Origin of the sequence: Rugosimonospora africana, assembly GCF_016862975.1 — a bacterium.
In the GTDB taxonomy this organism is placed as follows: Bacteria; Actinomycetota; Actinomycetes; order Mycobacteriales; family Micromonosporaceae; genus Rugosimonospora; species Rugosimonospora africana.
On the sequence record NZ_BONZ01000036.1, the window covers coordinates 1 to 57,434 of the forward strand.

The following is a 57,434-nucleotide window of genomic DNA, read 5'->3' on the forward strand; positions in this document are numbered from 1 at the left end:
GGGGGGGGGGGGGGGGGGGGGGGGGGGGCTACGAACGAGATCGTCCGCCACGCAACCGGGTCAGCAACCGGCGGAACCAGCCCTCGCGGTATCCGCTCCACGGCCCAACTGTCGCGTTGCTCGGCGTCGCGTTGTCGGGCCCGGAGGGCCGCTGCGGTGTCCAGCCGGCCAGGTTCACGTCGGGTCCCGGCGGCGGCCCGCTGCTTGCGGACACGCCGTAGCCCTGTTGCTCCGGTCCCCAGGCGGCCAGGCTCACGTCGGGTCCCGGTGGCGGCCCGCTGCCCGGCGCTGGCTCTCCGCCGTGGGCCGGCCCGCCGCCCTGGCTCGGGTCGGGCCTTGGGGGTGGCACGCCGCCCGGGTTCGGCGAGACGTATCCATCCGATCGCCAGCCGCCCAGATCCATGGCCGGGCCCGGTGGCGGACCACTCTGCGGGATCTGTGTGGCGTAGGTGTCCGGCCAGGGTGGCGGCGCCGGAGCCGGAGCCGGCGGTGTCGCCGGTGGCGAGTCCCAGCCGTCCAGGTCGAGGGACGGGCCCGGTGGCGGAGCGCTGAAGACGGGCTGTTCCCAGCCGCCGTCGTCGAGAAACGGGCCCGGCGGCGGGACGTCGAGATCCTCCAGTGGCGGCGGCAGTGGGGGATCGGGATGTCGTGGCGCCGGTATCCAGTCCGCCGCCTCGTCGTCACCCGCGGCCGGACCCGTGCCGGAGTCGCGGGCGCCGTCCGGATCGTTGGCAGTCACAGCGCTCCTCGTGAATAGGTCGAGCCTCGCCCCGCAGATGGTATCCATCGCCGGCCCACCGGGGTGTCCGGCGCTCGGGGCGTCCGCGCGCAAATGAGGGATCGGACATCTTGACTTTTCCAGTTCCGCCGACCAGCCTGTGTGGGAGCGCTTCCATCGATGAGTAACGCATCGACGGAGGCGCTGTGCAACGAGTGACGCCTTGCTGGCATTCGGCGCCGGGGAGCCCGCCGGACTGCTGGTGGTGGGCGGGCTGGCGGGCGCAGCCGCCCGCGCCCGTACCAACTGACCAACGCCAGACAACACCGCCCTGCCCGCCCGCAGCGGCCACCAAGCCGTGACCGGGCAACGCCACCCCTGTTAGGAGGGCTCGAATGGCTCGCATATCCCGCAGGAAGTTCGTCGCCGTCACCGGCGGCGCACTCGCCGGGGTCGCAGTCGGAGCGAAGATGGTCGAGGCCGCCGGGACGAACGCCGTGCCGGCCGCTACGGATCCGTACGCGCAGCTGTTCCTGGACCAGTACAACAAGATCAAGAGCTCGGCCAACGGCTACTTCAGCCCGGCCGGCGTGCCATACCACTCGGTCGAGAAGCTGATGGTCGAGGCACCCGACCACGGCCACGAGAGCACGTCAGAGGCGTTCAGCTACTGGATGTGGCTGGAGGCGACGTACGGCCGGGTGACCGGGGACTGGACGCCGTTCAACAACGCGTGGGCGGCGGCCGAGAAGTACATCATCCCGACCCACACCGACCAGCCCAGCAACGACGGGTACAACGCGAGCGCACCGGCCACCTACGCGCCCGAGTGGCCCAACCCGAGCAGCTACCCGAGCAAGTTGGACTCCTCGGTGTCCGTCGGCCAGGACCCGATCGCGGCGGAGCTGCGTTCGGCCTACGGCAACTCGGACATCTACGGCATGCACTGGCTGCTGGACGTGGACAACGTCTACGGGTACGGCAACACGGCCGGCTCCGGCGCCGAGGGCGGGCCGAGCGCGGCCGGCCCCTGCTACATCAACAGCTACCAGCGCGGCTCCCAGGAATCGGTGTGGGAGACCATCCCGCAGCCATGCACCGACCAGTTCAAGTACGGCGGCCCCAACGGGTACCTCGACCTGTTCACCGGTGACCAGAGCTACGCCCAGCAGTGGAAGTACACCAACGCGCCGGACGCCGACGCGCGCGCCATCCAGGCGGCGTACTGGGCGTACCGCTGGGCGACGGCACAGGGCAACGCGAGTTCCGTGTCCGCCTCCGTGGCCAAGGCCGCGAAGATGGGCGACTACCTGCGGTACGCCATGTTCGACAAGTACTTCAAGCAGATCGGCAACTGTGTCGGCGCGTCCAGCTGCCCGGCGGGCAGCGGCCGCTCCTCGCAGCACTACCTGCTCGGCTGGTACTACGCCTGGGGCGGGGCCGAGCCGGGCGGCGGCTGGGCGTGGCGCATCGGCGACGGCGCGGCACACGCTGGCTACCAGAACCCGGTGGCCGCGTGGGCGCTGTCCACGGTCGCCGCGATGGCACCGAAGGCGTCGACAGGCAAGTCGGACTGGGCCACCAGCCTGAACCGGCAGATCGAGTTCCTGCGCTGGCTCCAGTCCGCCGAGGGTGCGATCGCCGGCGGCGCCACCAACAGCTGGGACGGCCAGTACGGCACTCCGCCGGCCGGGAGTCCGACCTTCTACGGCATGTTCTACGACTGGGAGCCGGTCTACCACGACCCGCCGAGCAACAACTGGTTCGGCATGCAGGTGTGGGGCATGGAACGGTGGATGGAGTACTACTACCTGACCAAGGACACCAAGGTGAAGCCCGTCCTGGACAAGTGGGTCACCTGGGTCAGCGGGCAGGTCACGGTCGGCTCCGGCGGCACGTTCTCGATCCCGTCCACGATCAACTGGACCGGTCAACCGGACACCTGGAACGCGTCCAACCCGGGTACCAACTCCGGGCTGCACGTCAGCGTCGTCGACAAGGGCACCGACGTCGGCGTCGCCGCGGGTCTGGTCCGCGCTCTGCTGTACTACGCGGCGGCCACGAGCAACACCGCCGCGCAGACCCTCGGCAAGAACCTGCTCGACGCCCTGGCGACGCACACCGACACCAAGGGCATCGCGATCGCCGAGACCCGCAGCGACTACAACCGCTTCGACGACCCCGTGTACGTGCCGTCCGGCTGGACCGGCAAGATGCCCAACGGTGACACCATCAACTCGAGTTCCACCTTCCTGTCCATCCGTTCCTTCTACCGCAACGATCCGGACTTCGCGAAGGTCCAGACGTACCTGAACGGTGGCGCGGTACCGTCCTTCACGTACCACCGGTTCTGGGCGCAGGCCGACATGGCGATGGCGTTCGCGACGTACTCCGAGCTGTTCGGCGGCGGCGGCACCATCAGCCCGAGCGCGCCCGCTTCGGCCACCGCCTCGGCGACGGTCCGGCCCTCGTCCAGCCCGTCGCGCACCGTCTCGCCGAGCCCGACGACGAGCCCGACCGGCGGCACCGGCGGCGCGGTCACCGCCACCTTCCACAACGACAGCGACTGGGGCAGTGGCTTCACCGGCACCGTCACGGTCCGGAACAACGGAACCGCCGCGATCCACTCTTGGCGGGTCACCTGGACCTGGGGTGGCAACCAGCAGATCACCAACAGCTGGAACGCCACGGTCACCTCGTCCGGCCGGGGGGTGACCGCGACCAACGCCAGCTACAACGGCACGATCGCGCCCGGCGGCACGACCACGTTCGGGTTCCAGGCCACGTACAGCGGAACCAACACCCCGCCCACGCTCAGCGCGTCGGGCAGCTGAGATCCGCACACCGCCGGGGCGGCACCGTCCGCCCCGGCGGTCGCGTCCGCCCGCGGAAAGCCGCGGGCTACAGCGCTACAGCGGCTCGAGGTCGGCGTAGATCGCGGCGTGATCGGAGCCCGCGTCGACCGCGCGGGCCATCGTGTCGTACACCGGCCACAGCTGGCCGCGCCGGCCACCCCACACGCCCGTTCGCAGGATGCCACCCCCGACCGTCCTGTCGAACAGCGACGGAGACAGCAGGACGTAGTCCAGTTTGTTGCGGGCGGTGCAGTACCCGTAGGTGCCCGGCCGGCCGCCGTCGTCGAACTCCGGGTGGTGCGAGATGTCGCGCAGGTCGGTCTCGCTCAGCAGCGGGGCCAGCGGTTCGCTGTCCGGGGTGTCGTTCAGGTCGCCGACGACCGCGACCAGCGGAGTGGAGTCGGCGACCAGGCTCTGGTAGATCTCCGCGACCCGCCGCGCCTGCCGCCGCCGGATCGCGTCGGAAGCCACCTTGCCGCCGTACCCCTTGCTCTTGAAGTGGTTGACGAGCATCACCAGCCGCTGGCCGTGCGGCGTCGCGAAGTGGTACTCGGCGCAGTCCCTGCTGAACACCCGCCCGACCGTGTCCCGGTCGTCGACGTGGCTGCGCTGCGCGATCAGCGGGTACTGGGCGCCGCACAGGAGACCGACGTTGATCCCGCGCTCGTCGTTGCCGTCCATGACCATGACGTGCGGGTACCTGACCTGACGGTCGACCACCAGGGCGGCGTCGGCGAACCGCTTGAGGGCCAGCCGGTTCTCCGCCTCGATGACACCGACGATGTCGGCGTCCACGTCGCGGATGACCCTGGCCGTGTTGAGCAGCGCCAGTTCGTCGACCCGGTCGGTGATGAGCTCCACCCAGCCGATCCAGTCCGTACGGCCGCTGGCCACGATCTCGACCCGGCCGTCGCGTGACCGCCTGACCAACCGCCCGCGGTTCTGGCGCAGGCGGGCGAAGCGTGCCGTGTCGCCGTTGCGCAGGCCGAGGCGCTGGAGTTCGCGCAGGATCTCGCGCTTGCCCTCGGGGGTGTAGGTCGGCTCTTCGAGCAACTCGCTGACGCGGCCGAACGCCTCCAACGCGACCCGTCCGGCGGTCCAGGTCGTGCGTTCCAGCGCGCGGGCGCGGTTGAAGAGGTTCTCCACGTTGAAGCTGGCGATGCGCACGACGCCTCCCGCCGTTCGGCCGAGCCGGTCGGCCCGCTCCATGACGGCCCGCTCCATGATGGCCGGTTCCACGGTGCCGTTCCACGGTGCCGCTCCATGGTGCCGCTCCTTGGTGCCCTGCGACGCTGCGAGCGCGGTACGCCCGAGCGGTCGGGGCCCCGAGTGGTCGAGGTCCCGGACGGCGGGCGCCCGCGGAACAGGCGATCGTCGCGTCCACGGACAACACCCGCGCACCGGACAAGCCGGAGAAATCCCACGCCGGGAACACGTGGCCCACGGCGCCACCGGTACGCCGTCGCGGCCGCTTCCCACGTCAACGCCGAGATCATCCGTTGACCGAACCAGTCAGACCAGTGTACGGTTCGGGGGTCCGACTGGTTTGACGAGGAGTTTCGTCTTGCGGGTTCCACCCACCGTTTTCGCCGACCCCGACCACCTTGGACGTTCGCTCGCGACGCTGATCGCGGACGCACTCGCCACCGCCGCCGAATCGGGCCGACCGTTTCTGCTCGGTTGTCCCGGGGGCCGGAGCGCGTTGAGCACCTACCAGGCACTTGCCGAGCAGGTGGCCGGCCGCGGCCTCGACCTACGCCATATGGTCGTGGTGATGATGGACGAGTACGTGGAGCGGGATGAGGTCACCGGGGCCCTGCGGCGCATCGATCCGGCACTGGAGCACAGTTGCGTGCGATTCGGACAGCTGGAGATCGTGGAGCGCCTGAACCGCGCTGCCGCGCCCGGCCGGGGGATCGACGCCGACCGCTTCTGGATCCCGGACCCGGCCGACCCGGACGAGTTCGACAAGCGCATCGCCGAGCACGGCGGGATCGACCTGTTCATCCTGGCCAGCGGTGCGGGCGACGGGCACGTCGCGTTCAACCCGGCGGGTACCCGGCCCGGCACCCGTACCCGCGTCGTGGAGCTGGCCGAGCAGACCCGGCGGGACAACCTCGCCACGTTCCCCACGTTCGAGAACCGGCTGGATCGGGTCCCCAGGTACGGCGTGACCGTCGGGGTCGGCACCATCCAGGAGCAGTCCAAGCGGGCGGTGATGGTGGTGCACGGAGCCGACAAGGCCACCGCGGCCCGCCGCCTGATGGCGGCCGAGCACTACGAGCCGGACTGGCCGGCGACCGTGCTTGCCGACTGCGCCAACCCACTGCTGTTCGTCGACACCGCCGCAGCCGGGCAGCGGCCGGCCGCCGGTGCCGCAACGATCGTCACCCGCTAAGGAGAGAAAGAGAAATGGCCCGCATCAAGCTCGCATACCTCGGCGGTGGATCCTCCCGCGCGCCCGGAACCATGGCCTCTTTCATGTACCACGGGGAAGAATTCAACGGCTCCGAGTTCGTCCTCATCGACCTGGACGCCGACCGCCTGCAGGTCACCAAGGCCATCGCCGAGAACATGGCCAAGCACGCCGGCCTGGACGTGACGGTGACCACCACCACCGACCAGCGCGAGGGCCTGCGCGACGTGGACGCGGTGCTGTCCAGCTTCCGCCCGGGCAACTTCGAGGCGCGCGCGATGGACGAGCGGATCCCGCTCAAGCACGGCGTCATCGGCCAGGAGACGCAGGGCCCCGGCGGCCTGATGATGTCGCTGCGCTCCGTCCAGGTGATGAAGGAGCTGTCCGCGAACCTCGCCGCGGTCGCCCCCAAGGCGCGCATCTTCAACTACACCAACCCGGTCAACATCGTCTCGCAGGCGGTGGCCGACAACACCGACATCCCGATCGCCTCGTTCTGCGAGGGCCCGATCGTGTTCCCGCCGGTGGTGGCGAAGGCGGCCGGGCTGGACCCGGAGAAGCTGCACGCGAACATGGTCGGCGTCAACCACAACTGCTGGTCCAACGAGGCCACCTACGACGGCCAGGACGCCATCCCGATCCTGCGCGAGCGCTGGGAGGCGTTGCGCGACAAGCCGACCGACGACGTCAACGGCATGCGCGCGCTGCACCTGGCGGTGGCGATGGAGTCCATCCCCTCGGACTACTTCAACTACTTCTACTTCCGCGACGAGATCCTGCGGGAGCAGCAGATGGCCGCCAAGACCCGGTCCGAGGTCATCATGAGCTCGCTGCCCAGCTACTGGGAGCACTACGAGCAGCAGGCCAAGAGCGACAACCCGCGGCTCGACCCGGCCCGCTCGCGCGGCGGCATCCACGAGCTGGAGCTGGCCATCGACGCGATCAGCGCGTTCTACAACAACACCGGCCGGCGGATGCCGTTCAACATTCCGAACACCGGCGGGGTGCTGCCCGGCTTCGACGAGTCCACGGTGGTGGAGCTGTGGGGCACGGTCGACGCCAAGGGGTTCCACCCCGAGCCGCAGAAGCCGTTGCCGCACTCGGTACGGGGCATCACCCAGCAGCTGGCCGAGTACCAGATCCTCGCCGCGAAGGCGGCGTGGGACGGCGACCGGTCCGACGCGATCCGGGCGATGGCCGCGCACCCGCTGGTGCCGTCGCTGACCGTGGCCGAGTCGCTGTACGACGAGATGGCGGTGGCGCAGGCCCGCTGGCTGCCAGAGCGGCTGCTGCCCTGACGATGGCGCAGGTGTATCTGGGCGTCGACGCCGGAAACAGCAAGACGGTCGCGCTGGCCAGCCTGGCCTCCGGCGAGATCGTGGGCGCCGGGCGCGCCGGATGCGGCGACATCTACGGAGTCCGGGACCCGGCCGATGCGGTCGCCGCGGTCCTGGGCTCCGTCGACGCCGCACTGAGCCAGGCCGGGGCGACCCGGTGGACGGTGTCCGCCGCGGCGTTCCGGCTCGCCGGCGTCGACTGGCCCGAGGACGGCGAGTACTGGGACCGGGCGCTGCGCGAGCACTGGCCGGCGCTGACCCAGCGGTCCATCGCGAACGACGGGTACGCGGCGCTGCGGTGCGGTGAGCCGTCCGGCATCGGCGTGTCCGTCGTGGCCGGTACGGCAGCGGCCATCGCGGGCCGCGGGCCGGACGGCGCGATGTGGGACATGGGTTGGTGGAGCCAGCACGCGATGGGCGCGCTCGGCCTGATGACCGAGGCGTTGCGGGCGGTGTACCTCGCCGAGTTGGAGGCCGGCCCGCCCACCCGGCTGACCTCCGCCCTGCTGGAGTTCTACGGCGTACCCAGCGTGGCCGAGCTCAATCACCGCTTCAACCGTCGGGAAGGCCGGCCCACGCAGGCGGATCGCACCCGGGGCGCCCGGGTGGTGACCGCGACCGCGATGGCCGGCGACCCGGTGGCTTCGGACATCGTCGACGAGCAGGGCCGCCGCCTGTCCCTGTACGCGCAGATCGCGGCACGCAAGGTCGGCCTGCTCGACCGCCCGGAACCGATCAGCGTGGTGCTGTCCGGTTCGGTGCTGATGGCTCCGTCCTCCCCGGTGGCGGCGGCGCTGCTGGCGCATCTGGGGGAGCGGTTGCCCACGGCGGTCGCCTCTCCGGCGACGCTGCCGCCGGTGGCCGGGGCGACGCTCGACGCGCTCGCCGAGGGTGGGGTCGCGCTCAGCCCCGACGTGGTGGGCCGGCTCGCCGGGACGGTACCGCCGCCGGAGTTTCTCAAGACCTGACCTCCCACAGCGGTGCGGTCGGCCGGAGGCTGCCTCACCGTGGTGGTCCCGCCGCGCACGGCGGCAGGCCCGAGCGACCGCCTCGCGCGGCGCTTCCGCGGGTCCGCGTTACAGCGGCCGGAACAGGTCGGCCTCGAAGCGGTACGCGTCCGCGCGGTAGGACATCGTGCCGGTGAGGACAGCCGTCCCGTCGTCGCTGTAGGTGGTCTCCTCGCCGATCAGGATCGGCGCACCCGGCTGGATCTCCAGCAACGCGGCCGTCGCCTCGTCGCTGGCATCCGCCCGTACCGTGTAGGAGCTGCGGGCGATCCGGATCTGGGACAGCCGCTCGACGGTCTCGTACAGGGACAGATCGGTCATGTCGAGGTCGGCGAGTCCGGGCGCGAGTGCGAGCACGATCACGCTGGTGTCGACGCAGATCGGTACCGCGTCCATGCTGCGCAGCCGGCGCAGCTCGAGCACGCGGGCCGCGGGTGCCACCCGCAGCCGCTGCGCCTCGTCGAATGTGGCCGGACGCACCCGCTGCAGGAGAATCTTCGACTGTGGCGCGAGCCCCCGCGCCCGGGCCATCTCCGAGAAGCTCTGCAGGGTGCTCGGCGGTTCGCCGACCATCTGGCGCGGCACGAACCAGCCGCGCTGGGACGAACGGTCCAGCTGCCCCTCCTCGGCGAGGCGGCCAAGCGCCTGGCGCAGAGTGGAACGGCTCACTCCGACGCTGGCGGCGAGGTCACGCTCGCCCGGCAGCCGGCTGCCGGGGGGAAACACACCGCGGCGCAGCGACTCGTTGAGCTTGCGGTAGGTCTCGGACACGGCGGCGCCGATGTCCGTCTCGCGAGCTGTGGCCACGGATGAACGGTACCAGTAGTCGGCACCAGCTGGACCAGTCGGTCCTCGCTACATTTGACAGGTGGAACTGGTTCAGTGGCCTGCCGAGGTGGCTCAGCCGCGTCGTCGGACGCGCGGATCGCATCTATCTGGTCTAGCCTCTGGACTAACTGGTCTGTCGGCGCCTATGGTGACCGCAGACACCAACGGGATTCGTCCACCCGTTGCCGCCCCGGCCATACGCTGCCGAGATGGCGATCCGAGTCCCCGACCCCAGGGAGAGACGCGTGCCCCGACGCAGATTGTCAGTTACGGCCGGCGTTGCGGCGCTGCCGATCGCCGCTCTTCTCGCACTGTCGGCATGTACCCCCGGTGCCTCCGGAGGCTCCACCAGTCAGGCCACGGCCGGACCGGTGACCACCGACCCGGCAAAGCTGGGAACGGTGCAGCTGCAGGTGCTGGACTACTTCACCGGCGGAGCGGACGACGCGTGGATGAAGGCGGTCGTCAACGCCTTCCACGCCAAGTACCCGAACATCACGATCAACCGCACCTCGCTCAGCTGGGGTGACGTGATGCAGGCGCTGCCCCTGAAGCTGAAGTCGAACAACCCGCCGGACATCGTCCCGGCCAACAACGGCTGGCAGTCGCTGGGCACCCTGGTGCAGGGCGGCCTGGTGCTGAACCTGGACTCCGCGGCGCAGGCGTACGGCTGGCGGGACAAGGTGCCCACCTCGATCCTGCAGGAGCACGAGTTCTCCACGGACGGCAAGCAGATGGGGACCGGCGCGGTCTTCGGGATGCCGGTGGCCCGGTCCTCGATGATCGAGGTCTACTACAACCGCAACCTGCTGAGGCAGCTCGGCCTGTCGGTACCGACCACGTACTCCGCGTTCACCGACGCGCTCGCCAAGGCAAAGGCGGCCCAGCTCACTCCGATCGCGCTCGGCAACGTGGAGCAGGTCGGCATCACCGAGCCGCTGTACAGCGTGATGAACGCGCTCGGGCAGCAGCAGAAGATCTCCGACCTGATCTACTCGCAGGGCAACGTGAGCATCGCCGACCAGGCCACCGGCTTCCCGCAGGCGATCAGCACCATGAAGGACTGGGCCGACAAGGGCTACTTCACCAAGCAGTTCGGCGCGGTCGCCGGTCAGGACGCCGCGCAGCAGTTCGTCGACGGCAAGGCGCTGTTCCACTTCGACTACTCCGGATCGCTGCCGCTCAAGCCCGGACAGAGCGGCAACTTCGGCTCGTTCGTGCTGCCGCGCTCCGACGGCGGAGCGCCGGTCGCGACCACCTCGTCGGCGACGAACTTCTCGGTCTCGTCGAAGTCCAAGCACGCGGACGCGGCGGCGGCGTTCCTCAACTTCGCGGCCAGCCCGGACGCCGCTCAGCTCGCGGTCAACCTCGGGGTGGCGCCGCTGCTCGACCCGAGCCTGAAGGCCGACGGCAAGGACCCGCTGTTCGCCGACGATGTCAACAACGCCGGGCAGATCTCCAGCAAGAACTCGTCCGTGCCGTACCTGGACTGGGCGACGCCGACCCTGCTGACCACCATCCAGACCAAGGTGCAGGATCTGTTGGCGGGCAAGACCTCCGCACAGGACGTGGTCAGCGCCGCGAAAACCGACGATGACTCGTTCAAGGCGAAGTTGGCGAAGTAACGACGATGTCCCGTCTGGTTGAGAACCCGACGAAAGCAGCCGGGGGGACCGCGAAGGCCCGCGTGTCCCCCCGCCGCCGCCGGCCCGGACAACGTCACCGGCGGCCCTGGCTCGGCCTGCTGTACCTGGCACCGGGTCTGGTGGTCTACGCCGTCGTGGTTCTGGTGCCCGCCGTCCAGGGGGCCTGGCTCTCGCTGTTCCACTGGGACGGCGTCACCCAGGCCACCTGGGCCGGGTTCGAGAACTACACGAACTTCTTCCGTGACCCGACGCTGCGTCAGGCGGTCACCCACACCCTCTACTTCATCCTGTTCTTCTCGGTGTTGCCGATCGCGCTCGGCCTGCTGAGCGCGGCGCTGTCGGCACGGCGTCAGGTGCGCGGCGGAGGCGTGTTCCGCGCGCTGGTCTTCCTGCCGCAGATGCTCACCCCGGCGGTGGTGGCGGTGGTCTGGAAGCGGATCTACGCGCCGGACGGCCCGATCAACGACGCCCTGCGGGCGGTGGGACTCGGCCAACTCGCGCACGGCTGGCTCGGCGAGTACACCTGGGCGCTGCCGGCGCTGGGAATCGCCGGTACCTGGGGGGCCTTCGGGCTGTGCACGGTGCTGTTCACCTCCGGGATGCAGGCGATCCCCGGCGAGCTGTACGACGCGGTACGGGTCGACGGGGGCGGCGCGGTCCGTGAGTTCTTCACCGTCACCCTGCCCGGGCTGCGCGGGTCGATGTCGGTCGTGTTGACCCTGACGGTGCTCGCCGCCATCCGGGTGTTCGACATCGTGTGGCTGACCACCAAGGGCGGCCCGGGCATCTCCACCATCACCCCGACGATCGTCCTGTACCAGCGGGCCTTCGCCAATCCCGACGTCGGCGCCGCGGCGAGCATCGGCATCATCCTCGCGGTGGTGTCGCTGCTGGCCACGATGGTGATCGTCAAGCTGTCGGAGGACAAGTCCTGATGACATCGCGAGGCGAAAGAATCTGGACGTACGTGCTGCTGGCCGTCATCACGCTGGCCGTGGTGTTCCCGCTGATCTGGGTGATCGGAGACGCGCTGAGCCCGGATCCCAACGGCTCGCTCGACCTCGGCCACCTCACCTGGTCGAACTTCGGCCAGGCGTGGCGGGAGGGTGGCTTCAGCCAGTACCTGACGTCCAGCGTCATCATCACCGGCTCTGTGGTGGTGATCGGCGCCATCCTGGCGGTCATGAGCGGGTACGCCTTCGGCGTGCTCGGCGTGTTCGGGGAGCGGCTGCTGTTCCCGCTGGTACTGCTCGGGATCACGCTGCCGATGGAGACGTTCGTCGTCCCGCTGTACTACGACTTCCAGTCGTACGGCATCACCGACACGTACCGGGGCATCGTCCTGGCCCACATCGGGATGTCGGTCAGCTTCGGCACCTTCTGGATGAGGACGGCGTTCCGCGCGGTACCCCGGGCGATCGCCGAATCCGCGGAGATCGACGGGGCGGGCACCTGGACCCGGCTCTGGCGGGTCTACCTGCCACTGGCCAGGCCCGCCATCGTGACGCTGATCCTGCTCAGCTTCACCTGGACGTGGAACGACTACTTCCTGTCCCTGATCCTGGTGTCCGACCCGGCGCACCAGCCGCTCACCCTCGGCCTCGGCGCGTTCTCCGGCCGGTACCTGGTGCACATCAACCTGCTGTCGGCGGCGGCGGTCCTGATCTCGCTGCCGGTCGTGGTCTTGTGCCTGGTCTTCCAGCGCCAGTTCATCCGGGGCATCCTCTCCGGCGCGCTGAAGGAGTAGCCGGCCGCGGGGCGGCCTTGCACCGCCTACCACCGGCGATGGAGGCTGGTCGGAGTGTGCCGGCGACAGGTGCCGGCGCCGTACGACGCTGGAGGAAGCATGAGTTCACTGCCGACCGTTCCGCTCGGCCGCACCGGGATGGACATCACCCGGGTCGGCTTCGGTGCCTGGGCGATCGGCGGCGGCGACTGGGCGTTCGCTTGGGGTCCCCAGGACGACGCGGAGTCCGTCGCGGCGATCCGGCACGCGGTCGAGCGTGGCATCAACTGGATCGACACGGCCGCGGTCTACGGCCTCGGCCACTCCGAGGAAGTGGTCCGGGAGGCGCTGTCCGGCATCCCGGACGGCGACCGCCCGTACGTCTTCACGAAGGGAGGCGTGGTCTGGGACGGCACCGACCGGCACCGGACTCGCCGGGCCGCGGCGCCGGCGAGCCTCCGCGCCGAGGCGGAGGCGTCGCTGCGCCGCCTGGGGACCGAACGCATCGATCTGTACCAGGTGCACTGGCCGCCCGAGGACGGCACCGCACTTGAGGAGTACTGGCAGGTGCTGCTCGACCTCCAGCAGGCCGGCAAGGTACGCGCGGTGGGCCTGTCCAACCACGACGTCAAGCAGCTTGAGGCCGCCGAGATCCTGGGCCACGTGGACAGCCTGCAGCCGCCGTTCTCGGCGATCAACCGTTCGGTCGCGGCGGCCGAGCTGCCCTGGTGCCACGAGCACGAGACCGGCGTGATCGTCTACAGCCCGATGCAGTCCGGCCTGCTGACCGGTCGCTTCTCCAAGGAGCGGGTGGCATCGCTGCCGGCCGACGACTGGCGCGCCCGGTCGCCGGAGTTCAACAGCCCGGCGATCGAGCGCAACCTCGCCTTGGCCGACGCGATGCGCCCGGCCGCCGACCGGTACGGCGTCAGCGTCGCGGCGATCGCGGTGGCCTGGACGCTCGCCTGGCAGGGCGTCACCGGCGCGATCGTCGGCGCGCGCAGCCCGGAGCAGGTGGACGGCTGGCTCGCCGCCGGTTCGCTGACCCTCACCGGGGCGGACCTCGACGAGATCGGCGCCGCGATCCGCGACACCGGCGCGGGTACCGGGCCGATCCGGCCCTGACCCCGGCCGGGGCACGCCCGGCGCACCCGCACCTCAGCGTGGTGACGCGGTCTGGAAGATGGGCCAGCACACCTCGGTCCGGTGCTGGGTCTCGTCGGGCGTGTCGGCGGCCGTCACCAGGTAGGTCTCCCGGATCGGCCCGTCGACGCCGAGTTCACGCTCGGCCACGTGGGTGCCCAGCGCACCGTACGTCCGGTCGATGGTGTCGAAGCCCCCGCGGTGCGTCGCGATCGCGAACTCCGCGGCGGGCAGTTGCGTCGGGTACACCGGGTCGTCCACCGGCACGGGGTGCGCGATCGGTACGAACGCGACCACCGTCCCGGTATCCGAGGTGAAGTAGTCCTCGTGGTAGAGCGCGCCGTCGGCGCCCGCCCGCCGCGCCCCGGTCGCCGCGAGCGCCACGGTGAGCCGGCCGAACGACTCCGACCACCAGGCGTCCAGGTCGCCCATCGCGATGCGGTCGTCGACCGCCAGCACCCAGGCTGGCGGTACCGTGCGGTAGCGCACCGGCACCGGACCGTCGCCGGCCTCGATCAGCCGGCGCAGCGAGGTGACCGCCGTCTGGACGTCGGACAACTGCCGTTCCATCCGCCGCAGGTGCCCGAGAATCATCTCGTTGCGGGATCCGACGTCCGGCGCCTCCAGCACCTCTTTGATGTCGCGCAACGGCATGCCCAGCTCACGGAACCGGCGGACCACCTGGGCGACCGGCACCTGCTGCGCCGAGTAGCGCCGGTACCCGGTCGCCGGGTCGGTCTCGGCGGGTTCGAGCAGTCCGGCGTCGTGGTAGTGCCGCAGCGCCTTGATGCTCAGGTACGTCATCCGGGAGAAGTCACCGATGCTCAGCAGGGTGCTCATACCCCTGAGTATCGACACTCCGGTGGCGGGAGAGTCAACGGTGGCGGGAGAGTCAACGGCGTTCCGGCAGCGTCCGGGCCAGTGCGGCCACGACCACCAGCAACGCGGCGATCTCGGCGAGTCCGTACCGGAACGCCGCGGCGTACCCGCTCGCCAGGGCGGGGAAGAAGACCAGGCCGGTGACCGCGACACCGATCGAGTTGCCCACCTGCTGCATGGTGGACAGCGCCCCGGAGACCGCACCCGCCTGGAGCCGGTCGGCGTGCCGCAGCACGGTGGTGGTCAGCGGCGTGATGCACAGTCCCTGGCCGACCCCGACAAGGATCAGACCGGGTGCCAGAGCCAGCGTGGGCCCGGCCGTGCCGATCACCGCGACGGTGACCGCCAGCAGGCCGGCTCCGGTCGCCTCGGTGAGCGCGCCGGCTGCGACCACCGCGTGTCCGAACCGGAGCGTGAGGGCGGGCGCGCGGACCGAGACGGCCAGATACGCCGCGGTGAGCACGGTGAACACCAGCCCGGCGCGCAGCGCGGTCAGCCCTCGGCCCTGCTGGAGATAGAGCGCGAGGATCAGGTACGACGACGCCTGGGTGCACCAGAAGACGAGCTGGCCGAGCAGGCCGGCACGCAGGCTCCGGTCGGCCAGCAGCGAGGGATCCAGCAGCGGGCTGCCGCCCCGGTCGCGGGCGCTGCGCTGCTGGCGGTACGCCAGCCCGACCAGTGCCGGGAACAGCGCCAGGCTGACCAGGCTCCACGCCGGCCAGTCGAGCTCCCGCCCCTGGATCAGGGGGAGGAGCAGCGCGGTCAGGCTGAGGGTGGCCAGAACCAGCCCGGCCCGGTCGACGCGCGCGGGATCCTGCGCGCGGGACTCTGGGACGTACCGGTGGACCAGCGCCAGTCCGAGCAGCCCGACCGGCACGTTGACCAGGAAGATGGTCCGCCACCCGAGGTGACCGATGTCAGCGGTGACCAGGCCGCCGCCGATCAGCTGTCCGGCGGCGGCGGCGACACCCATGACCATGCCGTACGCGCTGATCGCCCGCGGCCGGTCCGGCCCGGGGTACAGCACGCCGATCAGCGCCAGCACGGTCGGGCTGATCAGTGCCGCGGCGCCGCCCTGAACCACGCGGGCGCCGATCAGGACGGCGGTGGTCGGGGCGGCACCGCACGCCGCCGACGCGACGACGAACAGCGCGACGCCCGCCGCGAAGAGCCGGCGGCGCCCGATCCGGTCGCTGATCCGGCCGGCCGCGTTCAGCAGGACGGCGAAGGCGAGGCCGTACCCGGCGACCACCCACTCGACGCCGCTGGCGCTGGCGTGCAGGTCCCGCTGGATGGACGGCAGCGCCACGTTGACGACGAAGAAGTCCAGCACGATCAGGGACGTGCCGACCAGCAGTACCGCCAGCGGCACCCAGCGACGTCGTGCCCCGGGTCGCGATGGCGACAGTGTCGCGACGGCGCCACTGTCGTGGTTGCGGTCGTGGTTGGGGTCGTTCGGAATCTGTCCCATAGCTCGGTCTTCCGCCCTCCCGCGCCGGGAGAGTCAAGCCCCCGCCTCGGGACGGGGCGTTGCGATTGTCACTGCTGTCCGATCTGCTCGGGTCGCCGGCCGACCTGGTTGCCGTCACGGCCGCCGTCGCGGATCGGTGCGGGACTTGTGAAGACCCTGTGCGGGTACCCGCGACGGTGCCGGTAGGTCTGACAGGATCGGCCGCATGGTGCTGCGGACGGAGTTCACCCGGTCTTTGTCGGTCACGCATCCGATCGTGTCCGCCCCGATGGGCGGGGCGGCCGGCGGTGCGCTCGCGGCGGCGGTGTCCAACGCCGGTGGGCTGGGGCTGGTCGGCGGCGGGCGCAGCGACCGCGACTGGCTCGATCGCGAGCTGGCCCTGGTCAGCGGCCTGACCACCAAGCCCTGGGGCGTCGGCTTCCTGACCTGGGCCCTCGACCCGGACACCCTGACCCGGGCGCTGGAGTTCCGGCCGGCGGCCGTGATGCTCGCGTTCGGCGATCCGGCGCCGTTCGCCGACCGGGTACGGGCGGCCGGAGCCAAGCTCATCCTCCAGGTCACCGACCCGGACGAGGCGCGGCAGGCCCTCGACGCCGGCGCCGACGTGATCGTCGCGCAGGGCAGCGACGCGGGCGGGCACAGCGGGCGGCACAGCGTCGGCACCATGTCGTTCGTACCCGCCGTGGTCGACCTCGCCGGTTCCACCACGGTACTGGCCGCGGGTGGTATCGCCGACGGCCGCGGGCTCGCGGCGGCGCTCATGCTCGGCGCGGCCGGCGCGCTGATCGGCACCCGGTTCCAGGCAAGCCACGAGGCGCTCGTATCCGCGCCGGTGTCCCGGGCACTGGTCGATGCCCGGGGCAGGGACACCGAACGCAGCACGATCCTGGACATCGGCCGGGGCGCCGCGTGGCCCGAGCGTTACCCGGCCCGCACGCTGCGCAACGCGTTCCTCGACGCGTGGCGCGACCGGGAAGGCGAACTGCGCGGCGACGCGGCGGCCCAGCGGGAGTACCGCGAGGCGATCGCCCGCGAGGATCCGGGCGCGATCCCGATCTGGGTCAGCCAGGCCGCGGACCTCATCGGCGCGATCGAGCCCGCGGCCGACCTCGTCGCGGCGATCGCCGCAGAGGCTGAGCGCGTGCTCACCGGGGCCGGCTCCCGGTGAGCCGCCCGGCGAGCGGGCCGGACTTGCCGACACCCGCCCAGGCGGCTTCCGGTCAGCCTGTCTCCGTCTCCCGGATCACCGCGTCGACCACGTCGGTCAGGGAACCGCCGCGCTTGAGCACCGCGCGCTGGCGCTGCGCCGAGGTGCCCCGCCGCAGGAGGGCTCGGAGGAGGTCGTTGGCCGTCTGCCAGTCGCCGTGGTTCTCCAGGTCGGGACGCAGGTAGTCCATCAACGCCCGCACCGCGCGGTTGGCCGGGACCGCGGTGCCGCCGAGCGGATCGACCAGGTCTCCGTCCAGCCCCGAGCGTGCCGCGCGCCAGGTGGCGGCCCGCAGCAGCACCGTGCGGGTGTCCGGCAGCGGCTGCCCGGCCTCGTCCTCCCGGGCCGCGGCGGCCACCAGTGCCCGGCCCAGTACCGCCAACAGGATCACGTCGTCCAGCAGCGGGCAGGCGTCCGCGATCCGGATCTCCACGGTCGGGTACCTGGCCGACGGGCGGGCATCGAAGTAGATCATGCCGGCGTCGCTGATCACGCCGCTGCCGACGAGCGCGCCCACCAGCTCGTCGTACTCCTTGGCTCCCGACAGGGCGGGCAGCGGTCCGACCGTGGGCCACCGCGAGATGGCCACGGTCCGGTACGACGCGTACCCGGTGTCCACGTTCTGGAACATGGGCGAGCCGGCGGACAGCGCGAGCAGCACGTGTAGCCGGCCCTGGATCCGCCGGGCGACCCGGACCGCCAGGTCACGGTCGGGCACCCCGATCTGGATCTGGCAGGCGCACACCTGCTGCTCGTCGACGAGCTGGCGGTACTCCTGCGCCATCCACTGGTACCGCGGCTTCGGGAACACGCGGTCGGCGGGGGTCCCGGAGGCCGGTACCGTCCCGCTGCTGACGATCGCCAGACCCAGCCCGCGCGCGGCGCCGGCCAGGTCGCCGCGTCGCGTCGCCAGGTCCCGGCGCAACCCGTCCATGTCCCGGTGCACCCGGCTCGCCGTCTCGATCTGGGAGCGGTGCAGTTCGGGCTGCACCTCGGCCGGTGTCCGGACGATCCGCCGCGCCTTCGGAGCGAGGCCGCCGGTCACCGGATCGACGAGGTGAAACTCCTCCTCGACGCCGACGGTGGCGGCCACCGCGTCGCCCGCGGTCGCGCCGAGCCGGGAATCAGCATCTGTCACCGCAGGATGGTAAGCCATGGCTAAATCCGGGCATAGCACCACGTGGCGGTGGTACGCCCACAGCCGAACGGTGGCGGACCACGGTCCGCCACCGTTCGATGTCGAGCGCTGCCGACGGTCAGGCTGTGTTGCGGGGCCTGTGCTCGCCTCCGCGACAGCCCGGCTCCGGCTCCGCTCAGGCGACCAGCGTGGGCTGGCTGGATGCCTCGGCCGGCGTCCCCTTGACCACCAGTTCGTGCACCACCCGCTCGGTCGTCACCTCATGCCCGGCCAGGTCGGCCAGGGCGACGGCGGCCAGCCCGATCGCGTCGGCGAAGACGAGCCAGGTCAGGGTCGTGCCGGTGAACGTCAGCGCGGCGATCAGCGACCACAGGCCGGCCGCCGCCAGGATGCCGTGACCGACCTTCTGCCCGGTCCCGCGGGCCAGGATCGCGCTCAGACCAGCCACCACGGCCAGGCCGGTGGCGACGCCGAAGGCGAGCCTGCCGGCGGTTACCGGGGCGAACGCCATCGACGACACGAGTAGGAACACCCCACCGGTCAGGAACAGCGAGTCGAGCGCGAATCGCGGCGTGAGTTTCATGACTGAACACCTCCCAGACGCCACAACCCTGTGACGTCCTCACGTGATGAGGCGGGTCGTAGCGGGGTGGCCCCGGGGCGGCTCGTCAGTTCGGCGATCAGCTGCCGAATCCGTGCTGTGAAACCTCGAAGCCACACAGTTCGATGCCCGAACCGGCTGTCTCGCGCCTCACACCGAGACCGAACCGGCGTTTGCCAGAATGACGGCGTCGCCGTCCGGTGGGGACGCTCGGAGGATGCTCGCCTCCGCCCCCCGGAGCACGCCGTTTTTCCCCGGCCGCTGACCGGCCCGCCCACACACCAGGCGGGCCTGGCGGCCCTATGCACGACGAAGGGTTCACCTGTGCCGCACACCTCGGATCCGTTGCGGAAGCTGGGCTTCCTGACCATCGGGCTGTTCGACGAGTCCGATCCCCGTCCGGGCCACGAGTCGACTCTGGAGATCATCGAGCTGGGGGAGCGGCTGGGGTTCGACAGTGCCTGGGTACGGCACCGCCACCTGCAGTACGGCATCTCGTCCCCGGTCGCGGTCCTCGCCGCCGCGACGCAACGTACCCGCCGCATCGACCTGGGTACCGCGGTCATCCCGCTCGGCTGGGAGAACCCGCTGCGGCTGGCCGAGGACCTCGCGACGGTCGACATCCTGTCCGGAGGCCGGTTGAATCCCGGGGTCAGCGTCGGGCCGCCGATGCACTACGACCGGGTCAGGCCGGCGCTGTACCCGGACACCGGCGATGTCGAGGACTTCAGCTACCGGCGGGTACGCCGGCTGCTGGACTTCGTCGGCGGCGAGCCGGCCACCGGCGTCAGCGGCACCGAGGGTTTCGAGACGTTCTCCGACCGCGTCCAGCCGCACGCCCCCGGCCTGATCCGGCGCATGTGGTACGGCGGCGCGAGCCTGCGCTCGGCCCAATGGGCCGGCGAGAACGGGATGAACTTCCTGACCAGCAGCGTCGTCAAGGCCGAGGAGTCGGAGGATTTCGCGGAGATCCAGCTCTCGCACATCCACACGTTCCGCGCCCACCATCCCGACGGCGCGCGAGCCCGCGTCTCCCAGGGGCTCGTCGTCATCCCCACCGACACCGCCTCGCCCGAGCAGCGAGCGAAGTACGAGGAGTACGCGCGCACGCGGACCCCGCGCACGACCGCGCCCCAGGGGCCGGCGCGCATGCTGTTCGCTCCCGACCTGGTCGGCACGTCCGAGCAGATCGCCGAACGGCTCTACGCGCACGCCGCGTTCCGGGAGGTGGACGAGGTGGCGTTCGCGCTGCCGTTCACCTTCGACCACGAGGACTACACGCAGATCCTGACCGACATCGCCACGAAACTGGGCCCGGCACTGGGCTGGCACCCAACCGCCTGACCATTCGATTCGACGGTGCCCACCGCATCGATTGACATCCGCGCCTCGGTGCTCAAAGCTGATCATCAGCTGGCGCGAAAGACCTCCGTCCTGGTCGGCGACCAGTCTGGGTCGTCGCGCGGCGTCAGACGCGCCGAGCCAGACTGGTCGAAAGCGCGGCGTCCCGAGCCGGTGAGCGCGGGCACCGCATCCCCGGTCCGCCGAGCGGCGGTCGTCGTTGCCCCGCAGTCGGAACTCCGAAGGGGTCGCCCATGTCGTCAGACCGCCGCCCGACCAGAACCAGAGCCCGCCTCGCCGGTGCCGTCGCCATCGCGCTCGTCGCGGCGCTGGCGTTGAACTCACCGGCGCTCGCGAAGGACGCCGCCACCGCCGCCGCCCCGCCGCAGATCGTTCCCCAGCCGGTGTCCACCACCGCCGGGCACGGCCAGTTCACCGCCACGTCCCACACGCGCATCGTCGCCCGTGGTCCCGCGCAGGCGATCGCCCGGGACCTCGCCGGATACCTGCACCCGGCGACCGGGTATCGGCTGCCGGTGGTGTCCGGGCCCCCGCACGCCGGTGACATCACGCTGGCCATCGGCCACCCGAAGAGCCTGTCGGCGGACCATTCCGGCGAGGGGTACCAACTCGACGTGACCGGCAGCGGCGTCTCGCTGTCCGCGCCCACCACGCACGGCCTGTACGACGGCATCCAGACGATCCGCCAGTTGCTGCCGGCGCAGATCGCCAGCCCGGTCGTGCGGCCCGGCCCGTGGACGATGCCGTCCGTGCACGTGACCGACTACCCGCGCTACGGCTACCGGGGACTGATGCTGGACATCGGGCGGCACTACGAACCGCCGTCCGCGGTGGAGCAGCTGATCGACCAGGCGGCGGCGTACAAGATAAACACGTTCCACCTGCACCTGAGCGACGACCAGGGATTCCGGTTGGCCATCAACGGATTCCCGAACCTGACCGCGATCGGCTCGCAGGGCTCGGTCGGAACCGGCGGGCGCACCATGGACCCCGGCGGTTTCTGGACGCAGGCGCAGTACAAGGCCGTCGTCGCGTACGCCGCGGCGCACTTCATGACCCTGGTACCCGAGGTGGACACGCCCGGGCACAACAACGCGATCATCATGTCGGAGTACGGCGACACGGCCAACCCGCGACTGGACGGCCACCCGCAGGACATCAACTGCGGTGCCAACGACCCGCCGGCCTGGAACTACACCGGAGCGGTCGGCTACAGCGCGCTGTGTCCGGACAGCGCCAACACCTGGACCATCCTGACCGCCATCATCGACCAGCTGACCGCGCTGTCTCCCGGTCCGTACTACGACCTCGGCGGTGACGAGGTGCCGACCACGGTGCTGGAGCAGTCGCAGTACGCCGCGCTGGTCAACCAGGAGGCCGGCATCGTGAACGGCCGCGGCAGGACCGCCATGGGCTGGGCCGACATCGCCGGCGAAGGAACGAGCCTGGCGCCCGGTTCGATCGCCGAGTACTGGGAGCCGGCGTCCGGGTCGAGTTCCGGCACCGTCACCGCGACCGAGGCGGTACAGAAGGGCATGAAAGTGGTGATGGCGCCGGCCAACCACACGTACCTCGACCAGCGGTACGCGCGGGGCGTGCCCGCGCCGCTCGGCCAGACCTGGGCGTGCGGCCGGGGCTGCGACGTGGACCAGTTCTACAACTGGGATCCGGGCAGCTACGTCACCGGGGTCACCGACGACAACGTGATCGGCGTGGAGGGCGCGGTCTGGACCGAGACCCTGGCGTCACTGTCCGATGTGGACTACATGGCGTTCCCGCGGCTGCTCGCGCTCGCCGAGGTGGGCTGGTCGCCGAAGGTGGAGCGGACCGCGACGAGTCCGGCGTACCAGGACTTCCTCGGCCGGCTCGCCGCGCAGGGCCCGCGGTTGACGGCCGCGGCGGTGAACTTCTACCCGAGTCCGGAGGTGCCGTGGCGCCTCGATCTGACCGCGACCGGCGCCGCAGCGGACCGGCACGGGCACGTCGCCGGGGCGCTGGCGACGCTGTCCGCCCCCGGGATCGCGGCCACCGCGCTGACCGCGAGCATCGACTGGGGCGACGGCAGCACGGACACGGCGACCGTCACCGGTACGCCGGCGACGACCACCACAGTCAACAGCTCGTACGCGATCGGGGGCGATCACACCTACCGGAAGCCGGGAGCGTACCGCGTCGCGGTCACGGTGACCGGACCGAACGGCGCGACCGCGACCCTGACCGTGACGCTGCGCGCGAAGCGGTGAGCCGGCACGCGAAGCGGTGAGCCGGAGCCGGCGGCAGGGCGCGCACCCCGACGCCCTGCCGCCGGTCGGTACGGTCTCACCGCACCAGCCGGAAGAACGCGCGCACCTCCTCGACGTATGCCTCCGGCTGTTCCAGGGCGGCGAAGTGGCCGCCCCGGTCGAGTTCACGCCAGTACCGGACGTCGGTGTAGCGCCGCTCGGCCCAGCGCCGCGACGGGCGGGGCAGCTCCTTGGGGAAGATGGAGCATCCGGTCGGTACGCCGACCGTGTCCACAGTGGACGATGTGAACCACTCCGCGACCTGTCTGAAGCTCTCCCAGTACAGCCGGGCCGCCGAGGCGCCGGTCGCGGGCAGCCAGTAGAGCATCACGGTGTCGAGCAGTTCGTCGCGGCTGACCACGCTCTCCAGGTCGCCGTCGCAGTCGGTCCAGGAGCGGTACTTCTCGAGGATCCAGGCGCACAGGCCGACGGGCGAGTCGACCAGGGCGTACCCGAGCGTCTGTGGTTTCGTCGCCTGCTCGGCGGAGTACCCGGACTCCCACTCCCGGCTGTGTTCCAGCGCGGCGAGGCTGTCGCGTTCGGTGTCGGTGAGGTCGTCGAAGGTGGCCGGGTCGGGTGCCGCGATCGGAGGGGTCAGGTGGATGCCCGCGACGTGTCCGGGATCCCGCTGGCCGATGCTGGTCGTGACGCTGTCGCCCCAGTCGCTGCCCTGCGCGCCGTAGCGCCGGTACCCGAGCCGGCTCATCAGTCGCGTCCACGCGTCGGCGATCCGGTGCACCGTCCAACCGGGACGGGTCGGCTTGTCGCTGAACCCGTACCCGGGCAGGGTCGGGCACACCACGTGGAACGCGTCGGCCGCGTCGCCGCCGTACCGGGTGGGGTCGGCGAGCGGACCGATCGTCTTCTCGTACTCCACCATCGAGCCGGGCCAGCCGTTGGTCAGAATGAGCGGGAGCGCGTCGGGGTGCGGCGAGCGTACGTGGACGAAGTGGACGCCCAGTCCGTCGATGCCGGTCCGGAACTGGGGCAGCCGGTTCAGCCGCCGCTCGGTCGCCCGCCAGTCGTACGATCGCGCCCAGTAGCCGCACACGTCCCGCAGGTACGACAGCGGCACGCCCTGGGACCAGTCGTCCACGGTCTCCCGCTCGGGCCACCGGGTCAGCGCCAGCCGCTGGCGCAGATCGTCGAGGTCGGCTTCCGGTACGTCGATGCGAAACGGTCGGATGCTCTCGTCCATCGCCGCGGCCCTCTCGAACGTGAAGCGTGCGTCGGCCGGCTGACCGGTACCCGGCGCGCCGGGGTCGGCAAACGCCCCGCTGGCGGACCTCGGATAAGATGAGTTTCGGCTCAGGAAAGTCCGGTGAACCCATCATGTCCAGCGCAGTGCCCCGGTCCATGCGCGCGGACGCGCAGCGCAACCGGGTCCGGATTCTTTCGGCGGCCGCGGACGTGTTCGCCGCGGGCGGACCGGAGGCGTCGACCGAGGAGGTGGCGCGGCGCGCCGGTGTCGCGATCGGCACCGTGTTCCGGCACTTTCCGACGAAGGCCGACCTCCTGCGGGCGCTGATGAAGGAGCAGCTGCGCCAGCTGACCGACGACGCCGCGACCCTGATCGCGGGCGGCGACCCGCGAACCGCGCTGTTCGAGTTCTTCTCGCGGCTGGTGGAGCGGACCGCGGCGAGCCGTACCGTGGTGCACCTGCTCGCCGCGCAGGGATTGGACGTACCGGTCGCCGGCCCGGTCGGATCGCTGTCCGGCGCGGTCGGGGAGTTGCTGGCCGGCGCGCAGCGGGCCGGCGCGGTGCGGCCCGGCATCCGGGCCGACGAGGTGACCGCGTTGATGGTCAGCGCCTGCCAGGGCGCCCTGCACGGCGGCTGGAGCCCGGACCTGCGGGAGCGGACTCTCGGCGTCATGTTCGCAGGCCTGCGCCCGCCGGGTGAGAGTGGCGTCGGCCAGGACAGGACCTAGTCCGCCGGCCCGCTGTCCGGATCGGCCAGCAGGGCGCGGCGCGCGGAGCCGGCCAGCCACGCCTGCGCCTGGTCGAAGCTCCACCCGCGGTCGCCGATGAGAGTGAACCAGGCCGGCCGTCCGAGGTAGAACCACATCAGATCCAGTGCCTGGGCGTGGTCGAGGCCGGGAGCGAGCCCGTTCAGGTGGACCAGGCGGTCGAGGACGGTACTCAACGCGCCGAGGTACGCGGCGACCGAGGCGTCGTACACCTTACGAGCGGCCGGCTCGGCGGGTGCGTGGCGGAACAGCCCGTACAGCGTCTCCCAGTGCTGTTCGTGGCCTCGGCGGGTGCCATCGGCGGTGAGGTCGATGATCCGGCGGGGATCGTCGGTGACCGCGATGGCGGCGAGAGTCTCCGCGATGATCGGGCTTTCCCTCGCGGGCTGGAGAAGCGCTGACAGGATGGCGGCCTTGCCCCCCGCACTCGCGTACACCGTCTGGACGGCAACCCGGGCAGCCTTCGCGATGTCACTCACCGTGACGTCGGCGTAGCCGCGCTCCAGGAACAACGCGCGTGCGCTGGCCAAGATCGCGGTGCGTGTGGCGGCGGCGGCGTCGGCCCGGCGTGGGGAGTGATAGCTGCTGGTCATTGCGCTGTACCTTACCTCACACGGTAGGCCCTTCAGTTGATTGTAGGCCCATCTAATGAATAGCCTTACCTACTGGTTTCGGCGGCCATCACGCGCCATCGCCCGCGGCGATCACCCGCGCGACCGCCAGGCGCACCTCAGTAGGAGCTCTCATGTCACGTCAAAATAGGAACATAAGGACCAAACCGCGACCGATCCTCCCGGTACTCATCCTCGCCGCGTTCTCGTTCTCGGTGATCCAGTCGCTGGTCGCCCCGGTGCTACCGGAGATCCAGAGGGAACTCCACACCACGCAGAGCACGGTCACCTGGATCATCACGGCCTACCTGCTGTCGGCGTCGATCTTCACGCCGATCCTGGGCCGGCTGGGCGACCGCGTCGGCAAGGACAAGGTGCTGTTCGTCGCCCTGATCGCCCTGGCCGTCGGCTTGGCGATCTCGGCCATCGCCCCCAACATCGGCATCATGCTGGTGGGCCGGGTCGTCCAGGGTTTCGGCGGCGGGATCTTCCCGCTGGCCTTCGGCATCGTCCGGGACGAGGTACCGCGCGAACGGGTGGCCGGCACCGTCGGGATCCTCGCCTCTCTGTTGGCCGTCGGCCTCGGTCTCGGCGCGGTGCTCGCCGGGCCCATCGTCGACGTCCTGGACTCCCGCGCGCTGTTCTGGCTGCCCATGATCCTGGTCGTGACAGCGGCCGTCGCGTCCTACTTCGTGATCCCGCCATCGCCGACGCGCAGCCCGGGCCAGTTCAGTTGGGCCGCCTCCGTGCTGCTGGGCGCCTGGCTGATCCTCCTGCTCGTGCCGCTGAGCGAGGCGTCCGCGTGGGGCTGGGGCTCCGCGCGCGTACTGGGAATGTTCATCGCCGCCGGCGTCCTCGCCGTCGCCTGGATCGTCGTCGAGGCGAAGGCGACGAGCCCGCTCATCGACATGCGGATGATGCGCATCCCCGCCGTGTGGACCACCAACCTGGTGTCGCTGCTCTTCGGCGTGGCCATGTACGGCATGATCGGCTTCCTGCCCGCGTTCCTGCAGACGCCGCCGGCGGCCGGCTACGGGTTCGGCGCCAGCATCACCGAGGCCGGCCTGCTGATGCTGCCGATGAGCGTGACGATGTTCGGCTCTGGCGTCGTCACGCCGCCGCTGAGCCACCGGGTCGGGGCCAAGAAGGTACTGGTCGTCGGCACGGTGATCACGTTGGCGTCGTTCGTGATCCTCGTCCTGGCGCACACCCGGGAGTGGGAGATCCTCCTCGCGATGGCGATCCTCGGAGTCGGGTTCGGCGCCGCCTTCGCGACCATGTCCAACGTGATCGTGGCAGCGGTTCCCCCGCACCAGACCGGCGTGGCGAACGGCATGAACACCAACATCCGTAGCATCGGCGGTGCGATCGGCGCCGCGGTGATGGCGAGCGTCGTCAGCGCTCATGCCCTGCCCAGCGGCCTGCCCGCCGAGAAGGGTTACACCTACGGCTTCACGGCGCTCGGCATCGCGACCGCCGGCGCGGCCCTGGCGGCGTTCCTGGTTCCGCGCAACCACCAGCACGCCGACGAGCACGAGGCTCAGCCCACGATCCTGGAAGAGGAGGCGTACGCCGAGGCGGCCGTGATCGGTGTCCCGGGGCTGGGAGACGAATAGGGGACGTTGTCGCCCGGGGCGGGGGCCATCCCACCGTGCTTGGATGAGCCCATGAGTGATCACGCGACACGTTCCGCGCGCGAGCTGCTGGACGTGGTGGACGACCGGGACCGCGTGGTCGGGCAGGCGCCGCGCGGCGAGGTGTACGCGCGCCGGCTGATCCACCGGTGCGTGTTCATCCAGGTACGGGACGGGCACGACCGCGTCTTCGTGCACCGGCGCACGGACGACAAGCTGGTCTTCCCGTCGCTGTACGACATGTTCGTCGGCGGTGTGGTGGGCGTGGGGGAGTCCTACGACGCGGCGGCGCTGCGCGAGGCCGAGGAGGAACTGGGCGTCTCCGGGCTGCCCCAGCCGGAGTTCCTGTTCAAGTTCCTCTACCAGACACCCGAGCACGCCTGGTGGTCCGCCGTCTACCGGGCGAGCTGGGACCGGCCGGTCAATCCGCAGCCGGAAGAGGTCGCCTGGCACGCCTTCCTGCCCGAGGAGCAGTTGTCGCGCCGGCTGGCCGAGTGGCCGTGGGTACCGGACGGGAGCGAGGCGTACCGGCGGCTGCTCGCCTGGCGCCCGGACCCGCCGGTCCGCCCGAAGTATTGACAGGCGTCTCTACAAAAGCGCTCAATTATCTTCACGCCGCTCCGGATTTCCCTCAGGAGTGAGCAGGTTCGCTCAATGGCTCGATGACACCGTGGCTCGGTGGCTCTGCCGTGCCCGGGCCGCGCCGGACCCCAACGGCGAAGGGACAACGACCATGCAACTCCTCTCCCGGCGACGGTGGCTCGCCCGCGCTTCGTCGGCCCTGGCCGCCACGCTCGCGCTGAGCGCGACCCTCGTCGGCCTCGACACCACCGCTGCCGGCGCGGCCACCAGCACCACGATCGCGGTGAACGGCGCGCAGGGTGGCCGTACCTTCGACGGCGCCGGCGCGATCAGCGGCGGGGGCGGCAACAGCCGGCTGCTCATCGACTATCCCGAGCCCGCGCGCTCGCAGATCCTGGACTACCTGTTCAAGCCCGGGTACGGGGCGGGCGTGCAGATCCTGAAGATCGAGATCGGTGGCGACGCCAACTCCACCGACGGTGCCGAGCCCAGCATCGAGCATGTCAGGGGGACGGTGAACTGCACCGTCGGGTACGAGTTCTGGCTCGCCCAGCAGGCCAAGGCGCGCAACCCGAACCTCAGGCTGTACGGCCTGGCGTGGGCCGCGCCCGGCTGGATCGGCGGCGGGAACTTCTGGTCCCAGGACATGATCGACTACCTGATCAGCTGGCTCGGCTGTGCCAGGAGCAACGGGCTGACCATCGACTATCTCGGCGGCTGGAACGAACGCGGGCACGACAAGGGCTGGTACGAAACGCTGCACAGCTCGCTGGCCAGCCGCGGGTACGGCAGCACCAAGGTGGTCGGCGACGACACCAGTTGGGGTACCGCCGACGACATGGTCAGCGACTCGTCGTTCAACGCCGCCGTGGACATCGTCGGCGACCACTACCCGTGCGGGTACCTGTCCGACTCGACCACGTGCAACTCCACCGCCAACGCGGTGGCCACCGGGAAGCCGCTGTGGGCCAGCGAGAACGGCTCACTGGACGTCGACTCCGGGGCGCAGGCGCTGATCCGCTCGATCACCCGCGGGTACATCGACGGGAAGATGACCGCGTACCTGAACTGGCCGCTGGTCGCCGCCATCACGCCCAACCTGCCGTTCTCCACCGTCGGGCTGGCGGTCGCGCCGTCACCGTGGTCGGGCGCGTACCGGCTGGGCAAGGAGACCTGGGCCCTCGCGCAGGTCAGCCAGTTCGTCCAGCCGGGATGGACGTTCATCGACTCGGCCAGCGGGTACCTGGGCGGCGCCCGCGCCAACGGCAGTTACGTCACGCTGAAGTCCACCAACGGCAGGGACTACAGCTCCATCATCGAGACCACCACGGCCACCGCGGCGCAGACCGTCACGCTGAACGTCTCCGGCGGGCTGTCCACCGGCACGGTCCACGTGTGGGCGACCAATCTCGGCTCGTCCAGCGCGAGCGCCTACTTCGTCAGGCAGGCCGACGTCACGCCGTCGGGCGGCAGCTACACGCTCACCCTGCAACCGGGGTACGTGTACTCGCTGACCACCACGACCGGCCAGGGCAAGGGCACCGCCAGCAGCCCGGCCCAGGGCAACCTGGCGCTGCCGTACAGCGACACCTTCGAGAGCTACCCGGCCAACGCCGAGGCGCGGTACGTCGCCGACCAGCAGGGCTCGTTCGAGGTGCGCACCTGCTCCGGCGGGCACACCGGCCAGTGCCTTCAGCAGGTCACCCCGGTCAAACCGATCGAGTGGCAGGGCGACAGCGACGCGTTCGCGCTCGCCGGCGACCTCGCCTGGAGCAACTACACGGTGTCGGTGGACGTGAACCTCCAGCAGGCCGGTACGGCCGAGCTGATCGGTCGCGCGAACACCCAGTCCCGGCCGCAGAACCGGCAGGCCGGGTACGAGTTCCGGGTGAGCAACACCGGCGCCTGGTCGCTGGTGAAGAACACGACCTCGGGCACGCTGACCACGCTGGCCAGCGGGACGACCACCGCGCTGGGCCTCAACAGCTGGCACACCCTGTCGCTGACCCTGCAGGGCAGCACCATCACCGCGAAGCTCGGAACGACGACGCTGGCGTCGCGCACCGACACCTCGTACGCCACCGGGCAGGTCGGGCTCGGCGTGGTGGGCTACCAGACCGACCAGTTCGACAACCTCTCCGTGACCCCGGGCACCGGAGGAGTCACCGCGAAGCCGATCACCTCCGGCATGGCGGGCAAGTGCCTGGAGGCCCAGAACGGCAGCACGGCCGACGGTACGCCGGTGGTCATCGACAGCTGCAACACCGGAAGCGCCGCGCAGAACTGGACGCTCGCCGGGGGCAACACCATCCAGTTCACCGGCAAGTGCCTGGACGTCACCGGGCAGGGTACGGCCGACGGCACCCTGGTCGAGCTGTGGACCTGCAACGGCGGTACCAACCAGCAGTGGACCGTCGGGGCGAACTCGTCGCTGGTCGGTACCGGTTCCGGCAAGTGCCTGGACGACCCGGCCTCGTCCACGACCGACGGCACCCAGCAGGAGATCTGGACGTGCAACGGCGGCGCCAACCAGGTGTGGCACCTGCCGACCTGAGCGCCCGCGGGCTGTCCGGCCGCCCCGGGCAGCCCGCCCCGGCCCCGCCGTGACCTCCGAAGAATTTGCAGACTCGGCATCTTTACAGGTTCGGCATCTTTGCAGACTCGGCAGTTTCGGCTAGAGTCGTGCTCATGAGCACCGAGGACGGCGGGTTGCGCGAGCGCAAGAAGCGCGAGACCAGAGCGGCGTTGAGCTGGGCGGCCATCCGTCTGACGGTGGAGCGCGGGTTTGACAACGTGCGGATCGAGGACATCGCCGAGGCGGCCGGCGTGTCCACGCGTACGTTCAGCAACTACTTCGGCAGCAAGGGAGAGGCGATCGCCGCCCGCCACATCGACCGGTGTCTGGGGGTCGCCGAGGAATTGCGCGGCCGGCCCGCCGGGGAGCCGATCTGGGAATCGATCACCCACGCGACGCTCAAGCAACTGGTTCCCGGGCCGGAGTTGGAGGCGCATCCGGTGCAGGACCATCAGCGCTGGGTCGCCGGGCTCAAGGTGATGAGCGCCGAGCCGGCGATCCAGGGTGAACTCATGCGCGCCAGCGCGGTCGCGCAGACCGCGCTCGCGGCCGCGGTCGCCGAGCGCACCGGCACCGATGCCACCCGGGACCTGTACCCGCAACTGGTCGCCGCCGCGGTCCTGTCCGCCACGAACGCAGCCATGCACCACTGGCAGCGCGCCGACCCGCCGGTGTCGATGGAGTGGTTGATGACCGATGCGCTCGCTCAACTGGCGGCCGGCCTGCCCGCCCCTGACACGCCGACTTCCTAACCCGCCAACGCCCTAGCCGTTTCGACCGGTCTGGCTCGGCGCGTCCGACTCCGCGCCGCGATCCAGACCAGTCGTTCGACCGGCTGGCTCGGCGCGTCCGGCGCCACGCCACGACCCGGACCGGTCGCGCACCACCCATCACGTCAGCTCCGCCGTCGCGGAGCCGGCGAATCCCGCGCGCACGCGCACACCGCACCCACGGAGGTTCCACCATGCCCGAAAACAGCGCGCCCGAAAACGCGACAGCTTACGACGTGGTCATCGCCGGCGCCGGCCCCAACGGCCTGATGCTGGCCTGCGAACTGGCCCTGGCCGGCGTACGGCCGCTGGTGTTGGAGCGGCTGACCGGCCCCACCGACGAGCAGCGGGCCAACGGGCTCGTCGGCCAGATCGTGCGGATGCTCGACCGTCGCGGGCTTTACCAGCGGCTGACCGGCGGTCAAGAGCCGCCGCGGCCGGCACCGGGTTACACGTTCGGGGCGTTCCCGCTGGACCTTTCTTCGCTGCCGGACAACCCGGTCTACCTGCTGACCGTGCCGCAGCGACGCATCGAGCAGATGCTGGCCGAACGCGCCGGTGAACTCGGCGTCGAGATCCGGCGGGGCCACGAGGTGACCGGGCTGGCGCAGGACGCCGACACGGTCGCCATCGAGATCAGCGGCCCGGACGGCCGGTACCCGATCGAGACCCGGTACCTGGTCGGCGCCGACGGTGGGCGGAGCACCGTCCGCGGGCTGGCCGGCATCGGCTTCCCCGGTGTGACCACGGACCGCGGCATCTCCCGTATGGCGCACGTCAGCGTTCCCGCCGAACTCATCGATCCGGCGACCGGCGGACTGGTCGTCCCCGGGTACGGCGTCATCCCGCCGTTCCTGCACCACCGCACCGAGACCGGGATGATCGCGTTCGCGCCGTTTCCGGGCCGCCCCACGGCCATCAGCACCGCCGAGGTGCGGGCGCCCGGTACAGAGGATGAGGCGAACCGGGGGCCGATGTCGTTCGCCGAACTGCGTGACAGCATCCGCCGGGTGCTCGGCGTCGACGTGGCGGTCGAGCCTCCGCAGGGCCCCGGGCCGCACCTGCTGCGCCGGCTGGTCGGTGGCAACACCCGGCTGGCCGACCGGTACCGCGAGGGCCGGGTCCTGCTGGTCGGCGACGCCGCCCACGTGCACTCGGCGATCGGCGGACCCGGGCTCAACCTGGGCCTGCAGGACGCCATCAACCTCGGCTGGAAGCTCGCCGCCGAGCTGAGCGGCTGGGCCCCGGCCGGGCTGCTGGACAGCTACCAGACCGAGCGCCGGCCGGTCGGCGAGCGGGTGACGATGCACACCCAGGCCCAGTCCGTGCTGGTCGGTCCGGGCAGCGAGGTCACCGCGCTACGCCAGCTGTTCGGTGAACTGCTGGCCGATCCGCACACCGTGGCGCACCTCGCTGACCTGCTGGCCGGGGCGGACATCCGGTACGACATGGGATCCACCGCGAACGCCGACTCGCTGACCGGCCGGTGGGCACCCGACCTGTCGTTGCACACCGAGACCGGCACGGTACGCCTCGCCGAACTCACCCACGGTGCCCGGCCGCTGCTGCTGGACCTTACCGACGACGGGGCACTCGGCGAGGACGCGCTGCCGTGGCGTGACCGGGTCGACGTGGTGCGGGCCCGGGCCGACGACGCGAAGGTCACCGCGCTCCTGCTGCGACCGGACTGCTACGTCGCCTGGGCGTCGCGGTCGGCACGGCTCGACGAGCGGGAGCGGGAGGCGCTGCGGTCGGCTCTCGCCCGGTGGTTCGGGGAACCGGCCACCCCCTGAGCGCAGTTTCCGCGCTGTGGCCTCCGAGCGCAGCCCGGCCGGGCACGGGGCCGGCCGGGCACGGGGGCCGGCCGGCGCTCAGCCGACCTCAGCCCGGACCGGCTCCGTCTCGACGGCCATGGCCAGGCTGATCCGGGTACCCGACGGGCCGCTGAGTACCTCGACCCGGTCGCACAACTCGTCCATCAACCAGAATCCGCGCCCGTGCGTGGCCGTCGGCGGGGGCCGGCCGGCGGCCCGCCCGGCTGTGGGCAGGCCGGGACCGTCGTCGCCGATCTCGACCGAGAGCCAGCCGCCGCCTCTGCGGAACGTCACCTCCGCCCAACCCGTGGCGTACCGGATCGCGTTGGTCGCGGCCTCGTTGACCGCCAGGGTGAACTGGTCGGTCCGGTCCGTGTCGAGGCCGGCCGACCGCGCGGCCCGGGCGACGAACGCGCGCAGTACCGGCAGATCCTCGACGGTGAACCGTGCCGCGCCCGCGACGGCGGACAGTTCCCCGCTGTCGACGTACATCGGACACTCCTCAGGTCTCCCAGGCCCCGAAGGTGTTTCTACCCCCCGACCCCGCCCGTCAACCGGGTCGATCGGGTGCCCGGACGGGTGGATCCCCCCGGCGGGGTACCGCGACCCGATCAGTGCGTGCGGATGGGCTGTCCCTGGGCCGTGGGCAGGCCGAGCCCGCGCCGTACAGCCGTCTCGGCAGCCGGGTCGGCCTTCGCCCTGGCCTGCGCGACCAGCGCGAGAGCGTCGGTCGAGTTCGTCGCCCCGGCGGCCTTGTGCCACAGCGGGCCGGCCGCCTCGATGCCGTCGGTCAACCGCTTGAGGTCCGGCTTGACGGCCTCCGGCCACTGCCTCAGGGCGAAATAGTTGCCCATGGTGTCGTGGGCGTCCGCCGCGGCCACCAGAACGGGCTGGAGCTGGGACCATGCCGGATTCGGTCCCAGAGCGTCGAGGGCGGCCTCCGCGTCGTGGAAGTCCCGGACGCCCACCAGGAAGTCGAGCTGATAGTCATCGACGTCGGTCGCGTCCTCGCGGACCGATCTGGTCAGCGTCGGCCCGTTCGCGGTCACCACGCAGACGATGTCGGCGTACCACTGCGACGTGGTCGGCAGGTACCAGCGCAGCTGCGTACCGGCCGGCAGCGACAGCGGGTCGAGTGCGTAGGCACGGCTGACCGAGTGGCAGCCGGTCGCGGCCAACCGGTCGAGCGTCGCCCGGCTCGGGTACCGGGACGGGTGGGCCGATGCCTTGTCGACCGCGGACGTGGTGCCCACGACCTCGGCGTCGTGCGGTCGGGTACACGGAATCCTGGTGGGTGTGGAGGTCAGGAACTCGCCGCCACTCGCGCTCGTGCGGTTGAAGCAGTCGCCCGCCGACAGCGTGAGCGCACCCTGTTCGTGCAGGTACGGGACGAACCGAACGCCGACGGCGACGGCCCAGACGAGGCTGAGCGTGGCCGCCGCGACCAGGAAGCCCTTGCCCCGCTCGCCCAGCATCCTGATCCGCGCGATGGCCGCCAGGCTGACGACCAGGCCGATCAGGGCGCGGTACGGGGCGCCGAAGACCAGGGTCAGCACGAGGACGATCGGCGCCGCGATCAGGTAGGCCACGGCGTAACGCCGGGCCCGCCGGGCCCGGCGGTCGACGACGTCGCGGTCTTTCTCCGGATCCCAGTACTCGTGCCAGGGATCCCCCTCCGCATGCGGCCTGGCCCAGGCTCTCCGGTCCTCGTCGGACGGATCCGCGCGCTGATCGACCATGTGGCCGCCCCTCCCGATGTGAATCGCGCGGATCACCGTATGCGATCCGCGCAATGCGTGGGAGGCGGCCCGGGGCCGGAGCGTGACGCCGGGCCGAGAAGCCGCGCCGGGCCGGAGCGTGGTGCCGCGCCGGGCCGGAGCGTGGTGCCGGTTTGAGAGCGGTCAGCGCGCCCGGTAGGTCATGCAGTCGGCGCCGTTCTGGTTCTGGCCGACCTGGATCTGCGGGGCGTGGCAGGCCAGTCCGCTGTTGTGCCGGCAGTCTGTGCGTTTGCACGCACCGACCTGGGCGGTCACCGTGTCGAGGCCACCCTTGTCCTGGGTGGCGATGAAGGTGTCGCAGCTGGAGTCGTTGGTGCCGCCGACCGTGATCGCGAACGCGCGGCACCCGCCGTGGTTGTAGCCGCACCGCGTGACGGTGCACTGCTGGACGAGCGGCATTTGTAGCATCTGAGTCATCTGTGCCTCCTAGTCCGGATTACTGTAAGCGGAGGCATCGCGCCTTTTGGTCGGTTTCACGATTTTCGTCCCCAATGATTTCCCGACTCGCCGGGCGTCCGGCACCCTCCGGGTACCCGGGGTCGGGTGATATCCGGCCGAAGGCGGATGGATGTTACAAATGGTACGAGGGGGGTCCACCTGTGTCGACCGGCCAGCTGCCACGGATACTCCGGAAACAGGACACGCCCGGAAGTCCGCTGTTCGTGGAGCTGTTCTTCGACCTGGTCTACATCTTCTTCTTCACCCGCCTCTCGCAGAGCCTCCAACATCAGGTGAGCCTCCGCGACACCGCGCAGACCGCCGTGCTGCTGCTCGCCGGCTGGTGGGTGTGGGTACTGACGGCGTGGCTGACCGACCTCTTCGACGCCCAGCTGCCGCTGATCCGGGGCCTGGTCATCGTGGTCATGGTGGGCACCCTGGTGATGGCCGCCGTCATTCCGAAGGCGTTCGGGGAGCAGGGTCTGCTGTTCGTCCTGGCCTACTTCGGCATCCACGTGGCGCGGGACGCCGTGCTCATCCCGGGCACCCGGGTCAACCGCGACATCCAGGCCCGAAGCGTCCGGGTGTTCTTCTGGCTGCTGGTCACGGCGGTACCGTGGCTGCTCGGCGCGTTCCTGCACGGCCCGGTACGCCTGCTGCTGTGGGCCGTCGCCGTACTGACCGACTTCCTGTCCGCGATGTTTGGCTGGCCCACTCCGAGGCTCGGCCGTACCGACCTGAAGAGCTCCATCTTCCTCGGCGGCCACCTGTCGGAGCGCCACCGGCAGATCGTCATCGTGGCCTTCGGCGAACTCGTCCTCACCGCCGGGTTCGGGCTCGGCGACCACCGGATCGACGTCGAGGAGGGCTTCGTGTTCCTGCTCGCGTTCGGCAGCGCGGTGCTCCTGTTCCAGCTGTACTACCAGCAGATCCGCCGGCTGATCCCGCCGGCGTCGGCCGGGTACGCCAACCAGGTCGCCACGGGTACCTTCACCTCGTACTGGCACCTGGTGATGGTCGCGGGGGTGGTGGGGGTCTCGGTCACCGACCGGATCCTGGCCGCCGACCCGCACGCGTCCACGCCGGTGTCATCGGCCCTGATCGCGGCCGGCGGACCGGCGGTGTTCCTGATCGGCAGCTGCCTGTTCGACCGGGTGGTCACCGGGCGCGTCCCGTGGACGAGGTGGGTTCCGGTGCTGGTTCTGCTGGCACTGGTACCCGCGCTGCTGACGATGCCGTTGATTCTCGTCGCGGTGACCACGTACGGCGTCCTGCTGCTGACGCTGATCACCGAGGCGCTCGCCAGCCGCCGCCGCGGCACGGTCGAGCCGCGATCCGGATCGTGAGACGGGGTCGGTCAGCGGATCGGTATCCAGAACCGCAGGGTGGCCCCGCGCTGATCCTCCAGCTGCCCGCCATTGTGCTCGATCACCTTACGGGACGCGGTATTGCCGGCGTCGCACGTCAGCAGCGCACGATCGATGCCGAGCGACCGGGCCACCGGCAGCGCGGCGCGCAGCATCCCGGTCGCGTGCCCGCGCCGTCGCGCCGACGAGCGGACGTCATAGCCGATGTGCCCGCCGAACTCGCGCAGGCTGTCGGTCAGCCGGTGCCGGATCGCGACGCGGCCGAGGTACTCCGTGCCGTCCACCCACCACAGGCTGGTGCACGGCACGAAGTTCTCGGGCCGGGGCGTCTCCTCCAGGGACTGGGCGCGCAGCCACTCGACGTAGCCGCGGAAGGCGTCCGGCCCGGAAGACCAGCTCTCGCCGAATCTCCGGATCTCACCGCCGATCATCGTGTGGTCGTCGGCAGATCCGCGCCCCTCGGCGCGGAACTCCGCCATCGCGTCGAGGAACGATTGGCGTACGTGCTCGGTCGGTGCGCTCAGTTCGGCCATGGCGACAGTCGTACCCGAGCGAGCCGGCCGGCGCATCCCCAATAAGGTCAGCGGATCCCGATTGTGGTCAGCCGCATCCCGATCGTGGTCGGTCGCATCCCGATTGTGGTCGGTCGCATCCCGATTGTGGTCGGTCGCATTCTGATCGTGGTCAGTTCAGCGGGAACCTCTGGGCGGCGCTGCCGTTGCAGTCCCAGATCTGGAGCCGGGTGCCGTTGGCGGTGGCGCCGCTGGGGGAGTCGAGGCAGCGGCCGGACTGTGGGTTGCGCAGCGAGCCGTCGGCCTGCTGTACCCAGTTCTGGCCACCGACGCCGTTGCAGTCCCACAACTCGACCTGGGTGCCGTTGGCTGTGCCGTTGCCGTTGATGTCCAGGCACCGGCCGAGGGTGCTCAGCGAACCGTCGGCGTTGTGCGTCCAGTGCTGGTCGACCGCGTAGGACTGGCAGTCCCACAACTGGACGGCCGTCCCGTCGCCACCGCTGTCGTCGCCGTTGACGTCCACGCACTTGCCGCCCGGGCCGGTGATGGTCGCGGCGGTGGGGGACGTGCCGGTCGAGCCGGCGTATCCGACGGAGACGATGTTCGCCTGTACTGAGCCGTCCGCGGCGTCGGTCGGGTACCCGGCCGTCATGACGCCCTCGAAGAACGATCCGATGGACCGGTTGCTGTTGTCGCCGCCGGTACCCAGGACGATGGAGCCCTCCTGGTGCATCGGCCGGTACCCGTTCGCCGGCAGCGGCCCGTTGTACCAGGTGGTCAGCCCGCCGGACTGGGCGTTGCCGCCCTCGAGCGCGAAGGTGGTCTGGCCGTTGTTCTTCAGCAGCGCGGTGACGAACGGGGTGGCGTTGCCCAGGTTCGCCGGGTTGGAGCCGCTGCCCTGGTACAGGCCGTTCTCGAGGTCGCCCGCGACCCACGGGCCGATCCCGGAGCACGGCGGGAAGCCGCACGTGGTGCCGAGGTTCACCGCGTCCATGTGCCCGTTGCCGGTGTCGGCGATGGTGGCCTCGACGTTGCCGTAGTCGAAGCAGCACCCGCCGTTGACGTGGGTTCCGCTGGCCACCATGTACATGCCCTCGGGCGCTCCGTTGGTCGCGACCCCGTCCCCGACGTGGTGCCGGTAGCCGGTGCCGGGCGCGATGTAGACGCCGTACACCTTGTGGCCGCCCGCGGTGACCGGCAGCGCGGCCGCGTTCGCGCCGACGTCCTGGCCGCCGGCCGTACCCGGGCCCTCGATGGTCAGGTCGTTGTGCCGGGGGGACTGGTCGTAGATGACTGTGATGACACAGGACGTGTTGGCGCAGAAGGAATCCTGGACGGCCGCGTTGGCGTACCCGCCGGCCGCCAGGACGCCGACGCTTGTCGTGGCGCCGTCCGAGGCGCGCCTGACCTGGTACAGGCTTCCGGCGTAGGCGGAGTAGAGCGCGCGTACCGTGCTGTGGGCCGCCACGCACGGGGTGCCGGCGGCGCCGTAGATGTCGCACGGCAGCGTTCCTGCGGCCTGTGACGTGCCGGGCAGGCCGGCGAGCACGCCGGCGGTGAGTGCGGCGCTCGCGGCGCCGGAGAGCAGGATCCTCCGCCATCGCGGGCGGTGTGCTGGGCGCATGGGCCCTCCTCAAATGTTCCGCCTCCGGTGGGGAGGCGGGGACGGGTAACATTTAGGAATGTGAATTAATAACTATGCCTCGCCCGCCGTACCCCGGGCAAGGAGCGGCGCCGGCCCTACCCGCCGTCTGTCGGAGAGAGGAGCGAGGCCAGCGCCGCGGTCGTGTCCTCCAGGCGGGGCAGTGTCTCAACGCGCTCCGGACCGGCCAGGTGCCGCAGCCAGGCGCGCAGGAAACAGGAGCCGACGAGGAGTACCGCGGCCGCGTCGGTGTCGACACCCGGCCGCACCCGGCCGAGGTCGGTCATGTCGCTCAGGTGCTCGCTGACGAACCCGACGCCCCGGTGCGGGCCGTAATTGCCCTTGCTGAGCCGGAGGGCGAACTCGGTGCGGATCGCCGGGTCGGCCTGGATCATCTCCAGTACCGGCAGGGCGCCGTCGAAGAAGCCCTCCAGGGCCGTGGCGATCTGGAGCAGGGTCTCGGCCAGCGACCGGTCGGGCAGGCTGGCCGCCGACTCCAGGTCGAGGGACTTCAGCGGCTCCAGGGCGGTCAGGGTGACGGCCTGGAGCAGGCCGACCTTGTCCCGGTAGTGGTAGAACACGCTCGCCTCGGACACTCCGGCACGCCGGGCCACCTCGCGCGTGGTCAACCTGGCCAGTCCCTGCTCGCCGATCACCTCCAGCGCGGCGCTCAGGATCGCCTCGCGCGCGCCCTTCGGCGGTCGGCCCCGGCCGCGCTTGGTGAATTCCGTCTCCGGCACGTGTGCCTCCCATCTCTTTCTACTGGTCCGGGTCGTGGCGCGGCGCCAGGGCGCGTCGAGCCAACCCGGTCCCCGACTGGTCTGGGTCGCGGCGCGGTGTCAGACGCGCCGAACCAACCCAGTCGTCGACTGGTCTGGGTCGCGGCGCGGCGCCAGACGAGCCGAACCAACCCAGTCGTCGACTGGTCTGGGTCGCGGCGCGGTGTCAGACGCGCCGAGCCAGACCAGTCGTTCGCACTTGACAGAGTAGCTGAGTGTTTGCTCAGATAATCCATGAAGATACTGAGTAGACGCTCAGAAAATACTGGGGGATCTTGATGGACCGGAAATGGTGGACGCTCGGTGCGGTGTGCACCGGCGTTTTCATGCTGTTGCTCGATGTAACGATCGTGAACGTGGCGCTGCCCGACGTGGAGCGCGCGTTCTCCGCGTCGCTGTCCGACCTGCAGTGGGTCATCAGCGCGTACGCGCTGACTCTCGCGACCTTCCTGCTCACCGCCGGTTCGCTGGCCGACCGGTACGGGCGCCGGCTGCTGTTCGTCATCGGTCTCATCGCCTTCACCGCCGGCTCGCTGCTGTGCGGCCTGGCGACCGGACCGCTGTTCCTCGTGCTGGCCCGGGCCGGTCAGGGCGTCGGCGGTGCGATCATGTTCGCCACCTCGCTGGCGCTGCTCGCGGACGCGTTCCGGGGCCGGGACCGGGGCGTGGCCTTCGGCGTGTTCGGCGCCATCACCGGCGTGGCTGTCGCGGTCGGACCGGTGCTCGGTGGCGCGATCACCAGCGGCCTGTCCTGGCGGTGGATCTTCTTCGTCAACCTGCCGATCGGCGTGGTCGCCCTGGCCATCACGCTGCTGCGGGTCGGCGAGTCCCGCGATCCCCAGGCCGCGCCGCCCGACCTGGCCGGCTTCGCGACGTTCAGCGTCGGCCTGGCGGCCCTGGTGTTCGGACTGATCCGCAGCAGTGCCGACGGCTGGTCGTCGGCCACCGTCATCGGGTCGCTGGCCGCCAGCGCCGTCCTGCTGATCGCGTTCGTGGCCGTGCAGCGCCGCCGCGCCACGCCGATGCTGGACCTGCGGCTGCTGCGGGTACCCACGTTCAACGGCGGCCTGGCCGCGGCCTGGGCCATCTCCGCCTCGCTGTTCTCCCTGCTCACCTACCTGGTCATCTACGTACAGAACATCCTCGGCCTCTCCGCGGTCGCCACCGGCATCCGGTTCCTGCCGCTGACCGGGGCGATCTTCGTGACCGCCGGGATCGCCGGCCGGCTGACCAGCCACGCACCCAAGCGCCTGCTCATCGCGCCTGGGTTCGTCCTGATCGGCGCCGGCCTCCTAGCGATGCGCGGGCTGACTCCGCAGTCGACCTGGACCCACCTGCTGCCCGGCATGGTCGTGGCCGGGGTCGGCGCCGGGCTGGTCAACGTGCCCTTGGTCTCCACGGCGGTCGGCGTCGTCGAGCCGGCGCGGGCGGGCATGGCGTCCGGCATCAACTCCACGCTGCGCCAGGTCGGCATCGCCACCGGGGTGGCCGCGCTCGGCACCATCTTCGCGAGCCACGTGCGCTCCGCGGTGATCGATCGGCTCACCGGTACCGCGCTGGCCGGTCACGCCGGAGCGATCGCCGATGCCATCAGCAACGGCGGCGGGGCTCAGGCCGCGGCGGCCGTACCGGCACCGCTGCGCGGCCTCGTCGCGACCACCGGCCGGGCCGCTTTCGTCGACGGGCTCAACCTGATCCTGTGGGTCGGCGCCGCCGTCGCCTTCGTGGCCGCGATCGCGTCCTTCGTGCTGGTGCGCGAGCGCGACTTCGTGACGGCCGGCGCCGACACCGAGGTCGAGCGGGCCGAGCCGGTCGCCGCGGCCATCTGAGACGTGAATCGGGAGTCGTCATGAAACTCACTGTGTTCGCCGCCACCGGCGGCATCGGACGGCGGATCGTCGACCTGGCGCTCGATGCCGGGCACGAGGTCACCGCCGTCGCGCGCAACCCGAGGGACCTGCCGGCCGCGGTACGCGCCGTGCGGGCGGACCTGTCGGCCGCCGACCCGGCGGCGCTGGAGTCCGCGGTCGCGGGAGCCGACGCGGTGCTCTCCGGCCTCGGCTGGCGCTCGCGGTCGGACGCCGGCATCGCGGTGAAGGGCACCGGGGCCATCGTCGCGGCGATGCGCACCACGGGGGTGCGTCGCGTGGTCGTCGTCAGCGCCTCGCCCGTCGCGACGGTGGCCTCCCCGGGCCGGCCGAGCCCGCCGAAGTACGACCCGGGCGACGGCTTCGTGGTGCGCACCGTGCTGGCGCCGTTCATGAAGTCGCTGCTCCGCAAGCCGTACCAGGATCTCGCGCTGATGGAGGACGTGCTGCGGGACAGCGGTCTGGAGTGGACGGTCGTCCGGCCGCCCCGCCTGCTGAACAAGCCGGTGACCGGGCGGTACCGGGTCGCGTACGGGCACAACGTGCGCCACGGCATGTCCATCGGGCGGGCCGACGTCGCTCACCTGATGCTGCGTACGGTCGACGACCCGGACTCGGTGCGCCAGACGGTCGGCGTGGCGTACTGACGCTGAGCCCTGTCCTGCCGACATGATCGGCAGGACAGAGGCTACTCGGACTCGGCCAGCACCTCGAGGATCTGCGCACCGTACCGGGCGAGCTTCGCCTGGCCGACACCGCTGACCCCACCCAGCTGGGTGAGGGAGGTCGGGGCCTCGGTCGCGATCTGCCGCAGGGTCGCGTCATGGAAGATCACGTACGCGGGTACTCCCTGCTCCCGCGCCGCCGCGGCCCGCCAGGCCCGCAGCCGCTCGAACACCGGCTGGGCCTGCGGGTCGAGGTCGGCCGGCGCCGCCGCAGAGCGCGCCCCCCGGCTCGGACGCGCCGCCCGCTCCGGTTCGCGGCGCATCATCACCTGTCGGGTGCCGCGCAGCACCTCACCGCTGGCCTCGGTCAGCGCCAGCGTGCCGTGCTCTCCCTGCACCGCGAGCAGCCCCTGGGCGAGCAACTGCCGTACCACGCCACGCCACTCGCTCTCGCGCAGCTCGGTACCGATGCCGAACACCGACAGCGACGCGTGGTCGAACTGCGCGACCTTGTCGGTCTTCTTCCCGAGCAGGATGTCGATCGACTGGCCGGCACCGAAGCGCTGATTGCGCTCCCGCCGCAGGCGCAGCACGGTCGACAGCAGCTTCTGCGCCGCCACGGTTCCGTCCCACGCCTCCGGAGGCGCGAGGCACGTGTCGCAGTTGCCGCAGGGGGTGCCGGTCTCGCCGAAGTAGGCGAGCAGCCGTGCCCGCCGGCACTCGACCGTCTCGCACAGCGCGAGCATCGCGTCGAGGTGGGCGGCCAGCGTACGGCGGTGGGCGGCGTCGCCCTCCGAGGAGTCGATCATCTTGCGCTGCTGGACGACGTCCTGCAGGCCGTACGCGAGCCAGGCGGTCGAGGGCAGCCCGTCCCGGCCGGCGCGCCCGGTCTCCTGGTAGTAGCCCTCGACCGACTTCGGCAGGTCGAGGTGGGCGACGAAGCGCACGTCGGGCTTGTCGATGCCCATGCCGAACGCGATCGTCGCGACCATCACCAGCCCGTCCTCGCGCAGGAACCGGGCCTGGTTGGCCGCCCGGGTGCCCGCGTCCAGCCCGGCGTGGTACGGCAGCGCCGGAATGCCCTGCTGCACCAGGAACTCGGCGGTCTTGTCGACCGATGCCCGGGACAGGCAGTACACGATGCCGGCGTCGCCCTGGTGCTCAGTGCGCAGCAGGTCGAGCAGCTGCCGGCGGGGTTCGTTCTTCGGCACGATCCGGTACTGGATGTTGGGCCGGTCGAAGCTCGCCACGAAGTGCCGGGCTTCCTTGAGGTTCAGGCGCAGCGCGATCTCGGCGTGGGTGGCCGGTGTCGCGGTCGCGGTCAGCGCGATCCTGGGTACTGTCGGCCACCGCTCGTGCAGCACGGTCAGCCCGAGGTAGTCGGGGCGGAAGTCGTGGCCCCACTGCGAGACGCAGTGCGCCTCGTCGATCGCGAACAGGGCGATCCTGCCCCGTTCCAACAGCCGCTGGGTCGCCGGTACGCCGAGACCCTCCGGCGCGAGGTAGAGCAGGTCGAGGTCGCCGGCGAGAAACGTCGCCTCGACGGCACGGCGCTCGTCGAGGCTCAGCGTCGAGTTGAGGAAGTCGGCTCGTACGCCCAGCGCCCGCAGCGAGTCGACCTGGTCCTGCATGAGAGCGATCAGCGGCGAGATGACGACGCCGACGCCGTCGCGGGCCAGCGCCGGGATCTGGTAGCACAGCGACTTGCCGCCACCGGTCGGCATGAGCACGAGCGCGTCGCCGCCGCCGACGACGTGTTCGATGATCTGCTGCTGCTCGCCCCGGAACGTGTCGTACCCGAAGACCCGGTGTAGGACTTCTCGCGTGTGCTCCTCGGCCGTCACCTGGCGAGTCTACGGCCGGTCGGGGGCGGCGCCGCGACGGGTACGCGGCCGGACCCGCCGGCGTCTGTGCGGGCATGGTGCCGCCGGGCGCCGGTCAGCTCAGGAGGACGGAGCCGGAGCCGTCTGATCCGACTGACCCGTCGAGACGACGCCGTCGGCGCTGGGCCCCCGCTGGCCGAGGATGAAGTACGGGTTGCCGGCGCACGTGCCGTGCGGACAGGAGCTGTCGAAGATCACCGCAGTCCAGGTGCCCGTCGCCTGCTCCTTCGACAGGTCCCAGACGACCGACCAGCGCCCGTCGGCCCGGGTCCGCGCCATCGGGGACACCAGCCAGGGCAGCGACTCGTCGCCGGCCCCGTTGACGATGCCGGGCGACGCGCCGCCCGGTGACCGCGCGACCACGAACACCCAGGCGTTGTCGGGCAGGTTGCTGGTGACACCGGTGAAGGTGAACTCCAGACCGCCCGAGGGAGTTGGCTTGACGCCGACCGAGGTGATGGAGATGGTGGGCGTCCCGCTGCCGCCGGGACCGTTCGCGCCGTGCGGGAACCACCAGGCGGCCAGTCCGATCAGCGTCGCGATGACCGCCGCGACGCCGCCGATCCCGGCCCACCACGGCGCCGAGTGCCACTTGGGCCGGGGTGGTGGCTGCGGGGCCGGCGCGAACGGCACCTCGGGGTGGCCGACGGAGTCGGTCTCGGACGGAGTCTGACTCACCACACCTGCCTCGTCGTCGACTGTCCGCACCAGCGTGACCGACGGGGAAGATCGATCGCCTCAGCTTTTCGGGCCGGATGCCGGGCCCGGGCGCCGGTGGGGGATCAGAACCAGTTCGCTATCGCGCGGTTGAACTGTCCCAGAAGGCGGCCGAAGGTGACGATGTCCTCGGTCGTCCAGGACTGGAGGATGTCGCGATACTCGTCCTGCGCCTGGGCGCGGAACGCCTCGAACGCCTTCTTGGCGGCGTCGCTCGAGACGAACAACGTCGCGCGCCCGTCCTCCGGGTCGGGCAGTGCCTCCACCAGGCCGATGTCGCGCAGGATGGCGGTCTGCCGGCTGACGATGGCCTTGTCGAGGCCGAGCGTGCTCGCGATCGCGGCGCCCCGCATCGGCTCCTCGTCGAGGATGAGCCGGAGGACGGCGAAGCCCAGCGGCGTCAGCGCGGGGTGGATGTCCCGGTGCAGGCCCCGGGCCCGGGATCGCGCCTTGCGGTACAGGTCGCTGACGCCACGCTCCACGTCGCGGGCGGCGACGACCCGCTCCGGGTCGTCTGCCGGGCCGGTTGAGGACTCTCCGGACGCTCCTGACATGTCGCTACTGTAGTGGCCGCCGTGCACCGGCCCGCGTCGCAGCACGGGTACCGGGGGTCGCCCGATGAGGGTCGCGGTTCGCGGCCTCACCGGGTGGTGGGGCGGGCGCGGACGTGCAGGCGTTCGCCCTGCGGCCCGAACAGCGACAGGACCTCGGCCGGGCCCGGGCCGGGGTTGGCGATGCAGTGCGGGACATGCGTGTCGAACTCGGCGACCTCTCCCGGGGACAGGATGAGGTCGTTGTCGCCCAGCAGCAGCCGCAGCCGGCCGGACAGGACATACAGCCACTCGTACCCCTCGTGGCTCTGCTGGTGGTGCCGGCCGCTGGGGGTGCCGGGCGGGAGGATCTGCTTGAACGCCTGCAGGCCGCCGGGCCGGCGGGTCAGTGGCAGGAACGTCACGCCGTGCCGGACGATCGGCTGTGCCCGGACCCGCGGGTCCCCGGTGGCCGGCGCGCCGACCAGCTCGTCGAGGGGCACCTGGTGCGCCCGGGCCAGCGGCAGCAGCAACTCCAGGGTGGGCTTGCGACCGCCGGACTCCAGCCGCGACAGGGTGCTGACCGAGATGCCGGTCGCGTCGGAGAGCTGGGTCAGCGTGGTGCCCCGCTGCTTGCGCAGGGCGCGCAGGCGCGGGCCCACCGATTCCAGGACGGCCGCCTCATCGTTTGCCATTCCAGCAACAATACTTGTCACTTCGGCCATCCGCACCGGATCGTTGGCGTGACCGGCGACATCCGCCGTCTCGCGTCAACCCGGCATCGGCGGCGCGGACGGCCGCATCACCGGTGCGGCCGGCGGGCGTCGCCGGTGTGACCGGCAACGGGAAGGGATTCGAGGGGTGGACGAGAGATACGACGTGGTGGTGGTCGGCGGGGGAGCGGCCGGCCTGGCCGGAGCGCTGGCCCTGACCAGAGCGCGGCGCTCGGTCCTGGTGGTGGACGACGGGCGGCAACGCAACCGGCCCGCCGGGCACGTGCACAACTACCTGGGCCGGGAGGGCACGCCACCGGCCGACCTGGTGGCGACCGGACGCGAGGAGGTCGGCCGGTACGGCGGTGAGTTGCTCACCGGCCGGGTCGAGGGCGCGGTACCGGACGGCGGCGGTTTCCTGGTGACGACCGACGGCGGGCGGACCGTACGGGCGCGGCGGCTGCTGGTGACGACCGGGCTCGTCGACGAGTTGCCGGACGTGCCGGGGCTGGCCGACCGGTGGGGGCGCGACGTGCTGCACTGCCCGTACTGCCACGGGTGGGAGGTGCGCGACCGGCGCATCGGAGTGCTGGCCCGCGGGCCGCTGTCGGTGGAGCAGGCGAACCTGTGGCGGCACTGGAGCGAGGACACGACGCTGCTGCTGCACGACACTCCAGCGCTGGAACCCGCCGAGGCCCAGCGGATGGCGGCGCGGGGCATCGCTGTGGTGGAGGGCGCGGTCGTCGGGCTGGAGGTGAGCGGGGACGCGCTGACTGGGGTACGGCTGGACTCGGGCGAGGTCGTCGCCCTCGACGCGCTGGTTGTCGAGGCGGGACTGACCGCCCGGTCCGCGCTGCTGGAGTCGCTCGGGCTGGCGCCGGTCGACGTGGAGGTGGCCGGGCAGGTGATCGGCAGGCAGGTACCGGCCGACCCGACCGGGGCGACCGCGGTTCCCGGCGTCTGGGTGGCCGGCAACGTCGCCAACGTCCGGGCTCAGGTGATCATGGCGGCCGCGGCCGGGCTGACCGCCGGTGCGGCCATCAACGCCGACCTGATCGCGGAGGAGACCCGGGACAGTGTGGCGGCGTACCGGGAGCGGGTACGCGAGGTGTTCCAGGCGGACGCCTGGGAGCAGCGGTACAGCGAACGACCGGCAGTGTGGAGCGGCAACCCGAACCCGCAACTCGTCGCCGAGGCGGCCGGCCTGGCTCCGGGGCGCGCCCTGGACGTCGGCTGCGGCGAGGGGGCCGACGCGGTCTGGCTCGCCGAGCACGGCTGGCAGGTCACCGCGCTGGACATCTCGACCGTCGCGCTCAAGCGTGCCGCGGCCCACGCCGCCGCGGCCGGACCGCGGGTCGCCGACCGCATCGAGTGGACGCACGCCGACCTGTTCGAGGCGCCCCTGGACGAGGGGGCGTACGACCTGGTGTCGTCGCAGTTCATGCACCCGCCGGGCGAGGCGCGCGAGACGTTGTTCGGCCGCCTGGCCGCGGCGGTCGCTCCCGGCGGCACCCTGCTGATCGTCGGGCACCACCCGCACGACCTGCGGACGTCGGCGCACCGGATGCACTTCCCGGACCTGATGTTCACCGCGGGGCAGGTCGCGGCGGCGCTCGACCCGGCGGCGTGGGACGTGGTGACCTCGGAGTCGCGGCCGCGCGCCACGACCGACCCCGAGGGGCGTGAGACCACCATCTACGACGCGGTACTCGTCGCCCGTCGCCGGGTGGGGTCACGCGCCGCCGAGGTGGACCCGGTGAGTTGAACGGTCCCGGTGTCCGGGTGCGCGAGCACCCGGACACCGCGGCCTCGGCGCGCTCCGGGTCAGGCCCCGGCTCCGGGCTCCGGCCGGGCCCCGGCTCAGGCCCGGATGGTCATCCGGGACACCAGCGCCCCGTCCACCTCGAAGGTGAAGTGGCTCGGCCCGTTGAAGCCGTCGCCGCCGACCTGGGCGGTGGCCGTGTACTCGGCGCCACTGCCGGTCACGCCGGTGATCTCGAGCGACACCCGTACCCCGATGAACTCGCGGTCGCTCCAGCCCCGGATCGCCGACCGGCCGCGGAACTCGCGGCCCCAGTCGTCGACCGTGCCGTGCTCGGTGAAGCCGTCGAGGAACCCCTCGGTGTCGCCCCGGTTGGCTGCGTCGATGAGTGCCTGTACCGGTGTGGGCAGTGCGGCGATCATGGTCTGTACAGTACGGGGGCCGCGACCCGGGCGGGTCAGGATGCCCCCGAGGTCAGGATGCCCCGAGGTGCAGCGGCAGCACCACCGCGGCGGACAACGCGAGGTCGCGGTCGAACACCTGATCGCGGGGAACGAACACCATCGCCTTGCCCTCGCCGAGTACCACGTCCTCCTGCCGGGCGTCGGTGGTGCCGCGGAAGGCGTGGATCGTGACCCGGTGCGGGAAACCCGGCTCGGACGGGCGGGCACCGCTCCACAGCGGGTGCAGCTGGCCGGCGGTCAGGCCGGTCTCCTCCAGCAGTTCGCGGCGGGCCGCCTGCTCGGGTGTCTCGCCCGGCTCGACCTGACCGCCGGGAAGGCTCCAGCGGTTGGGCGAGGTGGGCGCGTACTCGTCGCGCAGTTGCATGAGTATCGCGCCCGAAGCGTCCTCAAGCAGGACGATTGCGACTTCGTAGCTGGCCACCCGCGCCATCCTTCCACGCCGTACCTGTGATCCGGGGTGGGCCGGGTGTCGGGACCCCGTCAGCCATTAGGCCGCCTTCCAAGCAGAGGAATATTCGCTTAGGGTAGTCAGCTATGCGCGCGGGGTTGACGCGGTGAGGGTCCAGTTGATGGCCGCCGGTGCACTTGCCGCGTGCGTGGCCGGCACCTGCGTGCTCCTGTCCGGGGCCGCCCAGGCGGCGGAGCCGTCGGTCGACTTCACCGGCGGATGCGGCCTGCTGGGCATCGGCGCCACGTCCCAACCGGAAACTCCGAACCTGAGTATGACCGCCGGATCGCGACTCCGGGTGGTCAATCACCTCGGGGCGAACGCGACCCTGGTGGTGAACGGCCGCCGGATGCGCACCGTCCGTCCGGAGCACAGCTTCCGGTTGACGCTGGCGGCGGAGGAGACCACGACGGTACAGCTGAGCCCGGCCTGTCCCGCGCCGCTCGTCTCGGTGGCCGCCGCGCTGACCGTCGCCGTCACCGCCGTCGAGGCGCCGGGTACCGGCAGCCCGTCGACCGCCCCGCCGAGCGCCCCGCCAGAGCATTCACCGACGCGTACCCCCACCGTGCCACCGTCGCGACCACCGCAGCCCCAGCCGGCGCCGGTGACCGCCACCCCCCGTGCTCCGGCCCACACCTCCGGTCCGGCGCCCGGGCCGTCCCGGCCGGCCCGGCGGCCGCACAGCCGGACGAGTGTGGCCGGGACCGTCGCGGCCGCCGTCCCACCGACGGCGTACGTCGGCGACGCCGTGCCGGCAAGCCCGTCCGGGCCGCCGCCTCTGGCGAATCAGCCGTACATCGGGCCGGTGGCCCCGCTGGGCGCGGACCGGGCGGCCCGGTACAGCCTGGCGCTGATCGCGACCGTCCTCATCCTGGGCACCGGCCTGGCCGCGCTGCGGTTGCTGCGCAGCCAGCGGCACGTGGGAGCGCACCGCAGAGCCTCGTGAGCACGTTTGCCACCAGCGGACCCGGGTAGGGCAGCGGTCTCTACGCCGTGGCCGGGCACCGTCTCTATGCCGTGGCCGGGTGAACGGAGGGCGGTGGCCGGTTGGCCGGGGACGATCTCATCGACGCGTTCTTCAACGAACTGAGCCAGCGTGGCCACGACCCGTTGCTGGACAGGCTGTCCACGACGGGGCGCGTCGAGATCTGCGACGGGGACCATACCCGGCAGTGGGTCGTGACGGTCAGGGACGGGTGCGCCTCGTTGACTGCGGACGAGCCGAACATCGGCTGGGTGCTGCGTGCCGAGCGGACCGCCTTCAACCAGCTCGTCAGCGGCGAGGTGAGCGCGCTCGAATCGCTGATGCGAGGGTCGATCAGCTTCACGCTGATCGATGAGAGTCAACGGTTCAGCCTGCTCTCCCGGCTGTTCGCCGGATCGCCGGAGACGCGCATCCGGCGGGGTCCGCTGGTCCACACGACAGACGTGCCAAGCTCCGGGGAGCCGGCATGACCCAGGCGATCGGGCCGGTGACGATTCTCGACGGAAGCGTCTTCGTGGTCAGCGACACGGCCGGAGACATCCAAGCCTCACCGACGGAGCCGGCCGGCCTGTTCGGCTACGACACCCGGTTCCTCTCCACCTGGGTACTGAAGGTCAACGGACAGAAGCTGCACGCGCTGTCGGTCGACGACGTCCAGTACTTCGAGGCGCGGTTCTTTCTGGTACCCGGGGACGAGGCCGTGTACGTCGACAGCACGCTATCGGTGGTCCGCCACCGCAGCATGCGGCACGGCTTCGACGAACAGCTGATCGTGCTCAACCACGGCGACGAACCGGCGCAACTGACATTCCGCGTCGACGCCGGCAGCGACTTCGCGGACATCTTCGAGGTGAAGGACGCGCTGGGCAAGAAGGGCACGCACTACGTGCGGGTGGAGGACGACCGGCTCGTCTTCGGGTACCAGCGCGAGACCTTCCACCGCGCGACGACGGTGACCGCGGACGTGCCGGCCGAGTACGACAGCCGGGGCCTGACGTTCATGGCGCGGGTCGAGGCGCACAGCGAGTGGAGCACCCGCCTGGTCGTCGTGGCCGCCATCTACCTCCCCACCCGGGGCAACGCGCTGCCCCGATGGCGCAAGGGTCACGAGGCTCTGGACCGCGACCTGGACACGTTGCTGAACAAGGCGCCGCTGCTCAAGTGCGACTGGCAGCCGCTGCGCGACATCTACCACCGCAGCATCGTGGATCTGGCCGCGTTGCGGTTCGCGCCGGAGGTCGCCAAGAAGCGGACCATGCCGGCGGCCGGCCTGCCGTGGTTCATGACGACGTTCGGCAGGGACAGCATCTTCACCAGCCTGCAGGCGTTGCCGTTCGACTCGGAGCTGGCGCAGACCACGCTGCACGTGCTCGCCGACTGGCAGGGTTTCCGCGTCGAGGACCGCCGTGAGGAGGAGCCCGGCCGGATCGCGCACGAGGTCCGCTATGGCGAGTCGACCGCGTTCCGGGACCGGCCGCACGGGCCCTACTACGGTACGGCGGACGCGACACCGCTGTGGGTCGTGCTGCTCGACGAGTACGAGAGGTGGACCGGCGACTCCGCCCTGGTACGCGAACTCGAGTACGAGGCACGGGCGGCGCTGGAGTGGATCGACCGGTACGGCGACCTCACCGGTACCGGCTACATCTCGTACCGGCGGCGCAACGAGGTCAGCGGTCTGGAGAACCAGTGCTGGAAGGACTCCTGGGACGCCATCTCCTACCGGGACGGCCGCCTGCCCGGGTTCCCGCGGGCCACCTGCGAACTGCAGGGCTACGCGTACGACGCCAAGCTGCGCGGGGCACGGCTGGCACGCGAGATCTGGCACGACCCGGGCTACGCCGACCGGCTCGAACGCGAAGCGGCCGAACTCCGGGAGCGCTTCGAGCGCGACTTCTGGATCGCCGACCGGGAGTACTACGCGCTGGCGCTGGACGCCGACGGCAGCCAGGTCGACGCGCTGTCCTCCAACATCGGGCACCTGCTGTGGAGCGGCATCATCGGCGAGCACCGGGCGCAGCGGGTCGTCGAGCACCTGATGGGGCCGAAGCTATTTTCCGGCTGGGGAATCCGCACGCTCGGCACGGACGAGTCGCGGTACAACCCGATCGGCTACCACGTCGGCACCGTGTGGCCGTACGACAACTCCATCATCGCCTGGGGCATGCGGCGGTACGGGTACAAGGCCGAGGCGGCACTGGTGGCCGCGCAGATCCTCGACGCGGCTCAGTTCTTCAACCACCGCCTGCCCGAGGCATTCGCCGGCTACGAGCGCAGCCTCACCAGATTTCCCGTCCAGTACCCCACCGCGTGCAGCCCGCAGGCGTGGTCGGCCGGGGCGCCGCTGCTCTTCCTGCGCACCATGCTCGGCCTCGACGTCTCCGGCGACAACCTCGTCGTCAGCCCCGCGCTGCCGGACGGCATCAACCACCTCGAGCTGCTCGACATCGCCGGCCGGTGGGGGACGGCCGACGCGTTCGCCGAGCGCCGCGACGACGGGGGATCGCGCGAGGCGTTGCGCCCCTCGCCGAGCAAGCCGCCGACCGGCCGGACGGCCGGTTCCGGCAGAGGCTGACCGGCGGGCCGGGGCGGCGCTGTGCTCCAGACGCGGTGTGCCAGGCGCGATGTGCCAGGCGCGATGTGCCAGGCGCCGTGCACCGGCGCCCGGCAGCGCGAAGCGTCCGCCGGTTACCGCACCGGCGTCAGCGCGAACATCGCCGCGATCGGCTTGACCGTGTCCGGGCGGCCCACGGCCGTACCCGCACCCGGCGTGAGCGGTTGTCGGCCGACCGCGGCGTGTGGGGGGTCCGCCCGGCTCTGCCCGGTACCCTGGCCCGGTGGCCGACCCGCACCCGCTCCTCACCACGTTGCTGCTGGCGGCCGACGGCCGCTTCCCGGCGGTCGACGGGCGGTGCACGATCCTGCCGCGGCTGGCCGGGGGGCTGGAGTGCGTGGTGGCGTTCACCGGTCACGCGTTCGTCGCCACCGCGCTGGCCGAGGACGCGGTGCGTGCGCGGAACCCGGACGGGTTCGGTGGCGCCATGGCGCCGGCTTTCCTGCAGTGGCTGGCCGGGGACGACGGCTGGATGGACGCCCACGACGTCACCCTGGTGGCCCGCGGGCGGGGCGGCGGGGGCATACCGGAGCTGGTCGGCGCGGCGGACCATCCCCGGGTCCGGCACGCCGCGCGGGTGCGCCGGCAGGTGCGGGCCTACGGCGACCGGCGCGGCGTCGTCACCCTCGCCGAGGGCCTGGCCGGTCGCCGGGAGTTGGGCATCGAGGCGGTACCCGAGGGGCAGGGACGCGGCTGGGGCAGCAGCCTGCTCGCCGACGCCCTGGGCCTGGTGCCGGAGGGTGAGCCGGTGTTCGCGGCCGTCGCGCCGGGCAACGCCCGGTCCCTGCGCGCGTTCCTGTCGGGCGGATTCACGCCGCTGGGCAGCGAGGTCCTGCTCCGGCCGGTCCGCTGAGCCGGTCCCCGCTGGACCGGTCTCGCGCCCGGCCCGGCCTGAGCCGGTTTCGTGTCGCGGACGGGGACCGTTTGCGGGGCGCGGCCGGGGACCGGTTGCGGGGCGGCCGGCGGGCCGGAGTACGCTAGCCGGGCAAATGAGCGCAAACGGACGGAAGAGACCCTTCGTGCTGCAGATCGACGTGAACTCAGCCAATACCAGCGAGGTCACGGTGGTCGTGAACGGTGAGCTGGACATGTCCGGCGCCGCTCGGCTGCGAGAGACCTTCACTTCGCTCCTCAACGGCGGCAAGACCCGGGCGGTCGGGCTCGACCTGCGCGGGCTGTCCTTCATCGACTCCACCGGCATCGGCACCCTCGTGGTGGCCCAACGCATCTGTGCGGAGGTGGGGGTGCGCATGCAGCTGATCGGCGTCAGCCCGTTCGCCGCCCGGGTGTTGAGCGTGACCGGGGTGATGGAGGCGCTCGCCGGCCAGCAACGGTGATCCGAACGTCCCGCGCGGTCGCGCGGCGCCGCGGTACGGCCGCGCGGGGCGTGCGCCGCCGCCTCGATGGGTATAGATATGCCCATGAGTGGCGTGGACCGGGTACTCCGCCCGGTGGACCTGGCACAGCAGCGGCGGGCGTGGCTGGCTCTGCCGGTGGCCGCCGCACGGAAGTTCGGCGAGGATTCGGCGGGTAACCTCGCCGCGCTGCTCGCCTACTACGCTTTCGCCGCCATCTTCCCGCTCCTGCTGACGTTCAGCACGATCGTCGGCTACATCCTGGACAGCCGCTCCGGGCTGCGGCGCGAGCTGCTCGACTCCGCGGTCGTGGACTTCCCGGTCATCCGTGACCAGCTGCGCACGACCGGGCTGCAGGGGCACTGGTACGTCATCGTCATCTCGCTGGCCATCAGCCTGTGGGGCGCCCGCGGGGTGGCCGGCGCGGCCCAGGCGGCACTGAACGCGGTGTGGAACGTGCCGTACGCCCAGCGTCCCGGCTTCCCCGCCGCGGCCGGACGCAGCTTCGCGCTCCTCGCCGTCGCGGCGTTCGCGGTGCTGTCCACCGGGCTGCTGTCCGGCATCGGCGGTACCGGCAGCATCCTCGGCGCCGCGGCGCGGGTCCTCGCGTACGCGGCGTCCACACTCATCAACGTCGGTGTGTTCCTGCTCGGGTTCCGGCTGGCCACCGCCCGGGAGGTGCGGCTGCGCGACATGGCCCGGTCGGCGGTCGCCTCGGCGGTGATCTGGCAGGTCCTGCTCGTCGCCGGTACGTTCCTGCTCGCCCACCAGGTGCGCCACGCCCAGGAGCTGTACGGCACCTTCGGCGTCGTCCTCGGCCTGATGACCTGGCTGCACCTGCAGGGACAGCTGACGCTCTACGCGGTCGAGGTGGACGTGGTGCGCGCACACCGGCTCTGGCCGCGCAGCCTGGTCCAGCCGCCGCTGACCGGCGGGGACAAGCGGGCGTACCGCGCGTACGCGGAGGCGACCCGGCGGCGACCGGCCAGCGAGCAGCGGGTCGAGGTGGACTTCTCCGATCCGGTGGTGCCGGAGGAGCCCACGATCGGCAATTGACCGGAGCACAGCACGCGGCGGGGGTACGGACCCTGATGGATCCGTACCCCCGCCCGAGGTCGCGGCGTCAGCCGTCGATCGTCGCCCAGAAGCCGCACCGGTGCTCGCTGCTCAGGTCCACCGGCCGGATCCCGTCCGGCGACAGTGACTGCACCATCGTCGAGCCGTGGTACCGGCTCCACTCCGGGGTGCCCGGGCCGTTCGGGTCGCTGGAGTGCGCGAACGTGGTCCAGTAGTCGACCATCTGGTTGGACAGCCGCTTCTCCGCCGCCGTCGCCGGGCCGGGGAACTGCTCGTCGTCGAAGAGGAACTGCAGCTCACTGGCGTGGAAGGCGCCGGTGGGGAAGCTCGGCGCCCCGCCGAGCGTCCACGGTGCCTGCTCGTCGGCGAACTCGTACGCGTAGGTCGGCACGTACTGGGCGAACGCCCGGTCGGTGGACATCGCCGGGCAGGCCCAGGCGCGGTCGGTCCACACGGTCGCCAGCGCCTCGCTCGGGGAGGAGTAGTCGGCGAGCGGGTATTCGGCCAGTACCCGCTGTCCCGCGGCGGTGCCGAGCACCGACTCGACCTCGGTACGGTAGTCGTCCGCGGTCGCCACGTGCTGGCTCATCAGCTCGATGGCCCCGACGAACATCCGGTGCTCATCGCGAGTGGTGCCGACGACGACCGGCACCCGGGTGAACTGGCCGGTCGCGATCGCCTGTGCCGGCCCGATCGGCAGGAACCCGCCGCCGTACACCGGCCCGTAGCCCTGGCCGCCGGCCGACGCCTCGAGCAGCGTCGCCGGGGACACCTTGCGCAGGCAGGCCGCCTCGGTGCCGGGGTCGGTGCAGCCGACCCGTTGCGCCAGTGCCGCGCCCTCCTGCTCCGCGACCGCGCGGGGGCGCGGGTACCAGTTGCCACCGTCCTGGTACGGCCACTCGGTGGTCACCGAGCACGGGCCGCTCTGCATCACGGCGCGCCGGAACAGGCCGGCGGAGGACGGGGCGGCCAGCTGCGAACAGGTGCTCACGCTGCCGGCCGACTCGCCAACCAGAGTGACGTCGCGGGGGTCGCCGCCGAACGCCGCGATGTTGCGCTGGACCCAGCGCAGCGCCGCCTGCTGGTCCTGCAGCCCGTAGTTGCCGGACTGGTCGCCGCCGAGGGCCGGGTCGGCCAGGAAGCCGAACACGCCGAGCCGGTAGTTGGCGGTCACCACCACGACGTCGCCGCGGTCGACCATCGGGTCGGCTCGGTAGAGGCGGGCCGAGCCGGAGTAGAAGCCGCCGCCGTGCACGAAGAAGACCACCGGCAGCTTGCGGCCGTCGGTGTGGCTGGGCGTGGTCACGTTCAGGTACAGGCAGTCCTCGGTGTCGCTGGCCGGGTCACCGAGGAAGCCGTCGGTCTGCGGGCAGTCGTTGCCCGGTTGGGTGGCGTCCCGGACGCCGGACCACGCGGCCGGCGGTTGGGGCGCGGCCCAACGCAGCTGGCCGACGGGCGGCGCGGCGTACGGGATCCCCTGGAACGTGCGGTGGCTCGTCCCGACGGTTCCGCGCACCGCCCCCGCGTCGGTGCGCACGACCGGATCGGTGGCACCCGCCGGGCCGCTCGTCGTGGTCGCCGCCGCCGCGCCACCGGCCGTTGCGACCACGATGGCGAGGCCGAGCGCCACCCCTCGTGCGATTCGATGCTTCATCGCCGCGTCCTTCCTCGACAGCTCTCTCTTGCGATGCCATCGATCATGGAAGCGGCGGGGCCGGAAAACACGGGGCTTAGACCCCCGAATCGGGGTGGGGACAGTCGGCGTTTCTGTGCCGGGGGCGCCGCGGCGGCCCGGCACAGGCCCTGCCCTGTCGGTCTTGTCGAGCCGAGGCGGAGGCCAGGCGTCGATCCGTCGTTCGGCCGCCAGCGGTGCCGAGGAAGGAGGCGCCGCGGTCAAGCGGCCGGGGAACTTCGCAGGCGGGGCTCGCAGGATGTCTGGATACCGGTGTTGTATCCAGACATCCGAGAACGCAGCCGGTCGGCGGCTGGGGCCGCCGCAGGCCGGCAGATGATCGGCAGGACAGGGCCTAAACCCGCATGTACGGGCAGGCGAGCGCCGTGGCGAGCACCAGGGTACGCAGCGGCTCGGGCAGCGGCGCCGGAATGCTCAACCGGTAGCTGCCCTGGAAGTCCGCGACCCGGTGCGGCACGCCCGTGAGGGTCGCGATCGGGGCACCGTCGTCGCCGTACAGGGCGTAGCCCAGCGGGTCACTCGGGGAGCGGTGGTCGGTGACCCGCAACGCCTCGCCCAGCGAGGTCCCGGAGGCGTCGCGCATGCGCAGGCAGACCTTCTTCTCCTCGACCCGGGACGGGCTGAACAGCAGCCGGCCCAGCTCCTCGCCGCCGGGGCGGCGGACCGCCGCGTACTTCTCGGTCGAGGGAGGCTTCTCCAGTTCGAACAGCACGCTCTCCGGGCCGGTCCGGAACTCGAAGCAGTGGAAGCGATCCGACGCGGGGTAGACCGGGGTGAACGCCTGCCACGCCCGGCGCAGCGGGTTGGTCAGCAGCGGCTCGCCGATGGTGACCAGCTCGGCGCCGTCGGGCGTGGTGACGGTCCAGTGGTCGCCGGTGCCGAGCGCCGCGAGGCTCCACTCCCGGGGAAGCTTCGTGAAGAGCAGTTCGGACGCGTGATGGATGTCGTGCGCCATGAGGCTGTCAGCTCTCCGGGTGCCGGGTCGGTCCGCGTGCCGGAGGGGCCCGGCGGCGAGCGGACAGCGTAACAGCACGGGTTCCCGGGCCCTGCCGGTCAGCGCTCGCGTACCGCACCCGGGACCGGGCGCAGCACCACGCCCAGCACCAGGTCCGAGGCGACGAAGCCGAAGTTGCGGGAGTCGAAGCTCGCCGGCGCGTTGTCGCCCAGCACGACGAGGCGGTTCTCCGGAACCGGGGTGCCGGCCTGCCGGCGCAGCGCCGGATCGACCCGGTCGGGTACCGCGTCGCCGGGTACCGCGACCGCTCGCTTGAGCAGGAACCGGTCGTCCAGCCGGCGCCCGCCGCGCACCGGTTCGGCGGGCGGCAGATCCGGATGCGTACCGGCGGCGGGGCGGGCCTGCTCCGGCAGCCGGAACATCACGATCTGGCCGCGCCGCACGCGCCGGCCGAGCGTCCGCCGCACGATGACCCGGTCGCCGCTGCGCAGCGCCGGCTCCATGCTGGCCCCCGTCACGGTGACGACGACGAGGACGGCCTTCAGCCAGCCCCCGGCGACGGCCAGCAGCAGTACCGCGCCGAGCACGGACCCGAGCACGACGACGGTCGGGGACATGC

General features: G+C 71.4%; 50 protein-coding genes and 2 pseudogenes. 28 read left to right on the forward strand and 24 right to left on the reverse strand.

What is annotated here, in order from left to right; genetic code table 11:
- Positions 1–28 precede the first annotated feature (28 nt).
- Positions 29–739, reverse strand: a complete 711-nt coding sequence (locus tag Raf01_RS18770; RefSeq protein ID WP_203919225.1) for a hypothetical protein — start codon at positions 737–739, stop codon at positions 29–31.
- A gap of 383 nt (positions 740–1,122) precedes the next feature.
- Here Raf01_RS18770 and Raf01_RS18775 point away from each other — a divergent pair.
- Together Raf01_RS18775 and Raf01_RS50585 are read left to right on the forward strand one after the other, a co-directional pair.
- Positions 1,123–3,120 (forward strand): annotated as a pseudogene (locus Raf01_RS18775) (glycoside hydrolase family 48 protein); the annotation flags it as partial.
- 15 nt (positions 3,121–3,135) lie between these two features.
- The gene (locus Raf01_RS50585; RefSeq protein ID WP_275413006.1) at positions 3,136–3,552 is read left to right on the forward strand and encodes a cellulose binding domain-containing protein; all 417 of its coding nucleotides are present in this window, start codon (positions 3,136–3,138) and stop codon (positions 3,550–3,552) included.
- Positions 3,553–3,627: 75 nt separating this feature from the next.
- On the opposite strand, the gene Raf01_RS18780 is transcribed toward Raf01_RS50585, so the two are convergent.
- Positions 3,628–4,812, reverse strand: coding sequence for an endonuclease/exonuclease/phosphatase family protein (locus tag Raf01_RS18780; RefSeq protein WP_239133728.1), 1,185 nt, complete (start codon positions 4,810–4,812; stop codon positions 3,628–3,630).
- 325 nt (positions 4,813–5,137) lie between these two features.
- Here Raf01_RS18780 and Raf01_RS18785 point away from each other — a divergent pair, with 325 nt between their 5' ends.
- From Raf01_RS18785 to Raf01_RS18795, 3 genes are read left to right on the forward strand one after another with little or no spacing between them, the layout of a single operon-like run.
- On the forward strand, positions 5,138–5,971 hold the full coding sequence (locus Raf01_RS18785) for a 6-phosphogluconolactonase (RefSeq protein ID WP_203919226.1): 834 nt from the start codon (positions 5,138–5,140) through the stop codon (positions 5,969–5,971).
- A gap of 14 nt (positions 5,972–5,985) precedes the next feature.
- On the forward strand, positions 5,986–7,287 hold the full coding sequence (locus Raf01_RS18790) for a family 4 glycosyl hydrolase (protein WP_203919227.1): 1,302 nt from the start codon (positions 5,986–5,988) through the stop codon (positions 7,285–7,287).
- A gap of 11 nt (positions 7,288–7,298) precedes the next feature.
- On the forward strand, positions 7,299–8,294 hold the full coding sequence (locus Raf01_RS18795; protein ID WP_203919228.1) for a BadF/BadG/BcrA/BcrD ATPase family protein: 996 nt from the start codon (positions 7,299–7,301) through the stop codon (positions 8,292–8,294).
- 108 nt (positions 8,295–8,402) lie between these two features.
- Here the strand turns inward: Raf01_RS18795 and Raf01_RS18800 are convergent, their stop codons facing one another.
- A complete protein-coding gene (locus tag Raf01_RS18800) occupies positions 8,403–9,140 on the reverse strand; it encodes a GntR family transcriptional regulator (protein ID WP_239133729.1) in 738 nt (245 codons plus the stop codon).
- 392 nt (positions 9,141–9,532) lie between these two features.
- Here Raf01_RS18800 and Raf01_RS18805 point away from each other — a divergent pair, with 392 nt between their 5' ends.
- The 4 genes from Raf01_RS18805 to Raf01_RS18820 all read left to right on the forward strand — a co-directional run bounded on the left by Raf01_RS18805 (position 9,533) and on the right by Raf01_RS18820 (position 13,658).
- Positions 9,533–10,786 carry an ABC transporter substrate-binding protein gene (locus Raf01_RS18805; protein ID WP_203919229.1) on the forward strand — a complete coding sequence of 418 codons (1,254 nt, stop codon included), beginning with the start codon at positions 9,533–9,535 and terminating at the stop codon, positions 10,784–10,786.
- Positions 10,787–10,791: 5 nt separating this feature from the next.
- Positions 10,792–11,742 (forward strand): carbohydrate ABC transporter permease, encoded by a 951-nt coding sequence (locus Raf01_RS18810; protein ID WP_203919230.1) that lies wholly within the window; start codon positions 10,792–10,794, stop codon positions 11,740–11,742.
- Positions 11,742–12,554 (forward strand): carbohydrate ABC transporter permease, encoded by an 813-nt coding sequence (locus Raf01_RS18815; protein WP_203919231.1) that lies wholly within the window; start codon positions 11,742–11,744, stop codon positions 12,552–12,554. The genes Raf01_RS18810 and Raf01_RS18815 overlap by 1 nt, the downstream gene beginning before the upstream one ends.
- 99 nt (positions 12,555–12,653) lie before the next feature.
- Positions 12,654–13,658, forward strand: a complete 1,005-nt coding sequence (locus Raf01_RS18820) for an aldo/keto reductase (RefSeq protein ID WP_239133730.1) — start codon at positions 12,654–12,656, stop codon at positions 13,656–13,658.
- 33 nt (positions 13,659–13,691) lie between these two features.
- On the opposite strand, the gene Raf01_RS18825 is transcribed toward Raf01_RS18820, so the two are convergent.
- Positions 13,692–14,516, reverse strand: a complete 825-nt coding sequence (locus Raf01_RS18825) for a MerR family transcriptional regulator (protein WP_203919232.1) — start codon at positions 14,514–14,516, stop codon at positions 13,692–13,694.
- A gap of 52 nt (positions 14,517–14,568) precedes the next feature.
- Complete coding sequence (locus Raf01_RS18830; RefSeq protein ID WP_203919233.1) at positions 14,569–16,026, reverse strand: MFS transporter; 1,458 nt, start codon at positions 16,024–16,026, stop codon at positions 14,569–14,571.
- 205 nt (positions 16,027–16,231) lie between these two features.
- Between Raf01_RS18830 and Raf01_RS18835 the strand changes: the two genes are divergently transcribed.
- The gene (locus tag Raf01_RS18835) at positions 16,232–17,194 is read left to right on the forward strand and encodes an NAD(P)H-dependent flavin oxidoreductase (RefSeq protein WP_203919234.1); all 963 of its coding nucleotides are present in this window, start codon (positions 16,232–16,234) and stop codon (positions 17,192–17,194) included.
- A gap of 52 nt (positions 17,195–17,246) precedes the next feature.
- On the opposite strand, the gene Raf01_RS18840 is transcribed toward Raf01_RS18835, so the two are convergent.
- Both Raf01_RS18840 and Raf01_RS18845 read right to left on the reverse strand, forming a co-directional pair.
- Positions 17,247–18,371, reverse strand: a complete 1,125-nt coding sequence (locus Raf01_RS18840) for a carboxylate-amine ligase (protein ID WP_203919235.1) — start codon at positions 18,369–18,371, stop codon at positions 17,247–17,249.
- A gap of 175 nt (positions 18,372–18,546) precedes the next feature.
- Positions 18,547–18,954: a hypothetical protein gene (locus Raf01_RS18845; RefSeq protein WP_203919236.1), complete on the reverse strand. Its 408-nt coding sequence runs from the start codon at positions 18,952–18,954 to the stop codon at positions 18,547–18,549.
- A 342-nt stretch (positions 18,955–19,296) separates the two neighbouring features.
- Between Raf01_RS18845 and Raf01_RS18850 the strand changes: the two genes are divergently transcribed.
- Entirely contained in the window at positions 19,297–20,316 is a 1,020-nt protein-coding gene (locus Raf01_RS18850) for an LLM class flavin-dependent oxidoreductase (RefSeq protein WP_203919237.1), read from the forward strand.
- Positions 20,317–20,567: 251 nt separating this feature from the next.
- A complete protein-coding gene (locus Raf01_RS18855; protein WP_203919238.1) occupies positions 20,568–22,577 on the forward strand; it encodes a family 20 glycosylhydrolase in 2,010 nt (669 codons plus the stop codon).
- 76 nt (positions 22,578–22,653) lie between these two features.
- Here the strand turns inward: Raf01_RS18855 and Raf01_RS18860 are convergent, their stop codons facing one another.
- Positions 22,654–23,814 carry an epoxide hydrolase family protein gene (locus tag Raf01_RS18860; RefSeq protein ID WP_203919239.1) on the reverse strand — a complete coding sequence of 387 codons (1,161 nt, stop codon included), beginning with the start codon at positions 23,812–23,814 and terminating at the stop codon, positions 22,654–22,656.
- 134 nt (positions 23,815–23,948) lie between these two features.
- Between Raf01_RS18860 and Raf01_RS18865 the strand changes: the two genes are divergently transcribed.
- Positions 23,949–24,545 carry a TetR/AcrR family transcriptional regulator gene (locus tag Raf01_RS18865; RefSeq protein ID WP_239133731.1) on the forward strand — a complete coding sequence of 199 codons (597 nt, stop codon included), beginning with the start codon at positions 23,949–23,951 and terminating at the stop codon, positions 24,543–24,545.
- On the opposite strand, the gene Raf01_RS18870 is transcribed toward Raf01_RS18865, so the two are convergent.
- Complete coding sequence (locus Raf01_RS18870) at positions 24,542–25,177, reverse strand: TetR/AcrR family transcriptional regulator (protein ID WP_203919240.1); 636 nt, start codon at positions 25,175–25,177, stop codon at positions 24,542–24,544. The two genes, Raf01_RS18865 and Raf01_RS18870, sit on opposite strands and share 4 nt — an antisense overlap.
- Before the next feature lie 152 nt (positions 25,178–25,329).
- Here Raf01_RS18870 and Raf01_RS18875 point away from each other — a divergent pair, with 152 nt between their 5' ends.
- The 5 genes from Raf01_RS18875 to Raf01_RS18895 all read left to right on the forward strand — a co-directional run bounded on the left by Raf01_RS18875 (position 25,330) and on the right by Raf01_RS18895 (position 32,549).
- The gene (locus Raf01_RS18875; RefSeq protein ID WP_203919241.1) at positions 25,330–26,811 is read left to right on the forward strand and encodes an MFS transporter; all 1,482 of its coding nucleotides are present in this window, start codon (positions 25,330–25,332) and stop codon (positions 26,809–26,811) included.
- A gap of 51 nt (positions 26,812–26,862) precedes the next feature.
- Positions 26,863–27,408 (forward strand): NUDIX domain-containing protein, encoded by a 546-nt coding sequence (locus Raf01_RS18880; RefSeq protein ID WP_203919242.1) that lies wholly within the window; start codon positions 26,863–26,865, stop codon positions 27,406–27,408.
- A gap of 154 nt (positions 27,409–27,562) precedes the next feature.
- The gene (locus tag Raf01_RS18885; RefSeq protein ID WP_203919243.1) at positions 27,563–29,965 is read left to right on the forward strand and encodes a ricin-type beta-trefoil lectin domain protein; all 2,403 of its coding nucleotides are present in this window, start codon (positions 27,563–27,565) and stop codon (positions 29,963–29,965) included.
- Between the two features lie 134 nt (positions 29,966–30,099).
- Positions 30,100–30,738 carry an acyl-CoA-like ligand-binding transcription factor gene (locus Raf01_RS18890; protein ID WP_203919244.1) on the forward strand — a complete coding sequence of 213 codons (639 nt, stop codon included), beginning with the start codon at positions 30,100–30,102 and terminating at the stop codon, positions 30,736–30,738.
- 212 nt (positions 30,739–30,950) lie between these two features.
- The gene (locus Raf01_RS18895; RefSeq protein WP_203919245.1) at positions 30,951–32,549 is read left to right on the forward strand and encodes an FAD-dependent monooxygenase; all 1,599 of its coding nucleotides are present in this window, start codon (positions 30,951–30,953) and stop codon (positions 32,547–32,549) included.
- A 78-nt stretch (positions 32,550–32,627) separates the two neighbouring features.
- On the opposite strand, the gene Raf01_RS18900 is transcribed toward Raf01_RS18895, so the two are convergent.
- From Raf01_RS18900 to Raf01_RS18910, 3 genes are all read right to left on the reverse strand, one after another.
- Positions 32,628–33,062 (reverse strand): ATP-binding protein, encoded by a 435-nt coding sequence (locus Raf01_RS18900; RefSeq protein WP_203919246.1) that lies wholly within the window; start codon positions 33,060–33,062, stop codon positions 32,628–32,630.
- A 119-nt stretch (positions 33,063–33,181) separates the two neighbouring features.
- Positions 33,182–34,309, reverse strand: a complete 1,128-nt coding sequence (locus Raf01_RS18905) for a septum formation family protein (RefSeq protein ID WP_203919247.1) — start codon at positions 34,307–34,309, stop codon at positions 33,182–33,184.
- A gap of 162 nt (positions 34,310–34,471) precedes the next feature.
- On the reverse strand, positions 34,472–34,765 hold the full coding sequence (locus Raf01_RS18910; protein WP_203919248.1) for a DUF1540 domain-containing protein: 294 nt from the start codon (positions 34,763–34,765) through the stop codon (positions 34,472–34,474).
- A 182-nt stretch (positions 34,766–34,947) separates the two neighbouring features.
- On the opposite strand from Raf01_RS18910, the gene Raf01_RS18915 reads away from it, so the two are divergent.
- Positions 34,948–36,132, forward strand: coding sequence for a low temperature requirement protein A (locus Raf01_RS18915; protein ID WP_203919249.1), 1,185 nt, complete (start codon positions 34,948–34,950; stop codon positions 36,130–36,132).
- An 11-nt stretch (positions 36,133–36,143) separates the two neighbouring features.
- Here Raf01_RS18915 and Raf01_RS18920 read toward each other — a convergent pair whose 3' ends face one another.
- The 3 genes from Raf01_RS18920 to Raf01_RS18930 form a co-directional block, all read right to left on the reverse strand.
- Positions 36,144–36,686 carry a GNAT family N-acetyltransferase gene (locus Raf01_RS18920; RefSeq protein WP_203919250.1) on the reverse strand — a complete coding sequence of 181 codons (543 nt, stop codon included), beginning with the start codon at positions 36,684–36,686 and terminating at the stop codon, positions 36,144–36,146.
- Positions 36,687–36,837: 151 nt separating this feature from the next.
- Positions 36,838–38,289, reverse strand: coding sequence for an arabinofuranosidase catalytic domain-containing protein (locus tag Raf01_RS18925; RefSeq protein ID WP_203919251.1), 1,452 nt, complete (start codon positions 38,287–38,289; stop codon positions 36,838–36,840).
- A gap of 116 nt (positions 38,290–38,405) precedes the next feature.
- Positions 38,406–39,047 carry a TetR/AcrR family transcriptional regulator gene (locus tag Raf01_RS18930; RefSeq protein ID WP_203919252.1) on the reverse strand — a complete coding sequence of 214 codons (642 nt, stop codon included), beginning with the start codon at positions 39,045–39,047 and terminating at the stop codon, positions 38,406–38,408.
- Between the two features lie 317 nt (positions 39,048–39,364).
- On the opposite strand from Raf01_RS18930, the gene Raf01_RS18935 reads away from it, so the two are divergent.
- Positions 39,365–40,915, forward strand: a complete 1,551-nt coding sequence (locus tag Raf01_RS18935; RefSeq protein ID WP_203919253.1) for an MFS transporter — start codon at positions 39,365–39,367, stop codon at positions 40,913–40,915.
- Between the two features lie 20 nt (positions 40,916–40,935).
- Positions 40,936–41,601 carry an NAD(P)-dependent oxidoreductase gene (locus tag Raf01_RS18940; protein ID WP_203919254.1) on the forward strand — a complete coding sequence of 222 codons (666 nt, stop codon included), beginning with the start codon at positions 40,936–40,938 and terminating at the stop codon, positions 41,599–41,601.
- 41 nt (positions 41,602–41,642) lie between these two features.
- On the opposite strand, the gene recQ is transcribed toward Raf01_RS18940, so the two are convergent.
- The 4 genes from recQ to Raf01_RS18960 form a co-directional block, all read right to left on the reverse strand.
- On the reverse strand, positions 41,643–43,463 hold the full coding sequence (gene recQ / locus Raf01_RS18945; RefSeq protein ID WP_203919255.1) for a DNA helicase RecQ: 1,821 nt from the start codon (positions 43,461–43,463) through the stop codon (positions 41,643–41,645).
- A 99-nt stretch (positions 43,464–43,562) separates the two neighbouring features.
- Positions 43,563–44,180: a hypothetical protein gene (locus tag Raf01_RS18950; RefSeq protein ID WP_203919256.1), complete on the reverse strand. Its 618-nt coding sequence runs from the start codon at positions 44,178–44,180 to the stop codon at positions 43,563–43,565.
- 104 nt (positions 44,181–44,284) lie between these two features.
- On the reverse strand, positions 44,285–44,773 hold the full coding sequence (locus tag Raf01_RS18955; protein WP_203919257.1) for a MarR family winged helix-turn-helix transcriptional regulator: 489 nt from the start codon (positions 44,771–44,773) through the stop codon (positions 44,285–44,287).
- Positions 44,774–44,859: 86 nt separating this feature from the next.
- A complete protein-coding gene (locus Raf01_RS18960) occupies positions 44,860–45,444 on the reverse strand; it encodes a helix-turn-helix domain-containing protein (protein WP_203919258.1) in 585 nt (194 codons plus the stop codon).
- A 166-nt stretch (positions 45,445–45,610) separates the two neighbouring features.
- Here Raf01_RS18960 and Raf01_RS18965 point away from each other — a divergent pair, with 166 nt between their 5' ends.
- Positions 45,611–47,227, forward strand: a complete 1,617-nt coding sequence (locus Raf01_RS18965) for a bifunctional NAD(P)/FAD-dependent oxidoreductase/class I SAM-dependent methyltransferase (RefSeq protein ID WP_203919259.1) — start codon at positions 45,611–45,613, stop codon at positions 47,225–47,227.
- Between the two features lie 95 nt (positions 47,228–47,322).
- Here Raf01_RS18965 and Raf01_RS18970 read toward each other — a convergent pair whose 3' ends face one another.
- Positions 47,323–47,646, reverse strand: coding sequence for a nuclear transport factor 2 family protein (locus tag Raf01_RS18970; RefSeq protein WP_203919260.1), 324 nt, complete (start codon positions 47,644–47,646; stop codon positions 47,323–47,325).
- Between the two features lie 52 nt (positions 47,647–47,698).
- On the reverse strand, positions 47,699–48,109 hold the full coding sequence (locus Raf01_RS18975) for an NUDIX hydrolase (RefSeq protein ID WP_373319538.1): 411 nt from the start codon (positions 48,107–48,109) through the stop codon (positions 47,699–47,701).
- A gap of 133 nt (positions 48,110–48,242) precedes the next feature.
- On the opposite strand from Raf01_RS18975, the gene Raf01_RS18980 reads away from it, so the two are divergent.
- The 6 genes and pseudogenes from Raf01_RS18980 to Raf01_RS19005 all read left to right on the forward strand — a co-directional run bounded on the left by Raf01_RS18980 (position 48,243) and on the right by Raf01_RS19005 (position 54,146).
- Positions 48,243–49,082, forward strand: coding sequence for a hypothetical protein (locus Raf01_RS18980; protein ID WP_203919262.1), 840 nt, complete (start codon positions 48,243–48,245; stop codon positions 49,080–49,082).
- A gap of 101 nt (positions 49,083–49,183) precedes the next feature.
- Positions 49,184–49,591: a PDDEXK family nuclease gene (locus Raf01_RS18985; RefSeq protein WP_203919263.1), complete on the forward strand. Its 408-nt coding sequence runs from the start codon at positions 49,184–49,186 to the stop codon at positions 49,589–49,591.
- Positions 49,588–51,618 (forward strand): annotated as a pseudogene (locus Raf01_RS18990) (amylo-alpha-1,6-glucosidase); the annotation flags it as partial. The gene Raf01_RS18985 and the pseudogene Raf01_RS18990, both read left to right, overlap by 4 nt.
- Before the next feature lie 340 nt (positions 51,619–51,958).
- Positions 51,959–52,588: a hypothetical protein gene (locus Raf01_RS18995; protein WP_239133732.1), complete on the forward strand. Its 630-nt coding sequence runs from the start codon at positions 51,959–51,961 to the stop codon at positions 52,586–52,588.
- Positions 52,589–52,754: 166 nt separating this feature from the next.
- Complete coding sequence (locus Raf01_RS19000) at positions 52,755–53,072, forward strand: STAS domain-containing protein (protein WP_203919265.1); 318 nt, start codon at positions 52,755–52,757, stop codon at positions 53,070–53,072.
- Between the two features lie 84 nt (positions 53,073–53,156).
- Positions 53,157–54,146 carry a YhjD/YihY/BrkB family envelope integrity protein gene (locus Raf01_RS19005; RefSeq protein ID WP_203919266.1) on the forward strand — a complete coding sequence of 330 codons (990 nt, stop codon included), beginning with the start codon at positions 53,157–53,159 and terminating at the stop codon, positions 54,144–54,146.
- 67 nt (positions 54,147–54,213) lie between these two features.
- Here Raf01_RS19005 and Raf01_RS19010 read toward each other — a convergent pair whose 3' ends face one another.
- From Raf01_RS19010 to Raf01_RS19020, 3 genes are all read right to left on the reverse strand, one after another.
- Positions 54,214–55,821: a carboxylesterase/lipase family protein gene (locus Raf01_RS19010; protein WP_203919267.1), complete on the reverse strand. Its 1,608-nt coding sequence runs from the start codon at positions 55,819–55,821 to the stop codon at positions 54,214–54,216.
- Between the two features lie 373 nt (positions 55,822–56,194).
- Positions 56,195–56,815, reverse strand: coding sequence for a hypothetical protein (locus Raf01_RS19015; RefSeq protein ID WP_203919268.1), 621 nt, complete (start codon positions 56,813–56,815; stop codon positions 56,195–56,197).
- A 98-nt stretch (positions 56,816–56,913) separates the two neighbouring features.
- Entirely contained in the window at positions 56,914–57,432 is a 519-nt protein-coding gene (locus Raf01_RS19020) for a S26 family signal peptidase (RefSeq protein WP_203919269.1), read from the reverse strand.
- Positions 57,433–57,434: the final 2 nt, after the last annotated feature.

Coding starts and splice junctions, on each gene's coding strand:
- Raf01_RS18940 (WP_203919254.1), top strand. CDS start 40,936: ATGAAACTCACTGTGTTCGCCGCCACCGGCGGCATCGGACGGCGGATC.
- Raf01_RS18830 (WP_203919233.1), bottom strand. CDS start 16,026: ATGGGACAGATTCCGAACGACCCCAACCACGACCGCAACCACGACAGT.
- Raf01_RS19005 (WP_203919266.1), top strand. CDS start 53,157: ATGAGTGGCGTGGACCGGGTACTCCGCCCGGTGGACCTGGCACAGCAG.
- Raf01_RS18870 (WP_203919240.1), bottom strand. CDS start 25,177: ATGACCAGCAGCTATCACTCCCCACGCCGGGCCGACGCCGCCGCCGCC.
- Raf01_RS18835 (WP_203919234.1), top strand. CDS start 16,232: ATGGTGCTGCGGACGGAGTTCACCCGGTCTTTGTCGGTCACGCATCCG.
- Raf01_RS19015 (WP_203919268.1), bottom strand. CDS start 56,815: ATGGCGCACGACATCCATCACGCGTCCGAACTGCTCTTCACGAAGCTT.
- Raf01_RS18960 (WP_203919258.1), bottom strand. CDS start 45,444: ATGGCAAACGATGAGGCGGCCGTCCTGGAATCGGTGGGCCCGCGCCTG.
- Raf01_RS19010 (WP_203919267.1), bottom strand. CDS start 55,821: ATGAAGCATCGAATCGCACGAGGGGTGGCGCTCGGCCTCGCCATCGTG.
- Raf01_RS18875 (WP_203919241.1), top strand. CDS start 25,330: ATGTCACGTCAAAATAGGAACATAAGGACCAAACCGCGACCGATCCTC.
- Raf01_RS18920 (WP_203919250.1), bottom strand. CDS start 36,686: ATGGCCGAACTGAGCGCACCGACCGAGCACGTACGCCAATCGTTCCTC.
- Raf01_RS18955 (WP_203919257.1), bottom strand. CDS start 44,773: ATGTCAGGAGCGTCCGGAGAGTCCTCAACCGGCCCGGCAGACGACCCG.
- Raf01_RS18815 (WP_203919231.1), top strand. CDS start 11,742: ATGACATCGCGAGGCGAAAGAATCTGGACGTACGTGCTGCTGGCCGTC.
- Raf01_RS18810 (WP_203919230.1), top strand. CDS start 10,792: ATGTCCCGTCTGGTTGAGAACCCGACGAAAGCAGCCGGGGGGACCGCG.
- Raf01_RS18895 (WP_203919245.1), top strand. CDS start 30,951: ATGCCCGAAAACAGCGCGCCCGAAAACGCGACAGCTTACGACGTGGTC.
- Raf01_RS18880 (WP_203919242.1), top strand. CDS start 26,863: ATGAGTGATCACGCGACACGTTCCGCGCGCGAGCTGCTGGACGTGGTG.
- Raf01_RS18905 (WP_203919247.1), bottom strand. CDS start 34,309: ATGGTCGATCAGCGCGCGGATCCGTCCGACGAGGACCGGAGAGCCTGG.
- Raf01_RS18825 (WP_203919232.1), bottom strand. CDS start 14,516: ATGAGCACCCTGCTGAGCATCGGTGACTTCTCCCGGATGACGTACCTG.
- Raf01_RS18855 (WP_203919238.1), top strand. CDS start 20,568: ATGTCGTCAGACCGCCGCCCGACCAGAACCAGAGCCCGCCTCGCCGGT.
- Raf01_RS18885 (WP_203919243.1), top strand. CDS start 27,563: ATGCAACTCCTCTCCCGGCGACGGTGGCTCGCCCGCGCTTCGTCGGCC.
- Raf01_RS18900 (WP_203919246.1), bottom strand. CDS start 33,062: ATGTACGTCGACAGCGGGGAACTGTCCGCCGTCGCGGGCGCGGCACGG.
- Raf01_RS18790 (WP_203919227.1), top strand. CDS start 5,986: ATGGCCCGCATCAAGCTCGCATACCTCGGCGGTGGATCCTCCCGCGCG.
- Raf01_RS18910 (WP_203919248.1), bottom strand. CDS start 34,765: ATGACTCAGATGCTACAAATGCCGCTCGTCCAGCAGTGCACCGTCACG.
- Raf01_RS18865 (WP_239133731.1), top strand. CDS start 23,949: ATGTCCAGCGCAGTGCCCCGGTCCATGCGCGCGGACGCGCAGCGCAAC.
- Raf01_RS18935 (WP_203919253.1), top strand. CDS start 39,365: ATGGACCGGAAATGGTGGACGCTCGGTGCGGTGTGCACCGGCGTTTTC.
- Raf01_RS18860 (WP_203919239.1), bottom strand. CDS start 23,814: ATGGACGAGAGCATCCGACCGTTTCGCATCGACGTACCGGAAGCCGAC.
- Raf01_RS18970 (WP_203919260.1), bottom strand. CDS start 47,646: ATGATCGCCGCACTGCCCACACCGGTACAGGCACTCATCGACGCAGCC.
- Raf01_RS18845 (WP_203919236.1), bottom strand. CDS start 18,954: ATGAAACTCACGCCGCGATTCGCGCTCGACTCGCTGTTCCTGACCGGT.
- Raf01_RS18820 (WP_239133730.1), top strand. CDS start 12,654: ATGAGTTCACTGCCGACCGTTCCGCTCGGCCGCACCGGGATGGACATC.
- Raf01_RS18925 (WP_203919251.1), bottom strand. CDS start 38,289: ATGCGCCCAGCACACCGCCCGCGATGGCGGAGGATCCTGCTCTCCGGC.
- Raf01_RS18890 (WP_203919244.1), top strand. CDS start 30,100: ATGAGCACCGAGGACGGCGGGTTGCGCGAGCGCAAGAAGCGCGAGACC.
- Raf01_RS19020 (WP_203919269.1), bottom strand. CDS start 57,432: ATGTCCCCGACCGTCGTCGTGCTCGGGTCCGTGCTCGGCGCGGTACTG.